The 50,811-nt window shown below is 73.1% G+C and carries 54 protein-coding genes and 1 pseudogene; 34 read left to right on the top strand and 21 right to left on the bottom strand.

Annotated features, from left to right (window positions below):
• Positions 1-2 precede the first annotated feature (2 nt).
• A complete protein-coding gene (locus HWD93_RS10900) occupies positions 3-806 on the bottom strand; it encodes a tryptophan-rich sensory protein (protein ID WP_261646826.1) in 804 nt (267 codons plus the stop codon).
• Positions 807-995: 189 nt separating this feature from the next.
• On the opposite strand from HWD93_RS10900, the gene HWD93_RS10895 reads away from it, so the two are divergent.
• The 9 genes from HWD93_RS10895 (at position 996) to HWD93_RS10855 (ending at position 10,636) form a co-directional block, all read left to right on the top strand.
• Entirely contained in the window at positions 996-1,979 is a 984-nt protein-coding gene (locus HWD93_RS10895; protein WP_070418265.1) for a magnesium and cobalt transport protein CorA, read from the top strand.
• Positions 1,980-2,085: 106 nt separating this feature from the next.
• Positions 2,086-4,323, top strand: a complete 2,238-nt coding sequence (locus HWD93_RS10890) for an alpha-galactosidase (RefSeq protein ID WP_261646825.1) — start codon at positions 2,086-2,088, stop codon at positions 4,321-4,323.
• Between the two features lie 98 nt (positions 4,324-4,421).
• Positions 4,422-5,714, top strand: a complete 1,293-nt coding sequence (locus HWD93_RS10885) for a chloride channel protein (protein WP_071302696.1) — start codon at positions 4,422-4,424, stop codon at positions 5,712-5,714.
• A 97-nt stretch (positions 5,715-5,811) separates the two neighbouring features.
• On the top strand, positions 5,812-6,024 hold the full coding sequence (locus HWD93_RS10880; protein ID WP_070418268.1) for an antitoxin: 213 nt from the start codon (positions 5,812-5,814) through the stop codon (positions 6,022-6,024).
• A 121-nt stretch (positions 6,025-6,145) separates the two neighbouring features.
• Positions 6,146-7,438 carry a SufS family cysteine desulfurase gene (locus HWD93_RS10875; protein ID WP_261646830.1) on the top strand — a complete coding sequence of 431 codons (1,293 nt, stop codon included), beginning with the start codon at positions 6,146-6,148 and terminating at the stop codon, positions 7,436-7,438.
• Positions 7,435-7,884, top strand: coding sequence for a Fe-S cluster assembly sulfur transfer protein SufU (gene sufU, locus HWD93_RS10870; protein ID WP_071294585.1), 450 nt, complete (start codon positions 7,435-7,437; stop codon positions 7,882-7,884). Before HWD93_RS10875 ends, sufU begins: the two co-directional genes overlap by 4 nt.
• Positions 7,881-8,525, top strand: a complete 645-nt coding sequence (locus HWD93_RS10865) for a uridine kinase (protein ID WP_254790700.1) — start codon at positions 7,881-7,883, stop codon at positions 8,523-8,525. The genes sufU and HWD93_RS10865 overlap by 4 nt, the downstream gene beginning before the upstream one ends.
• 184 nt (positions 8,526-8,709) lie before the next feature.
• Entirely contained in the window at positions 8,710-10,113 is a 1,404-nt protein-coding gene (locus HWD93_RS10860; RefSeq protein WP_261646824.1) for an LLM class flavin-dependent oxidoreductase, read from the top strand.
• Between the two features lie 4 nt (positions 10,114-10,117).
• Positions 10,118-10,636, top strand: coding sequence for a GNAT family N-acetyltransferase (locus HWD93_RS10855; protein ID WP_261646823.1), 519 nt, complete (start codon positions 10,118-10,120; stop codon positions 10,634-10,636).
• A gap of 4 nt (positions 10,637-10,640) precedes the next feature.
• Here HWD93_RS10855 and HWD93_RS10850 read toward each other — a convergent pair whose 3' ends face one another.
• Complete coding sequence (locus tag HWD93_RS10850) at positions 10,641-11,216, bottom strand: VOC family protein (protein WP_092386210.1); 576 nt, start codon at positions 11,214-11,216, stop codon at positions 10,641-10,643.
• A 179-nt stretch (positions 11,217-11,395) separates the two neighbouring features.
• Here HWD93_RS10850 and HWD93_RS10845 point away from each other — a divergent pair, with 179 nt between their 5' ends.
• The 7 genes from HWD93_RS10845 (at position 11,396) to HWD93_RS10815 (ending at position 19,433) form a co-directional block, all read left to right on the top strand.
• A complete protein-coding gene (locus HWD93_RS10845) occupies positions 11,396-12,115 on the top strand; it encodes a VIT1/CCC1 transporter family protein (protein WP_261646822.1) in 720 nt (239 codons plus the stop codon).
• Between the two features lie 173 nt (positions 12,116-12,288).
• Positions 12,289-13,848 (top strand): NCS1 family nucleobase:cation symporter-1, encoded by a 1,560-nt coding sequence (locus HWD93_RS10840; RefSeq protein ID WP_070418275.1) that lies wholly within the window; start codon positions 12,289-12,291, stop codon positions 13,846-13,848.
• 49 nt (positions 13,849-13,897) lie between these two features.
• Positions 13,898-14,662, top strand: a complete 765-nt coding sequence (locus HWD93_RS10835) for an aspartate/glutamate racemase family protein (RefSeq protein WP_070418276.1) — start codon at positions 13,898-13,900, stop codon at positions 14,660-14,662.
• Positions 14,659-16,056: an allantoinase AllB gene (gene allB, locus HWD93_RS10830; RefSeq protein WP_261646821.1), complete on the top strand. Its 1,398-nt coding sequence runs from the start codon at positions 14,659-14,661 to the stop codon at positions 16,054-16,056. Before HWD93_RS10835 ends, allB begins: the two co-directional genes overlap by 4 nt.
• Before the next feature lie 43 nt (positions 16,057-16,099).
• Positions 16,100-17,347 carry an alanine--glyoxylate aminotransferase family protein gene (locus HWD93_RS10825; protein WP_261646820.1) on the top strand — a complete coding sequence of 416 codons (1,248 nt, stop codon included), beginning with the start codon at positions 16,100-16,102 and terminating at the stop codon, positions 17,345-17,347.
• Positions 17,344-18,603: an allantoate amidohydrolase gene (locus HWD93_RS10820; protein WP_261646819.1), complete on the top strand. Its 1,260-nt coding sequence runs from the start codon at positions 17,344-17,346 to the stop codon at positions 18,601-18,603. The genes HWD93_RS10825 and HWD93_RS10820 overlap by 4 nt, the downstream gene beginning before the upstream one ends.
• Positions 18,600-19,433, top strand: coding sequence for an SIS domain-containing protein (locus HWD93_RS10815; RefSeq protein ID WP_261646818.1), 834 nt, complete (start codon positions 18,600-18,602; stop codon positions 19,431-19,433). The genes HWD93_RS10820 and HWD93_RS10815 overlap by 4 nt, the downstream gene beginning before the upstream one ends.
• Here HWD93_RS10815 and HWD93_RS10810 read toward each other — a convergent pair.
• Entirely contained in the window at positions 19,400-19,927 is a 528-nt protein-coding gene (locus tag HWD93_RS10810; protein ID WP_261646817.1) for an SRPBCC family protein, read from the bottom strand. The genes HWD93_RS10815 and HWD93_RS10810 overlap by 34 nt on opposite strands.
• Positions 19,924-20,499 carry a GNAT family N-acetyltransferase gene (locus tag HWD93_RS10805; RefSeq protein ID WP_261646816.1) on the bottom strand — a complete coding sequence of 192 codons (576 nt, stop codon included), beginning with the start codon at positions 20,497-20,499 and terminating at the stop codon, positions 19,924-19,926. Before HWD93_RS10805 ends, HWD93_RS10810 begins: the two co-directional genes overlap by 4 nt.
• Before the next feature lie 44 nt (positions 20,500-20,543).
• On the opposite strand from HWD93_RS10805, the gene HWD93_RS10800 reads away from it, so the two are divergent.
• The 3 genes and pseudogenes from HWD93_RS10800 to HWD93_RS19180 all read left to right on the top strand — a co-directional run bounded on the left by HWD93_RS10800 (position 20,544) and on the right by HWD93_RS19180 (position 22,733).
• Positions 20,544-21,581, top strand: a complete 1,038-nt coding sequence (locus tag HWD93_RS10800) for a dipeptidase (RefSeq protein ID WP_261646815.1) — start codon at positions 20,544-20,546, stop codon at positions 21,579-21,581.
• Between the two features lie 122 nt (positions 21,582-21,703).
• Positions 21,704-22,099: pseudogene (locus HWD93_RS19185) on the top strand (DUF1016 N-terminal domain-containing protein); the annotation flags it as partial.
• A gap of 169 nt (positions 22,100-22,268) precedes the next feature.
• Entirely contained in the window at positions 22,269-22,733 is a 465-nt protein-coding gene (locus HWD93_RS19180; RefSeq protein ID WP_308202941.1) for a PDDEXK nuclease domain-containing protein, read from the top strand.
• Here HWD93_RS19180 and HWD93_RS10790 read toward each other — a convergent pair.
• Positions 22,724-23,395 (bottom strand): DUF899 domain-containing protein, encoded by a 672-nt coding sequence (locus tag HWD93_RS10790; RefSeq protein ID WP_261646814.1) that lies wholly within the window; start codon positions 23,393-23,395, stop codon positions 22,724-22,726. The two genes, HWD93_RS19180 and HWD93_RS10790, sit on opposite strands and share 10 nt — an antisense overlap.
• 195 nt (positions 23,396-23,590) lie before the next feature.
• Between HWD93_RS10790 and cysK the strand changes: the two genes are divergently transcribed.
• Positions 23,591-24,529 carry a cysteine synthase A gene (gene cysK / locus HWD93_RS10785; protein WP_071294571.1) on the top strand — a complete coding sequence of 313 codons (939 nt, stop codon included), beginning with the start codon at positions 23,591-23,593 and terminating at the stop codon, positions 24,527-24,529.
• Positions 24,526-25,110, top strand: coding sequence for a serine O-acetyltransferase EpsC (epsC, locus tag HWD93_RS10780; RefSeq protein WP_229086908.1), 585 nt, complete (start codon positions 24,526-24,528; stop codon positions 25,108-25,110). Before cysK ends, epsC begins: the two co-directional genes overlap by 4 nt.
• Positions 25,111-25,120: 10 nt before the next feature.
• Here epsC and HWD93_RS10775 read toward each other — a convergent pair whose 3' ends face one another.
• Positions 25,121-25,420: an excalibur calcium-binding domain-containing protein gene (locus HWD93_RS10775; protein ID WP_261646813.1), complete on the bottom strand. Its 300-nt coding sequence runs from the start codon at positions 25,418-25,420 to the stop codon at positions 25,121-25,123.
• A gap of 83 nt (positions 25,421-25,503) precedes the next feature.
• Between HWD93_RS10775 and HWD93_RS10770 the strand changes: the two genes are divergently transcribed.
• Positions 25,504-25,887 carry an MmcQ/YjbR family DNA-binding protein gene (locus HWD93_RS10770; protein WP_261646812.1) on the top strand — a complete coding sequence of 128 codons (384 nt, stop codon included), beginning with the start codon at positions 25,504-25,506 and terminating at the stop codon, positions 25,885-25,887.
• Between the two features lie 25 nt (positions 25,888-25,912).
• Here the strand turns inward: HWD93_RS10770 and HWD93_RS10765 are convergent, their stop codons facing one another.
• The gene (locus HWD93_RS10765; protein ID WP_083403161.1) at positions 25,913-26,578 is read right to left on the bottom strand and encodes an MOSC domain-containing protein; all 666 of its coding nucleotides are present in this window, start codon (positions 26,576-26,578) and stop codon (positions 25,913-25,915) included.
• An 84-nt stretch (positions 26,579-26,662) separates the two neighbouring features.
• Between HWD93_RS10765 and HWD93_RS10760 the strand changes: the two genes are divergently transcribed.
• From HWD93_RS10760 to HWD93_RS10745, 4 genes are read left to right on the top strand one after another with little or no spacing between them, the layout of a single operon-like run.
• Positions 26,663-26,851: a hypothetical protein gene (locus HWD93_RS10760; RefSeq protein WP_181015093.1), complete on the top strand. Its 189-nt coding sequence runs from the start codon at positions 26,663-26,665 to the stop codon at positions 26,849-26,851.
• A 56-nt stretch (positions 26,852-26,907) separates the two neighbouring features.
• Entirely contained in the window at positions 26,908-27,462 is a 555-nt protein-coding gene (locus HWD93_RS10755) for an RNA polymerase sigma factor (RefSeq protein WP_070418286.1), read from the top strand.
• Positions 27,459-28,091, top strand: coding sequence for a hypothetical protein (locus HWD93_RS10750; RefSeq protein WP_070419458.1), 633 nt, complete (start codon positions 27,459-27,461; stop codon positions 28,089-28,091). Before HWD93_RS10755 ends, HWD93_RS10750 begins: the two co-directional genes overlap by 4 nt.
• Complete coding sequence (locus HWD93_RS10745) at positions 28,088-28,396, top strand: hypothetical protein (RefSeq protein WP_070418287.1); 309 nt, start codon at positions 28,088-28,090, stop codon at positions 28,394-28,396. Before HWD93_RS10750 ends, HWD93_RS10745 begins: the two co-directional genes overlap by 4 nt.
• A gap of 100 nt (positions 28,397-28,496) precedes the next feature.
• Here the strand turns inward: HWD93_RS10745 and HWD93_RS10740 are convergent, their stop codons facing one another.
• The 7 genes from HWD93_RS10740 to HWD93_RS10705 all read right to left on the bottom strand — a co-directional run bounded on the left by HWD93_RS10740 (position 28,497) and on the right by HWD93_RS10705 (position 35,377).
• Positions 28,497-29,645 carry a low temperature requirement protein A gene (locus HWD93_RS10740; protein WP_261646811.1) on the bottom strand — a complete coding sequence of 383 codons (1,149 nt, stop codon included), beginning with the start codon at positions 29,643-29,645 and terminating at the stop codon, positions 28,497-28,499.
• Between the two features lie 74 nt (positions 29,646-29,719).
• On the bottom strand, positions 29,720-30,583 hold the full coding sequence (locus HWD93_RS10735) for a phospholipase (RefSeq protein ID WP_261646810.1): 864 nt from the start codon (positions 30,581-30,583) through the stop codon (positions 29,720-29,722).
• Between the two features lie 284 nt (positions 30,584-30,867).
• Complete coding sequence (locus tag HWD93_RS10730) at positions 30,868-31,329, bottom strand: MarR family winged helix-turn-helix transcriptional regulator (RefSeq protein WP_071294569.1); 462 nt, start codon at positions 31,327-31,329, stop codon at positions 30,868-30,870.
• A 175-nt stretch (positions 31,330-31,504) separates the two neighbouring features.
• On the bottom strand, positions 31,505-32,155 hold the full coding sequence (locus HWD93_RS10725) for a GntR family transcriptional regulator (RefSeq protein ID WP_071294568.1): 651 nt from the start codon (positions 32,153-32,155) through the stop codon (positions 31,505-31,507).
• Positions 32,156-32,263: 108 nt separating this feature from the next.
• Positions 32,264-33,571, bottom strand: a complete 1,308-nt coding sequence (locus tag HWD93_RS19175) for a DUF1810 family protein (RefSeq protein WP_308202940.1) — start codon at positions 33,569-33,571, stop codon at positions 32,264-32,266.
• Complete coding sequence (locus HWD93_RS10710) at positions 33,568-33,966, bottom strand: hypothetical protein (protein WP_071294565.1); 399 nt, start codon at positions 33,964-33,966, stop codon at positions 33,568-33,570. The genes HWD93_RS19175 and HWD93_RS10710 overlap by 4 nt, the downstream gene beginning before the upstream one ends.
• Positions 33,967-34,030: 64 nt before the next feature.
• On the bottom strand, positions 34,031-35,377 hold the full coding sequence (locus HWD93_RS10705) for a phosphopantothenate--cysteine ligase family flavoprotein (protein ID WP_261646828.1): 1,347 nt from the start codon (positions 35,375-35,377) through the stop codon (positions 34,031-34,033).
• 65 nt (positions 35,378-35,442) lie between these two features.
• Here HWD93_RS10705 and HWD93_RS10700 point away from each other — a divergent pair, with 65 nt between their 5' ends.
• Both HWD93_RS10700 and HWD93_RS10695 read left to right on the top strand, forming a co-directional pair.
• Positions 35,443-36,231: an NRDE family protein gene (locus tag HWD93_RS10700; RefSeq protein WP_261646809.1), complete on the top strand. Its 789-nt coding sequence runs from the start codon at positions 35,443-35,445 to the stop codon at positions 36,229-36,231.
• 101 nt (positions 36,232-36,332) lie between these two features.
• The gene (locus tag HWD93_RS10695; protein WP_261646808.1) at positions 36,333-37,046 is read left to right on the top strand and encodes an SGNH/GDSL hydrolase family protein; all 714 of its coding nucleotides are present in this window, start codon (positions 36,333-36,335) and stop codon (positions 37,044-37,046) included.
• 52 nt (positions 37,047-37,098) lie between these two features.
• On the opposite strand, the gene HWD93_RS10690 is transcribed toward HWD93_RS10695, so the two are convergent.
• Entirely contained in the window at positions 37,099-38,007 is a 909-nt protein-coding gene (locus HWD93_RS10690; protein WP_261646807.1) for an SDR family oxidoreductase, read from the bottom strand.
• A gap of 110 nt (positions 38,008-38,117) precedes the next feature.
• Here HWD93_RS10690 and HWD93_RS10685 point away from each other — a divergent pair, with 110 nt between their 5' ends.
• The 3 genes from HWD93_RS10685 to HWD93_RS10675 all read left to right on the top strand — a co-directional run bounded on the left by HWD93_RS10685 (position 38,118) and on the right by HWD93_RS10675 (position 40,788).
• A complete protein-coding gene (locus tag HWD93_RS10685; RefSeq protein WP_083295248.1) occupies positions 38,118-39,227 on the top strand; it encodes an LLM class flavin-dependent oxidoreductase in 1,110 nt (369 codons plus the stop codon).
• Positions 39,228-39,382: 155 nt separating this feature from the next.
• Entirely contained in the window at positions 39,383-40,006 is a 624-nt protein-coding gene (locus tag HWD93_RS10680; protein ID WP_261646806.1) for a hypothetical protein, read from the top strand.
• Between the two features lie 290 nt (positions 40,007-40,296).
• Entirely contained in the window at positions 40,297-40,788 is a 492-nt protein-coding gene (locus tag HWD93_RS10675; RefSeq protein WP_070418296.1) for a pyridoxamine 5'-phosphate oxidase family protein, read from the top strand.
• Between the two features lie 70 nt (positions 40,789-40,858).
• Here the strand turns inward: HWD93_RS10675 and HWD93_RS10670 are convergent, their stop codons facing one another.
• Positions 40,859-42,103, bottom strand: coding sequence for a hypothetical protein (locus HWD93_RS10670; RefSeq protein ID WP_083295250.1), 1,245 nt, complete (start codon positions 42,101-42,103; stop codon positions 40,859-40,861).
• A gap of 249 nt (positions 42,104-42,352) precedes the next feature.
• Here HWD93_RS10670 and HWD93_RS10665 point away from each other — a divergent pair, with 249 nt between their 5' ends.
• Positions 42,353-42,742, top strand: a complete 390-nt coding sequence (locus tag HWD93_RS10665; RefSeq protein WP_070418297.1) for a RidA family protein — start codon at positions 42,353-42,355, stop codon at positions 42,740-42,742.
• Positions 42,743-42,791: 49 nt separating this feature from the next.
• Here HWD93_RS10665 and HWD93_RS10660 read toward each other — a convergent pair whose 3' ends face one another.
• Genes HWD93_RS10660 through HWD93_RS10640 form a run of 5 tightly spaced genes read right to left on the bottom strand, consistent with a single transcriptional unit; the run spans position 42,792 to position 48,121 of the window.
• Positions 42,792-44,405 carry an amidohydrolase family protein gene (locus tag HWD93_RS10660; protein WP_261646805.1) on the bottom strand — a complete coding sequence of 538 codons (1,614 nt, stop codon included), beginning with the start codon at positions 44,403-44,405 and terminating at the stop codon, positions 42,792-42,794.
• Positions 44,402-45,064 carry a bifunctional 4-hydroxy-2-oxoglutarate aldolase/2-dehydro-3-deoxy-phosphogluconate aldolase gene (locus tag HWD93_RS10655; protein ID WP_261646804.1) on the bottom strand — a complete coding sequence of 221 codons (663 nt, stop codon included), beginning with the start codon at positions 45,062-45,064 and terminating at the stop codon, positions 44,402-44,404. The genes HWD93_RS10660 and HWD93_RS10655 overlap by 4 nt, the downstream gene beginning before the upstream one ends.
• Before the next feature lie 17 nt (positions 45,065-45,081).
• Complete coding sequence (locus HWD93_RS10650) at positions 45,082-46,059, bottom strand: sugar kinase (RefSeq protein ID WP_261646803.1); 978 nt, start codon at positions 46,057-46,059, stop codon at positions 45,082-45,084.
• Positions 46,056-46,898: an IclR family transcriptional regulator gene (locus HWD93_RS10645; RefSeq protein WP_261646827.1), complete on the bottom strand. Its 843-nt coding sequence runs from the start codon at positions 46,896-46,898 to the stop codon at positions 46,056-46,058. The genes HWD93_RS10650 and HWD93_RS10645 overlap by 4 nt, the downstream gene beginning before the upstream one ends.
• Positions 46,898-48,121, bottom strand: coding sequence for an alanine racemase (locus HWD93_RS10640; RefSeq protein ID WP_261646802.1), 1,224 nt, complete (start codon positions 48,119-48,121; stop codon positions 46,898-46,900). Before HWD93_RS10640 ends, HWD93_RS10645 begins: the two co-directional genes overlap by 1 nt.
• Positions 48,122-48,277: 156 nt before the next feature.
• On the opposite strand from HWD93_RS10640, the gene HWD93_RS10635 reads away from it, so the two are divergent.
• Together HWD93_RS10635 and HWD93_RS10630 are read left to right on the top strand one after the other, a co-directional pair.
• Positions 48,278-49,681 carry an MFS transporter gene (locus HWD93_RS10635; RefSeq protein WP_071294558.1) on the top strand — a complete coding sequence of 468 codons (1,404 nt, stop codon included), beginning with the start codon at positions 48,278-48,280 and terminating at the stop codon, positions 49,679-49,681.
• Positions 49,682-49,814: 133 nt separating this feature from the next.
• Positions 49,815-50,591: an endonuclease/exonuclease/phosphatase family protein gene (locus HWD93_RS10630; RefSeq protein WP_083403156.1), complete on the top strand. Its 777-nt coding sequence runs from the start codon at positions 49,815-49,817 to the stop codon at positions 50,589-50,591.
• Positions 50,592-50,811: the final 220 nt, after the last annotated feature.

The following is a 50,811-nucleotide window of genomic DNA, read 5'->3' as shown; positions in this document are numbered from 1 at the left end:
GCTCAGGCGGCCGCGACGCGCGCCGGCGCAGCCGCGCCGCGCCACCCCGTGCGAGCCCGCACCACGAGCGTCACGACGACCGCCGCAGCCGCGGCCACCACCGCCGCGACGGCGGTCGGCGTCGACACGAGCGGCCCGTCGAGCCGAGCGACCGCGACCCACGCCAACCCCCACGCGAGCGACGCCGTCGGCGCCAGGCGTCCCCGGCCCCACACCGCGAGGAGCACCCCGACGAGCCCGGCCACGAGCGCGATCACCACGCCCCAGACGTCCAGCGACAGCCCGAAGCCCCGGAAGCCCGCGGCCGTCAGCACCGCGGCCGTGTTCGCCGCCGTCGCGACGCACACCCACCCCAGGTAGAGCCCGAACGTGCCGTCGGTGACGATCGCCTCGACGATTCCGGACGGCTTCGACCGCCGCAGCAGCACGAACGTCCACACCAGCACGGCGAGCAGCGCGACGATGATCGGCTCGCTCAGCCACAGGAACCCGAACTGCACGCTCAGGATCCATGCGGCGTTGAGCAGGAGCGAGAGCACCGCCGGCACCGTCAGCCGCGCGTGCCGGTCGTCGTCGGCGGTGCGGAAGCACTGGCGGATCGCGTAGGCGAGCAGCCCGACGTAGATGACGCTCCAGATCGAGAACGCCGGCCCGTCCGGCGCGATCGCCGTCGACGAGGCCGAGAGTGCTCCGCCGGCAGCGTCCTGGATCGGCGTCCCGCCGGCAGCTCCCGAGCCGACGAACGCGCCGACCACCGCGACCACCGCGCTCACCGCGACTGCGATCCGCTTCCAGATCCTCTTCATGTCAGCCCCTTTCGTCAGCATGCTGATGACCTGCACCGTAGGCGCGTGGCCGGGCCCGGCGCGCAGCGCACGTCCAGCAGACGGGGGACGGGCCGGACTGGAGGCGCGGTGCGGGCCCGACCCGCGCCTCCTGGCCCGCACGTCGGTCGCGTCCGACCCCCGCACGCTCGCCCTGCGTACGGTGGTGACGTGTCTGTCGAACTGAACACCGTCTACGTCGACCGGATCGCCCCGATCCCGAGTCCCTCGCTCGACGACACCTTCCGCATGCTCGAGGACCAGGGAGCGAGCGCGTGCATCGTGCTCCACCAGCCCGACGCCGAGGAGCTCGGCGACGTCGCGGTCGCGCTCGGCCTGCACGAACTCGCGGTCGAGGACTCCGCCGAGGGGCACCAGCGCCCGAAGCTCGAGCGCTACGGCTCGACGCTCTTCGTCGTCCTGAAGCCCGCGCTGTACAACGACCAGCAGGAGGAGGTCGCGTTCGGCGAGGTGCACGCCTTTGTCGGCGAGGACTTCTTCCTCGTCGTCGTGAAGGCCGACCCCCGTGGCAAACAGACCGTCCCGCGGGCACTCCAGCGGATGAGCGGCAAGCCGGGACTCGTGACGGTGGGCCCGCAGGCGCAGCTCTGGGCGCTGATGGACTCGATCGTCGACGGGTACGTCCCGGTGATCGACGGCCTCGAGGAGGACATCAACCAGATCGAGGACCAGCTCTTCGCGGGCGAGGCCGGGGTCTCCCGTCGCATCTACGAGCTGTTCGGCGAGGTCGTGGACTTCCAGCGCGCCGCCCGACCGCTCATCCACATCATCGAGAACCTGCACCGCGGGGCGGAGAAGTACCACCTCCCGGTGGAGATGCAGCGCCGGTTCCGCGACGTGCTCGACCACGCGATCCGCACGGTGGAGCGACTGGACACGTTCCGGCAGCTACTGCAGAACGCGCTGACGGTCGACTCGACCCTCGCGGCGCAGAAGCAGAACGACGACACGAAGAAGATCTCGGGCTGGGCGGCGATCCTCTTCGCCCCGACACTCATCGCGGCGATCTACGGCATGAACTTCACGCACATGCCCGAGCTCTCCTGGACGTGGGGGTACCCGCTGGCGATCGTCGCGATGGTCGCGTTCGCGGCGGTCCTGTGGGTGGTGTTCAAGGTCAAGCGCTGGTTCTGACCCGGATCCGTGTGCATCCGCACACACCGTGCGCGCGTCGACTTGCTGGGAGCGCTCCCAGAGCGCAAGACTCGTCGAGCCGTCATCGTCGCCGACTGGAGCACTCATGCCGCACGACCTCGTCCACCTGACCGCCGGGGGCGTCTCCCTCGTCCTCGACTGCCGCGACCGTGCCCTGCCCGCCGTGGTGCACTGGGGCGCGGCGCTCGGTCCGCTCGACGACGCGGAGCTGGCGGCCCTGGCCGAGGCGGACGTGGCACCGGTCGCGCCGAACGAGGCGGACGTGCCGGTCCGGTTGGCGATCCTGCCCGAGCCGCACCGGGGGTGGACCGGGCGACCGGGGCTGTCCGGGCACCGGGACGGCCGCGACTGGTCCCCGGCGTTCACGGTCACCGAGCTCGAGGTGACCGGCGCCGCCGACACCGCCGGCACCGCCGACATCGCGGGTGCCCGCACCGACACCGCCGGCGCCGCCGACGCCGCGGCCCCCCGCACCGGCACCACCGGCACCGCCGGCACCGCGGGCACTCCCGCCCCCGCCACCGTCACCGCCCACGCCGTGGACGCCACCGCCGGCCTCGCCCTGCGCCTCACCGTCGAGATGCTCCCCTCCGGCCTCGTCCGCACCCGCGCCGCCGTCACCAACACGGCCGCCGGCACCTACACCGTCGACGACCTCACCCTGGCCCTCCCGGTCCCGTCGCACGCCCGCGAGGTCCTCGACTTCGCCGGCCGCTGGGGCAAGGAACGCACCCCGCAGCGCCGCGAGCTCGTCGTCGGCACCCACGAGCGCGAGGCCCGGAAGGGCCGGACGGGCGCCGACGCCGCCACGGTCCTGAGCGTCGGCGTCCCCGGGTTCGGGTTCGCCCACGGCGAGGTCTGGGGCGTGCACACGGCGTGGAGCGGCAACCACCGGCACCTCGCGGAACGCCTCGCCACCGGCCGCCAGGTCGTCGGGGGCGGCGAACTCCTGCTCCCCGGCGAGGTGCGCCTCGGCACCGGGGACAGCTACGAGGGGCCGTGGGTGTACGCCGCGTACGGGGACGGCCTCGACGACCAGGCCCGCCGCTTCCACCGGTGGCTCCGCAGCCGCCCACAGCACCCGAGGACGCCCCGCCCGGTGACGCTCAACGTCTGGGAGGCGGTCTACTTCGACCACGACCTCGCCCGGCTGACCGACCTCGCCGAGCGCGCCGCACGGCTCGGGGTCGAGCGCTACGTGCTCGACGACGGGTGGTTCCGGCACCGTCGTGACGACCACGCGGGCCTCGGCGACTGGTACGTGGACGAGGACGTCTGGCCGGACGGCCTCGGTCCGATCGTCGACCGGGTGCGGACGCTCGGCATGCAGTTCGGCCTGTGGTTCGAGCCGGAGATGGTCAACGAGGACAGCGACCTCGCCCGAGCCCACCCGGAGTGGATCCTGCAGGCGGACGGTCGCCTGCCGGTCCGGTCCCGGGACCAGCAGGTGCTGAACCTCGCGATCCCCGAGGCGTTCGCGTACCTGCTCGAGCGGATGACCGCGATCATCGGCGAGTACGGCGTCGACTACGTCAAGTGGGACCACAACCGCGACCTCGTCGAGGCGGGGCACCCCGGCGGCGGCGCCGCGGTCCACGAGCAGACCCTGGCGGCGTACCGGCTCATGGCGACGCTGAAGGAACGGTTCCCGGCGCTCGAGATCGAGTCGTGCTCGTCGGGTGGTGCCCGCGTCGACCTCGGCGTGATCGAGCACACCGACCGCGTCTGGGTCTCGGACGACATCGACCCGCTCGAGCGCCAGCGGATGCACCGGTGGACGCAGCAGCTCCTGCCCCCGGAACTGCTCGGCTCCCACGTCGCGAGCGGCCGGAACCACACGACCGGCCGGGTGCACGACCTGGCGTTCCGTGCCGGGACCGCGATCGTCGGGCACTTCGGCATCGAGTGGGACCTCGCGCAGGCGACGGGCGCCGAAGAGACCGCGCTCGCCGAGTGGATCGCGCTCCACAAGGAGTGGCGGGGGCTGCTGCACGGCGGCGACCTCGTGCGCGTCGACGAGGTCGACGAGACCCGGCTCGTGACCGGCACGGTCGCCGCTGACAAGCGGCAGGCGCTGTTCTTCTTCGTCAGCACCGGCCGGTCCGAGGTGTCTGGTACCGGCCGCGTCACCTTCCGCGACCTCGACCCGGACACCGCGTACCGGGTCGACCCGGTCGTGGTCGGCGACGGGCACGGCATCGTGCCGCCGTCGTGGTGGTCGGGAGACCGGGTGTTCCGCGGGCGCGCGCTCGAGACGGTCGGCCTGCAGCCGCCGCTCGTGCCGGCCGACTGCGTGGTGCCGTACCGGCTCACGGCCGTCTGACGGCAGGGGGTCCGGCCACCGCCCAGGAGGCGCGGCTCGGCCCGGCAGCGTCCGCCCGGTCGCGGGGGCGGTGCCGACGTGCCGCTAGGCTTCCGGTCATGCCGCACCCTGGACACGCGACACGTGCGACCCCGGTCTGGGCACTCAAGCTCGCGGTCGTCACCGGACTGGTGGGGGTGGCAGGCGGCATCGCCGGCATCTCGGTGTGGCTCGCGCTGCAGCTCATCCAGTTCGTCGCGTTCGGGTACCCGTTCGGCGGCCACCTCGAGGCCGCAGACGCACCGAGTGCCCTGAACCGCTTCCTCGCCCTCGTCGCCGCCGGCCTCCTGACCGGCGTCGCCTGGTGGGCGCTCCGACGCTGGGGCCGCCCGGTCGTCTCCGTGCCCGCGGCCGTCGGCGGGAAGCGGATGCCCGCCCTCGCGACGGTCGCGAACGCGGGCGTGCAGATCCTGGCCGTGGGCCTCGGCGCCTCGATCGGCAAAGAAGTGGCGCCGCGCGAGATCGGGGCGTGGCTGTCCCAGCTCGTGACGGCACGGGCCGGACTGACCGCCCGCGAGACGAAGATCCTCGTCGCCTGCGGTGCCGCCGCCGGCCTCGCCGCGGTCTACGACGTCCCGCTCGGGGGCGCCCTGTTCGCGGTCGAGGTGCTGCTCGGCGAGCTCACCTTCGCGACCGCGCTGCCGGCCTTCGCGACGAGCGCGGTCGCGGCGTTCGTGGCACGCCTCGTGATCCCGGACGAGGTGCTCTACCACGTGCCGGCGATGCACCTCTCGCCGTCGCTGCTCGTCTGGGCGGTCATCGTCGGGCCCGTCCTCGGGTTCGCGGGCGTCGGCTTCGTGAAGCTCACGAACCGGCTGCAGGGCCTCGCGCCGAAGGGGTGGCGGCTCATCGTCGTGCTGCCGGTCGTCTTCGCCATGGTGGGACTCATCGCCGTGCCCTTCCCCGAGATCCTCGGCAACGGGCGGGCGCTCGGTGTCCTCGCGATGAACGCCTCGCTCGAGGACGGCTCCGTCGCCGGGCTCTCGCCGATCCTGTTCCTGCTCGCGCTCGGGGTCATCCGCACGATCACGACCTCGGCCACGATCGGTGCGGGGGCCGTCGGCGGCACGCTCACCCCGTCGATCGCGATCGGCTCCGCGGTCGGCGGCGGACTCGGTGGCCTCTGGCTGCTGCTCTGGCCGACCGACGGGCCGAGCCTCACGGCGTTCGCGTTCATCGGCGCCGCGGCCTTCCTCGCGACGACGATGCGGGCGCCCTTCACGGCCCTCGTGCTCGTCGTCGAGTTCACCCAGCAGGGGACCGACATCCTCATCCCCTCGCTCCTGGCGGTGTCCGGGTCGGTCGCCGTCGGCTACGTGCTCGCCCGCCGACGCAGCGCGCAGATGGTGTGAACACTTCGTCACGATCCGGCACACCCGACGGGCCACGGGCCTACGATCGGCCGCACGACGGGGCACCGGGCTCCGTACCGGCGACGAGGAGCAACCGATGGCGGGGTTCGACGACATCACGAAGAAGGCCCAGGACTTCCTGCAGGACAACAAGGTCCAGGACGCCCTGAAGAGCGAGAAGGCCGAGGACATCAGCGACAAGGTGCTCGGCGGTGTCGCCGACGCGGTCAAGAAGGCCACGGGTGGCAAGTACGACGACAAGATCGACGGCGCCCGTGACGCAGCGGACAAGCAGATCGGCAACGAGTGACGCGGTTCCCGCGCACCGCACGGACGGCCCCGGACCACGTGTCCGGGGCCGTTCGCCGTCAGCGGTACCCGTCCGACTGGACTCCGGGCCGCGAGCAGACCACCATTGTGTGGTGACTGTCGTGGCGCCCAACCAACCGCTCACCGAGTCCGAGGTCGAGGCGATCAAACGGGACTTCCCGATCCTCCAGCAGGAGGTGAACGGGTTCCCCCTCGCCTACCTCGACTCCGGGGCCACCGCCGAACGACCCCGCCAGGTGCTCGACGCCGAACGATGCTTCCTCGAGCACGACAACGCCGCCGTGCACCGTGGCGCGCACACCCTCGCCGCGCTGAGCACCGACGCGTACGAGGACGCCCGTGCCACCGTCGCCGGGTTCGTCGGGGCGGCGTCACCGTCCGAGGTCGTGTGGACCGCGAACGCCACCGACGCCCTCAACCTCGTGGCGTACGGCATCGCGAACGCCAGCCGCGGCCGTGGGGGACCGGACGCCGAGCGCGTCCGCATCGGACCCGGCGACGAGGTCCTCGTCACCGAGGCCGAGCACCACGCCAACCTCGTCCCGTGGCAGGAGCTCGCCGCCCTGACCGGTGCGACGCTCCGCTGGGTCCCCGTCGCGGACGACGGCACCTGGACGGCCGAGGACGCCGTCGCCCTGGTCTCCGACCGCACGAAGGTCGTCGCATTCGCCCACGTCTCGAACGTCACCGGCATGGTCGCCCCGGTGTCGGCCGTCGTCGCGGCCGCCCACGCGCACGGTGCCGTCGTCGTCCTCGACGCCTGCCAGTCCGCACCGCACCGGCCGCTCGACGTGCAGGCGCTCGGCGTCGACTTCGCGGCGTTCTCCGGGCACAAGATGCTCGGGCCGAACGGCATCGGCGTGCTCTGGGGCCGGCACGAGCTGCTCGACGCCCTGCCCCCGTTCCGGACCGGCGGATCGATGATCACCACGGTGACGATGGAGCACACCGACTTCATGCCGGCACCCGAGCGGTTCGAGGCCGGCACCCAGCCCGTGTCGCAGGCCGTGGCGCTCGCCGAGGCGGTCCGCTACCTGCAGGGCATCGGCATGGAGCGGGTCCGCGCGCACGAGGAGCACCTGGCCGAGCGCATGCTCACCGGACTCGCCGCGATCCCGGGCATCCACGTCGTCGGTCCGCCCGCCGGGGTGCCGCGGTCCGGTCTCGTGTCGTTCGACGTCGACGGCGTGCACGCCCACGACGTCTCGCAGTACCTCGACGCGCAGGGCATCGCGGTGCGCTCCGGCCACCACTGCGCCCAACCGCTGCACCGACGGCTCGGCCTCGTCGCCACCAGCCGTGCGAGCACGTACGTCTACACGACCGAGCAGGACGTCGACCGGTTCCTCACGGCCGTCGGCGAGGTCCGCGGCTACTTCGGAGCGACCGCATGAGCGCCCTCGACTCCCTCTACCAGCAGGTCATCCTCGACCACGCGAAGGCCCGGCACGGCGACGGCGAGCTGCCCGACGCCGACGCCGAGCACTTCGAGCGCAACCCCACCTGCGGCGACGAGATCACCGTGCGCGTGCGCCTCGAGCCCGGCACGGACCGCATCGCCGGTCTCGCGTGGCAGGGCGACGGCTGCTCGATCTCGATGGCGTCGGCGTCGGTCCTCACGGACATGGCGGTCGGTCGCACGGTGCCCGAGCTGCTCACGCTCACCGAGGAGTTCCGCACGATGATGCGGTCCCGCGGTGCCGGCGAGCCCGACGAGGACGTGCTCGAGGACCTCGTCGCGTTCCACGGCGTCTCGAAGTTCGTCATGCGGGTCAAGTGCGGGATGCTCGCGTGGGTCGCGGCCGAGGCCGCCGCGCGCGAGGCCGCAGCGCCCCGGTGACGGGTCCTGGTACCGCGGCCCGCGAGCCCGCACCGGCGGACGCCGAGGCGATCACCGACCTCGTCGCGGAACGACGGCGCCGGTCCGTCCGACCGCTCGTCGTCGGGATCTCGGGCTACTGCGGCTCCGGCAAGTCGACTCTGGCGCGGCGCCTCGTCGAGGCGCTGCCCGGCGCCGTCCGGATCCGCGGGGACGACTTCCTCGAACCGACGCGGTCACACCGTCGCTCGACGGACTGGGACGGGGTCGATCGAAGGCGGCTCGTCGGGACGGTGCTCGAACCGCACCGCGCTGGTCGGGCCGGTTCGTTCCGCCGGTTCGACTGGGGGAAGCGGACGCTCGGCGCAGAGGAACCACTGCCCCGCACCGACCTCGTCGTGGTCGACCTGATCGGGCTCTTCCATCCCGATGCGCTGTCGCACCTCGACATCCGGATCTGGTGCGACGTCGACATCGAGACGGCGGCGGCGCGTGGCCAGGCACGAGACCGCGCACTGGGGCGCGACCACGCCCGACTGTGGCGAGACGTCTGGGTGCCGAACGAGCGGGACTTCGAGCGCCGGTTCGCGCCGATGGCGCAGGCCACCGCCCTCTGGGACGCATCGGGGCCCGGTGCGCGCGAGGCGACCACGCGCTCCTGACGCGACCGGTCTGCGGTCCCGGAGGCGCGGGGCGGCCCCGCCCCGTCCCTCCCGTCTCGGCCGTCGTGCCGCTGGCGCGTCACGCCGGTACCGGCGGGTGGGGCCCACCTCCCGGACCGCAGTCCCACGTCACGGTTCGTCACCTTCCGCCGTCCGCCCCGGGACGGCACGTACCGTCACGCCCGTGAGCACGAGCAGCGAGCACCGTCAGATCCGCTTCAACGCCTTCGACATGAACTGCGTGGCGCACCAGTCCTCCGGGCTCTGGCGGCACCCGCGGGACCGGTCCCGGCACTACAACGACCTGTCGTACTGGACCGACCTCGCGCAGCTGCTCGAGCGGGGCAACTTCGACGGGATCTTCATCGCCGACGTGCTCGGGACGTACGACGTCTACGGTGACTCGAACGAGGCCGCGCTCCGCACCGGGTCACAGGTCCCCGTGAACGACCCGATCCTGCTGGTGTCCGCGATGGCGTCGGTGACCGAGCACCTCGGCTTCGGGATCACGGCGGGGACCGCCTACGAGCACCCGTACCCGTTCGCCCGGCGCATCTCGACGCTCGACCACCTCACGAAGGGCCGCATCGGCTGGAACGTCGTGACCGGGTACCTGCCGAGTGCGGCGCGGAACATGGGGCAGACCGACCAGCTCTCGCACGACGACCGGTACGACATCGCCGACGAGTACCTCGAGGTCCTCTACAAGCTGTGGGAGGGCTCGTGGGAGGACGACGCCGTGGTCGAGGACCGCGAGACCGGCGTCTTCACCGACCCCGCGAAGGTCCACCCGATCGAGCACCACGGCACGCACTTCGACGTCCCGGGCATCCACCTGTCCGAGCCGTCGGTCCAGCGGTCGCCCGTGATCTACCAGGCCGGGGCCTCGCCGCGCGGCATCCGGTTCGCGGCCGAGAACGCCGAGGCGGTGTTCGTGGGCGCACCGACCGTCGAGCAGCTCGCGTCGACCGTCCGGAAGGTCCGTGACGCCCTGGAGGCTGCTGGTCGCGACCGGTACGCCGCCCGCGTCTACACGCTGCTCACCGTCATCACCGACGCCACCGACGAGCTCGCCCAGGCCAAGTACGAGGACTACCTGTCCTACGCCTCGGAGCTCGGCGCGCTCGTGCTCAACTCCGGCTGGATGGGCGTCGACCTGTCGCAGTGGGACCTCGACGAGCCGCTCGGCGACGTCGAGTCGAACGCGATCCAGTCCGCGGCGGCGAACATCGCGGCGGCCACCGGGTCCGACGGGTCGAAGTGGACGATCCGGGACCTCGCCCGGCACACGGCGATCGGCGGCCTCGGCCCGGTCGCGGTCGGCGGCGGGGCGACCATCGCCGACCGGCTCGTCGAGATCCAGGAGCAGACGGACGTCGACGGGTTCAACCTCGCCTACGCGGTGACCCCGGGGACGTGGGAGGACGTCATCGAGTTCGTGGTACCGGAGCTCCGTGCCCGCGGCGTCTACCCCGAGGGCTACGAGCCCGGGTCGCTGCGGCACAAGCTGCACGGTCGCGGTGACCGGCTGCCGGCGGAGCACCGCGGGTCGTCGTTCCGGGTGGGGCAGTCCGCAGCCGTACGCTGAACGGGTGATCGGGTCGTCGTTCGTCGTGCGAGCCGCCGTCGAGGACGAGGCCACCGCGTGCGTCGACCTGTGGACGCGCGCCGTCGCCACCCGTGACGGCGTGCCCGAGTCGGACGCGGTGCGGGAACGCGCCCGGTCGAAGTTCGCGGTGCCCCGCGTCGCGCTCGTCGTGGCGTCGACGGAGTCGGACCGTGGTGCGGCCGCGGCGATCGCCGGGTTCGCGCTCGTCACCGCTCCGGGGACGGGGCGTCCGGGGGACCCGGAGGACGCGGCCTACCTCTCGCTCCTCGCCGTCGACCCGCGGGCCCAGGGGCACGGACTCGGACGGTCCCTGCTGCTGGGAGCCGTCGCCGAGGCGGGAGCCGCGGGCCACCGCCGAGCCCTGCTGCACGCGCTGGACGACAACGCGCCGGCGCTCCGGCTGTACCGCGGCGCGGGGTTCCGTCCCGTGGGCGACCCCTTCGCGCACGCGCTGAGCGGGCGGCCGACCCGGGTCTGGATCGCCGACGGCGTCGACGACTGAGCCGTCAGGACGGTTGGGGCTCCGGCTCCGGCTGCGGTGCGGGGAGCGCGTCCGCCGCGCTCGGCCACGGCGCCCACTTCGCCCGTGGTGCGACGAGCAGGTACGGCTGCGGCGTCGGGTAGCTGACGAGTTCGAGCGTCGAGCCCCACGGGGTCCGGGTGTACACGAACCGGTTCCCCTCGCCGACCTCGAGGCCGCGGAGGTCCCGAGGATCCGAGTTGCGGGTGCCCCCGGCTGCCTCGATGCGGGCGAGCGTGCCGTCGAGGTCGTCCGTGTACATCGCGAGGTGCTGCCACCCGAGGTCCGCGGGGTGCACGGGACGGTGCTGGTCCGGTCCGTGGTACTCGAACAGCTCGAGCCCCGGTCCGTCCGGCAGTGCGAGCATACGCATCGCGCCCTGTGCCATCGTCGACGGGATCCCCAGGTAGCGGTGCGCCTCGGCCGTCGCGTTCGGCTCCTCGGTGCGGCAGCGCATGTCGTACAGCACGACGGCGTCGAACGCCGCCTCGAAGAACGCCGTGGCGGCATCGATGTCCGGCACCGTGACGCCCACGTGGTCGATCCTGATTCCCGCGCTCATGGGCCGATCCTGACATCCGGGCGCCCGCACGTTCCGCCCGAGTGCCGAGGGTGCGGTGCCGATGCGGCTTCCCGCACGCCGCAGACCGGTGAGGTGAGGCTGCCCTCACCGGAAAACCCCTGATCAGGGTAGCCTCACCATGCTGGCGCCGACCCGCGACGAGTGGCATCCTGACTTGCATGTCGACCGCTGCGGACCTCGTCCTGCCCTCCACGGACCACGACGCCACGAGCGCCGCCCGGCTCAACTGGCTGCGCGCCGGCCTGCTCGGGGCCAACGACGGCATCGTCTCGGTCGCGGCGGTGCTCGTCGGCGTCGCGGGAGCCGGCGCGGGGACCGGTCCGGTCATCGCGGCGGGCACCGCGGCGCTCGTCGGCGGTGCGGTCTCGATGGCCCTCGGCGAGTACGTGTCCGTCAGCGGTGCCCGTGACGCCCAGCGCACCGGCCAGGCCGCCCACCAGGCCGAGCTCGAGGCGGAGTCGGAGGACGCCGGCGCGATCGCCGCCCACTACCGGAGCCTCGGCGTCCACCCGGCCGTCGCGAGCGCCGTCGCCGACGAGCTCGTCCGACCCGAGGTGCGCCGTCGACGGGCAGCGGTCGCGCTCCGCGATGCCGAGGACGAGGTGGTCAGCCCGTGGCGTGCCGCGTGGGTGTCGGCGGCGACCTTCACGACCGGTGCCGCGCTGCCCTTCCTCGCGATGCTCCTCAGTCCCGAGCCCGCCCGCGTGGCGGTGACGGTCCTCGCGGTCCTCGTCGCGCTCGCCGCCACCGGGACGACCGGTGCCACGCTCGGTGGTGCGCCGCGCACGCGGGCGACGATCCGTGTCGTGACCGGGGGAGCGCTGGCCCTGGCCGCGACGTACGCGGCCGGGGCGGTCCTCGGGGCGCACGCGTTCTGAGCGGGCGGACGGCGATCGGTGTCGGTGTCCGTGTCCGTGTCGGAACGATCGTTCCAGGACGGGCGTCACGACACACGACCGTTACACGGGGGTAACGGGCCGGGCGCAGTGTCTCCGTAGCGTCGTGGCAGAGGCGGGCACCGCTCGCCCTTCCCACTCCTTCGGAGGACGCCATGGCAACAGAGATCCAGCCCCCGGTCGCCGCGCCCCACGCCCCCCGCACGACGGCAGCACCCGCCGGTGCCGGCGTCGTCCGCCCCGGGTACGACCCGGCGCTCACCAACGAGGACCTCGCTCCGCTCCGCAAGCAGACCTGGACGAGCTACAACATCTTCGCCTTCTGGATGTCGGACGTGCACTCGGTCGGCGGCTACGTCACCGCCGGATCACTCTTCGCCCTGGGCATCGCCAGCTGGCAGGTGCTCATCGCCCTGGTGGTCGGCATCCTCATCGTGCAGGTGTTCGCGAACCTCGTCGCCAAGCCGTCCCAGCGCACCGGGGTACCGTACCCGGTGATCAACCGCGCGGTGTTCGGCGTGCTCGGGGCGAACGTCCCCGCCATCATCCGCGGGCTCATCGCGATGGCCTGGTACGGCGTGCAGACCTTCCTCGCCGCCCAGTCGCTCAACATCGTCTTCCTCAAGTTCATCCCGGCCTCGGCGGGGCTCCTCGAGCACTCGTTCCTCGGGCTCTCCGCGCTCGGTTGGATCTCGTACGCCATCCTGTGGGTCGCACAGGGCGCCCTCTTCTGGATGGGCATGGACGCGATCCGGCGGTTCATCGACTGGGCCGGCCCGGCGGTGTACGTCATCATGATCGCCCTCGCGATCTACCTCGTCAGCCGTGCCGGCATCGGGAACATCTCGTTCACGCTGTCCGCCGGTGCGCCGCTGTCGTTCGGCGCGAGCATCCCGGTGATGCTGTCGGCGATCGCCCTCGTGGTGAGCTACTTCTCCGGCCCGATGCTGAACTTCGGCGACTTCTCCCGCTACGCGAAGTCGTTCGACGCGGTGAAGCGCGGCAACCTCTGGGGCCTGCCGATCAACTTCCTGTTCTTCTCGGTGCTCACCGTCCTCTGCGCCAGCGCCACGGTGCCGGTGTTCGGCAAGCTCATCACCGACCCGATCGAGACCGTGCAGGCGATCGGGGCACCGTTCGCGATCCTCCTCGGCGGGTTGACCTTCGTGACCGCGACCGTCGGCATCAACATCGTCGCGAACTTCATCAGCCCCGCGTTCGACTTCTCGAACGTGGCCCCGCGGAAGATCAGCTGGCGGGCGGGCGGCATGATCGCGGCCGTCGGGTCCGTCCTCCTCACCCCGTGGAACTGGTACGGCAACGACCAGGCGATCCTGTACACGCTGGGGGTCCTCGGCGCCCTGATCGGCCCGCTGTTCGGGATCCTCATCGCCGGCTACTACATCGTCGCGAAGCAGCGCATCGCGGTCGACGACATGTACACGAAGGACCCCGCGGCCCGGTACTGGTACGTCAAGGGCTTCAACCCGAACGCGATCTGGACGCTCGTCGTCACCGGTGCGGTGTCGGTCGCCAGTGCGGTCCTGCCGTCGGCGCTCGGCGTCGTCCCGTGGCTGTCGAACTACAGCTGGTTCATCGGGTGCGCCCTCGGCCTCGTCGTCTTCGTCGGGATGGAGCGCCTCCGTCCGAGCATGCCCGTGCTGGCCGCCGACGACCCGTCCGTCGACGACGGCGCCGCGGTCGGCCGGGCCTGACCGACCGAGCCGTCCCACCCGCACCACCCGCACCACCGGAAGGAACTCGATGCGCATCCGCGTCGTCAACCCCAACACCACCTCCTCGATGACCGCGGCGATCGGCAGCGCCGCCGCCGCGGTCGCCGGGCCCGGGACGATCGTCGAGGCCGTCAACCCCACCATGGGGCCGGCGTCGATCGAGAGCCACTACGAGGAGGCGCTGGCCGTCCCCGGGCTCCTCGAGCAGATCGCGCTCGGCGAGCAGGACGGTGTCGACGCGTTCGTGGTCGCGTGCTTCGGGGACCCCGGGCTCGACGCGGCACGCGAGGTCGCGTCCGGACCCGTCATCGGCATCGCGGAGGCGGCCTTCCACGCCGCCGCGATGCTCGGGCGCCGGTTCGGCGTGGTGACCACCCTGAGCCGGACCACCGGCCGGGCGCACGAGCTCGCCGAACGGTACGGGTTCGCGTCGCTCGTGACCGAGGTCCGGGCGTGCGAGGTCCCCGTGCTCCGCCTGGAGGACCCGGACTCGGACGCCCGGGCACTCGTCGTCGAGGAGTGCCGGGCCGTGCTCGCCGGCGGCGCCGACGCCGTGGTGCTCGGCTGCGCCGGCATGGCGGACTTCTGCGCCGAGGTGTCCCGGGCCGTCGGGGCGCCGGTCGTGGACGGTGTCGCGGCGGCCACCGTGCTCGCCGAGTCCCTCGTGCGCCTCGGGCTCACGACCGGGCGACGCGGCGAGTACGCGCCACCCCCGGCCAAGCCGATGGCGGGACTGCTCGCGGGGTTCGAACGCCGGCCGATGGCGGGCGCGACGGTCGGGGCGGGCGCATGACGCGCCTCCAGGGCCCCGCCGGCGACACGACGGCCGCACCCGCACCCGCTGGTCTGGTCCTGCGCGCCGGCCGCGCCTGGATCGACGGCGCCTTCCGGCCCGCAGCCGTCGTCGTCCGCGACGGGCGGGTCGACGCCGTCGTGGCCGTGGACGAACCCGTCGACGCCGTCGAGGACCGCACCGTGCCCGACGCGCACGTCCTGCTCCCGGGCCTGATCGACACGCACGTGCACGTGAACGAGCCCGGCCGCACCGAGTGGGAGGGCTTCGCCTCGGCGACCCGTGCAGCCGCACTCGGTGGCGTCACCACGATCATCGACATGCCGCTCAACTCGATCCCCGCGACGACGACGGTCGAGGCGCTCGAGGTCAAGCGCGCGAGCGCCGCGGGCCGCGTCGCCGTCGACGTCGGGTTCTGGGGCGGTGCCGTCCCGGCGAACCTCGGGTCGCTCCACGGCCTGCACGACGCCGGCGTGTTCGGCTTCAAGTGCTTCACCGCGCCGTCCGGGGTCGACGAGTTCCCGCACCTCGACGCACCGCAGCTGCGCGCGGCGATCGAGGAGGTCGCCCGCATCGACGCCCTGCTCATCGTGCACGCCGAGGACCCCGAGTTCCTGGTCGACCACGCGGCGCTCGGCGGACACTACGAGGACTTCCTCGCCACCCGCCCGGTCGACGCCGAGCGCTCCGCGATCGCCCGGGTCGTCGAGGGTGCCCGCGAGACGGGCGCGCGCGTGCACGTCCTGCACCTGTCGGACGCCGGCGCGCTGCCGATGATCCGCGCCGCGAAGGACGACGGCGTGCGGATCACGGTCGAGACCTGCCCGCACTACCTCGCCTTCGAGGCCGGCACGATCCCCGACGGGGCGACCGAGTTCAAGTGCTGCCCGCCGATCCGCGACGACGCCAACCGCGACGCGCTCTGGGCCGGGGTCCTGGACGGGACGATCGACATGATCGTGTCCGACCACTCGCCCTCCACCGCGGACCTCAAGACCGACGACTGGGGGACCGCCTGGGGCGGGATCGCCGGGCTGCAGGTCGGCTTCCGTGCCGTGTGGACGGAGGCCCTGCGCCGCGGTGTCGCGCTCGAGCAGCTGCTGCCGCACTTCACGACCGGCCCGGCGGCACTCGCCGGCTTCGCCGACCGCGGACGCATCGCGCCGGGCGCACTCGCGCACTTCGCGGTGTTCGACCCGTCCGCCTCGGCGGTCGTCGACGTGGCCGGGCTCGCGCACCGCAGCCCCGTCTCGGCGTTCGCCGGTCTGGAGGCACGGGGCAGCGTCACCGAGACCTGGTTGCACGGGCGGCTGGTCGCGACCGCGGACGGCGGCGTCACGTCCGTCAGTGGGGCGCTCGTCGACCGACCCGTGCTCGCGGGAACACCGCTGTAACGATCGTTCCGATACGATCTCCACCGGAACGAGAGGACCGAACATGCTCCCTGTGAACCCACCCGCCCGTCTGCTCATGGGACCGGGGCCGATCACCGCCGACCCGCGGGTGCTCCGTGCCCTGTCGACCCCGCTCGTCGGGCAGTACGACCCGTGGATGACCACCACGATGAACGAGACGCAGGAGCTGTACCGGCGGGTGTTCGGCACCACGAACGAGGCGACCGTCCTCGTCGACGGCACCTCCCGCGCCGGCATCGAGGCGGCGCTCGTCTCCCTGCTCGCCCCGGGGGACCGCGTGCTCGTGCCGGTGTTCGGGCGCTTCGGGCACCTGCTCGCCGAGATCGCCGGGCGTGCCGGGGCCGAGGTCCACACGATCGAGACCGAGTGGGGGCAGGTGTTCACCCCGTCGGCGATCGAGGACGCGATCGCGCGGGTGCGCCCGAAGGTCCTGGCGATCGTGCAGGGCGACACCTCGACCACGATGAACCAGCCGCTCGACGAGCTCGGAGCGATCTGCGAACGGTACGGCGTGCTGTTCTACACGGACGCGACCGCCACCGTCGGGGGCAACCCGCTCGAGGTCGACGCCTGGGGCATCGACGCCGTGAGCGCGGGGCTGCAGAAGTGCCTGGGCGGACCGTCCGGCAGCGCGCCGCTCACCGTCTCGCCGCGGGCCGTCGCCGTGCTCGACCAGCGTCGCAGCGTCGAGGCGGGCATCCGCGAACCCGGGGACGAGGTCGCCGACGAACCCATCCGGTCGAACTACCTCGACCTCGCGATGATCCTCGACTACTGGGGCCCCCGACGGCTCAACCACCACACCGAGGCCGCGTCGATGCTCTACGCCGCGAACGAGTGCGCCCGGATCCTGCTCGAGGAGGGCCGCGACGCCGTGGTCGCACGGCACGAGACCGCCGGTCGCGCGATGACCGCCGGGGTGCAGGCACTCGGGCTCGGTGTCTTCGGCGACCTCGGGCACAAGATGCACAACGTCGTGGCGGTCGAGATCCCGTCGGACGTCGTCGGCGACCAGGTCCGCGCCGCGATGCTCGACGACCACGGCATCGAGATCGGCACGTCGTTCGGGCCGCTGCACGGACGGGTCTGGCGGATCGGCACCATGGGCTACAACGCGCGCAAGGACACCGTCGTGACGACCCTCGCCGCGCTCGAGCACGCCCTGCGCCGGGCCGGGCACGCGGTGCCGTCCGGCGGTGGCGTGGACGCGGCGCTCGACGTCTACGCCGGTGCCGGTGCCGGTGCCGTCGCTGCCGGGGTGTCGGCGTGAGCGCGCCGTCCGTGGTCCGGGCCTCCGCGACCGCCACCGCCGACGCGACGCTGATCGCCGGGTGGTGCGACGAACTCGCGACCGTCACCGAGGAGCCCGGCCGGATCACCCGCGTCTACCTCTCGCCGGAGCACGCACGGGTCAACGCGATCGTCGCCGGCTGGATGCACGACGCCGGCCTCAGCACCTGGCAGGACGCGGCGGGCAACCTGCACGGCCGCGTCGACGGTGCGACCCCCGACGCCCCCGTGCTGCTGCTCGGATCGCACCTCGACACCGTGGTGGACGCCGGCCGGTACGACGGGATCGTCGGGGTCCTCATGGCCATCCGGACGGTGGCACGGGTGACCGCCGACGGCCCGCTCCCCGTCGCGCTCGAGGTCATCGCGTTCTCCGACGAGGAGGGCACCCGCTTCGGCAAGGCGCTGCTCGGGTCCTCCGCGGTCGCCGGTGTCTGGGACGAGTCCTGGTGGGACCTCGCCGACGGCGACGGGGTAACCCTCCGCGACGCCTTCACCCGCTTCGGGCTCGACCCGTCGCGCGTGCACGAGGCCGCGGTCGAACCGTCGGTGCTCGCCGGCTACCTCGAGGCGCACATCGAGCAGGGACCGTACCTCGAACAGGCCGGTCAGGCGCTCGGCGTCGTCACGAGCATCGCGAGCGCGCGGCGGTTCACCGTCGAGGCCGTCGGCGAGGCCCGGCACGCCGGCGGCACCCCCTACGACCGACGGCACGACGCCCTGCTCGCCGCCGCCGAGGCCGCCCTCGCCGTCGAACGGATCTGCCGGGCGTCGCAGCACGTCGGCACGGTCGGCACCATGACCGTCGAACCCGGTGCCGTGAACGTCGTCCCGGGGCTGGCACGGTTCTCGGTCGACCTGCGCGGGGAGTTCGACGAGGGACGCGACGCCGTGTGGGACGAGATCACGAAGGCGTTCGCGCTCATCGGGGAACGCCGTGGCGTAAGCGTCGAGCCGACCGAGGTCCACCGTGCGCCGGCGGTGTTCTGCGCACCGCGGCTGATGGACGCCGTCCGGGCGGGCATCGAGTCGACGGGGGAGCCCCGTCCGATCGAGCTGTTCTCCCGCGCGGGACACGACGCCATGTCGCTCGGGCTCGTGACCGACGTCGCGATGCTCTTCCTCCGCAACCCGGACGGCATCAGCCACCACCCCGACGAGTTCGTCTCCACCGAGGACATCGCCCTCGGGCTCGACGCGCTCGCGGTCGCGGTCGGACGGGTGGCCGCAGCGTGAGCACCGCGGGCCCCGACGTCCGGGCGCGCATCGACTCGGTGTGGGAGCAGCTGTCCCCGGCCGAGCGCCGCGTCGCCGCGATGGTGCGCCACGACCCCGAACTCCTGCTCGTCGGGACCTCGGCCGAGCTCGCCGCCGAGTCGGGCACCTCGAAGGCCACGGTCTCCCGGCTCGTCCGGTCGCTCGGCTTCCAGGACGCCGCCGAGGTCCGGCAGAACCTGATGTCGGCACGGGGCTCCGGCCTGCCGTGGGCCGCCGAGGACGCGGCGCACGTCGACCAGCGCGCCGTCGAGTCGCGCAACCTCGACGCCGCGTTCGCCTCGCTCGCGCGGGCCGACCGTCCCCGTCTCGCCCGTCGGATCGTCCGCGCCCGTCGGGTGCTCGTGGCGGGGGAGCGCGGGGCGTACCCGATCGCCCTCCAGCTGCGCGCCCAGCTCGCGCAGGTCCGACCGGACGTCCGCATCGGCCCGGCCCCGGGACAGCGCCTCGGCGAAGAGGTGGCCGACCTCGACCGACGCGACCTCGTCATGATCGTCACGGTGCGCCGGCACGCCGCCGGCATCGGCAAACTCGTGCGGCACTGCGTCGCCAGCGGCGCGGACGTCGTCGTCCTGGGCGACCCGACCGCGGCGGTCATCGCGGCCCCGGCGGCCACGGCGATCCTCTGCCCGGTGGACTCCCCGTCGGCGTTCGACTCGATGGCGGCGCTGTTCGCCGTCGTCGCCGCGGTCGCGAACGACGTGTACGAGGCATCCGGCCCGGGCGGCCGCGCGCGCGTGGACGCGGTGGCGCAGGCCTACGACGCGCTGGGGGAGCTCGCCGCGCCCTGACCCGTGCCGTCGCCGTGCTCGTCGTCGCCGGCACCGCCGCGCTCGTCGGCGAGTTCGGCCGCCAGCGAGGCGTTGCGCTCCCGGATCAGCCGCGGCAGGTACCGAGCCAGCGCGAGCCGCTCGGCGACGACCCCGAGCACCCCGAGCGGTGCGCGGAACTCGATCTCGTCGACCATCCGCGTGCCGCCGGCCGACGGCTCGAACCGGTGCTCGTGCCGGAACCGGGCGAACGGTCCACGCACCTGCTCGTCGACGAACCGGTGGGGCGCCTCCAGAGCCGTGATCCGACTCGTCATCCGCCACACGATCCCGAAGTGCCGCGCGCGCCACGTGACGGACTCACCGAGCCCGATCGTGCCGGCCGTGGTACCCGCGACCGCGCGCTCGTCCGTGGCGGCCATGGACCGCTCGTGCGCGCCGATGTCGAGCGACAGCGCGAACGCGCGCTCCGGCGGGACAGCGAGGTCGGTGACGACCCGGAACGCGACGGTCACGACGTCGGCCAGACCGGTCGGACGGATCGGTCGTCGTCGCGCAGGACGGCCGCCAGCAGCTGGTCGTGGCGGCGGCCGTGCTGGAGCACCGCGGACCGCTGACGCCCTTCGAACCGCATGCCGAGCCGCTGCGCGACGGCGATCGACGCACGGTTCTCCGCCATCGCCCGCCAATGCACGCGCGCGAGCCCGAGCCCGTCGGGAGCCGGCGCGAACGCCCACTGCAGCACGCGGTCCGCCGCCTCGGTCACGAAGCCGTGCCCGCGGGCGTCCGGGTGGGTCGCGTACCCGATCTCCGCGCCGCCGCCGGCGAACCCGAAGAGCCCGACGGTACCGAGCAGCCGTGGGTCGTCGGCACGGCGGAGGGCGAACTCGTAGCGGGTGTCCGACGCCCAGCCGTCCTGCACCACGGCCGTGAGCCAGTGGCGGGCCTCGGCGTGACCGTACGGTTCGGGCATCGGGATGAACGCCACCACGTCGGGGTCGGTCGCGTAGGCGACGACGTCGTCGGCATCGGTGTGCTCGGGGACCGAGAGGACCAGCCGCTCGGTCCGCAGCGTGACGGGGTCCATGGGGCGAGCCTAGCGACGGCGGTCGTCGCGGTAGCGTCGGTGGCATGACGTTCGACGCGCTCCCGTTCCCGGTCATCGACGGACACAACGACCTGCCCTGGGAGCGGCGCGAGACCCACTACTCCGGGGTCGAGGGCATCGACTCCGAGCAAGGGTCCCTGCACACCGACCTGCCGAAGCTCCGTGCCGGCGGGGTCGTCGGGCAGTTCTGGTCGGTGTTCGTCCCCATCGACGTCCCCGATCCCGTCCGCGCGACGCTGCAGCAGGTCGACCTCGCGCACCGGATCATCGAGCGGTACCCGGAGTCGCTCACCCTCGCCCGGACCGCGGCCGAGGTCGTCGCGGCCGTCGACGCCGGGCGCACCGCGTCGCTCCTCGGCGCCGAGGGCGGCCACTCGATCGGCGACGACCTGGCGGTGCTCCGCGACCTCGCCCGGCTCGGGGTCCGGTACATGACCCTCACGCACAACGACGACACACCCTGGGCCGACTCGGCCACCGGCTCCCACCCGCACGGCGGCCTGACCGACCGCGGGCGCGAGGTCGTGGCCGAGATGGAGCGGATCGGGATGCTCGTCGACCTGTCGCACACGTCGCCGGAGACCATGCGCGACACCCTCGACGTCGCCACGCAGCCGGTGGTGTTCAGCCACTCGTCGACGATCGCGGTGAACGACCACCCGCGGAACGTCCCGGACGACGTGCTCGCCCGCCTGCGCGACAACGGCGGTGTGGTGATGATCACCTTCGTGCCGAAGTTCGTGTCCCGGGCGTGGGCCGAGTGGGAGGACGCCGGTTCGGTGGGGGAGCCCCCGCTCGTCACGGTGTCGGACGTGGCGGACCACGTCGAGCACGCGCGCGAGGTCGCCGGCGCGGCGCACATCGGGCTCGGCGGCGACTACGACGGGACGCCCGTGCTGCCGCCGGACCTGCGGGACGTGTCGCGGTACCCGGTGCTGGCGGCGGAACTGCAGCGTCGTGGCTGGGGCCCGGAGGACCTGCGCGCCCTGGCCGGGGGCAACGTGCTGCGGGTGCTCGCGGCGACGGACGAGCGGTTCGCGCGGACGGCGCACGTGCGCTGACGACGTCCGCGGGCGCCGCGGCGGCCGGCTCGGTCCGGAGGGGATGCGACCGCGTTCACCTGGCGGCTGCCGTGCATCCCAGATCGTGGACGCGGCACCGACTCGCCGTGCACGATCGGCGGATGATCGACCAGCCCGTGCCCGGGGAGTACGCCGACACGCTCCGCTCCATCCGAGACCGCGTCACCAGCACTCGATCTCGCGCGCAGCTCGCGGCGAACGCGCACCTCGTCCACCTGTACTGGTCGATCGGCTCGATCCTGCTCGAGCGATCGCGGAACGGCGCGTGGGGAACGGGTGTCCTGACCCGCCTCGCGGCTGACCTCCGTGCGGAGTTCCCGTCCATGAAGGGGTTCTCTGCGACGAACCTCAAGTACATGCGACAGTTCGCCGCAACGTGGCCCGACGAAGACGCAATCGGTCAACAGGCTGTTGACCGATTGCCCTGGGGGCACATCACCGTCCTGCTCAGCGTCCCCGACAGCGGACTCCGAGCGTGGTACGTCCGTCAGGCGGTGGCCGGAGGCTGGTCGCGCAACGTCCTTCGACACAATCTCCGCAGTCGTGCCGCGGAGCGGCATGCCGCCGCCGCGACGAACTTCAGTCGGCTGCTCGACGACGACGGTGCGGACCTGGCGCAGCAGATCACCAGGGATCCGTACATCCTGGACTTCCTCGCCGTCGACGGTGACCGGGACGAACGCTCGATCGAGCAGGCGATGGTCGACCGGATCGCGGACACCCTACGAGAACTCGGGGTTCGCCTTCGTCGGCCGGCAGGTGCACTTCGACGTCGACGGCAACGACTTCTTCGTCGACCTGCTCTTCTTCCACGTCGAGCAACTCCGGTACGTGGTCGTCGAACTGAAGACGGGGGAGTTCCGGCCGGACAACGTCGGTCAGTTGTCGTTCTACGTTCCCCTCGTGGATGCGGACCTCCGACGCCCACACCACGCCGACACGGTCGGGTTGCTCCTGGTCACGGGCAAGAACGATGCGGTCGTCCGGTACGCGCTCGGGACGTCGAACGCTCCGGTCGGCGTCGCGTCCTACGAGCTCCTGCCCCCGGAGCTGCAGCGGGTGCTGCCGTCCGAAGCCCAGCTGCAACGCGCTCTGCTCGGACCGAAGGGGCCGCGGTCCGGTCAGCCGTAGGTGGGGTACTGCGGCCAGCCCTCGGGACTGTCCTCCCAGTCCTGCTGCCGCCCGTACACCGTGCGGTCCATGATGTGCGGCACCGGCAGGATCGCCTCCGTCCCGCGCGCACCGGTCGCGTAGGTCAGGTACGGCACACCGTCGCGCAGCAGGTAGTACGAGTACCCGGGCACCGGGCCGTCCCAGTCGTCGCTGTGCACGGTCCAGCCCCAGTCGTCGTGGTAGCTCGTCGCGCCGGACGACACCCACGTGTGCGGCCACCCGTGCTGCTGCCGCCAGGCCTCGAGCCGCTCGATCGGCCCCTCGGAGACCATCGCGAACGCGATCCCCTCGTCATCGAGCCGGCCCATGTCGGCGGGCAGGTTGTCGACGGCCCACGTGCAGCTCGGGCAGCCGGCGTCCCAGTCCCGTCCGTACATGACGTTCTGCACGAGGAGCAGGTACTTCCCGGCGAACAGCTCCGTCAGTCGCACGGGACCGTCGGGACCCGTGAACTCGTAGTCGTCGACACGGACCATCGGGAGCCGTCGGCGCGCGGCCGAGACGCGGTCGCCGAGGCGGGTGAGTTCCTTCTCGTCGCGCACCTGCGCGGCGAGCGCCGTGTCGAACGCTGCGCGGTCGACGACGGGTGGCGTGGCTTCGGGTTGCTGCTCCTTGGACATGGCGACCTCCTCGTCGTTGCGGCGCACGGTACGCGCGTCCCGGTCGCGGCGTGACGGACGGGAGGCGCGGCGAGCGCCCGGTGCGGAGCACGCGTCACACAGGCAGCACCATCCGGGGTCCGATCGCTAGGATCGCAGCGCACGCCGTGCCTCCAGGGCGGAGGCACGCGACCTGACCCGAAGAGGACGGTACCGATGAGCGGCACGATCCACGACAACATCTCGCAGGCGTTCGGGAATACGCCGCTGGTCCGGCTGAACCGCCTCCCGAAGGAGGGCGGCGCCGAGGTCCTGGCGAAGCTCGAGTTCTACAACCCGGGTGCGAGCGTGAAGGACCGGCTCGGCGTCGCGATCATCGACGCAGCCGAGGAGTCCGGCGAGCTGCAGGCCGGCGGGACGATCGTCGAGGGGTCCTCCGGCAACACGGGCATCGCGCTCGCACTGGTCGGCGCGGCTCGCGGGTACCGGGTCGTCATCACGATGCCCGAGACGATGAGCGTCGAGCGTCGCGCCCTCATCCGCGCGTACGGTGCCGAGATCGTCCTCACCCCGGGGCCGGAGGGCATGAAGGGCGCGGTGTCGAAGGCGGAGCAGATCGTCGCCGAGACGCCCGGCGCGATCCTGGCCCACCAGTTCGAGACGCCGGCGAACGCGGCCATCCACCGGAAGACGACGGCGGAGGAGATCCTCCGCGACACCGAGGAGCACGTCGACGTGTTCGTCGCGGGCGTCGGCACGGGCGGCACGATCACCGGTGTCGGCCAGGTCCTCAAGGAGCGCGTGCCCGGTGTGCAGATCGTCGCGGTGGAGCCGAAGGACTCGCCGCTGCTGACCGAGGGCAAGGCGGGTCCGCACAAGATCCAGGGCATCGGCGCGAACTTCATCCCCGAGGTCCTCGACCAGTCGGTCATCGACGAGGTGTTCGACGTCGAGCTGGACGACGCGCTCCGGGTCGCCCGCGACCTCGGCACGCAGGAGGGCATCCTCGCGGGCATCTCGTCCGGCGCGATCATCCACGCCGCGATCGAGATCGCCGCACGCCCGGAGAACGCGGGCAAGCGGGTCGTCGCGATCGTGTGCGACACCGGTGAGCGCTACCTGTCGACGGTCCTCTTCGAGGGACTCACTGCGTGAGTCGTCCCGCCCGTCGAGGCGTGCTGCGGACCGTCCGGGAGGACCTGGCCGCAGCACGCCGCGGTGACCCCGCGTCCCGTGGCGACCTCGAGAACGCGATCGTCTACTCGGGACTGCACGCCGTCTGGACCCACCGACTGACGCACCGGCTCTGGATCGCCGAGGGCCTGCCGGGGTCGCGGTTCGCGGCCCGGGTCCTCGCGCAGGTCGCCCGGTCGGTCACCGGCATCGAGATCCACCCCGGTGCCCGCATCGGCCGCCGGTTCTTCATCGACCACGGCATGGGGGTCGTCATCGGGGAGACCGCGGTGGTCGGCGACGACGTCGTGCTCTTCCACGGGGTGACCCTCGGTGGCCGCGGGGGCGACCACGGGCCCGGAGCTCGTCGGCACCCGGCGGTGGGGGACCGCGTCGTGCTCGGTGCCGGATCGTCGCTCATCGGCGCGATCACGGTCGGCGCGGACTCCGTCGTCGGCGCGAACACGGTGGTGACGAAGGACGTCCCACCGGGGTCGGTCGTGACGGGTGTCGCCGGGACGGCCCGCCCGCGCTCCGGACACGAGGGCGTCCCGCCCCTCTGACGGACCGGGGTCAGCTCTTCTCGCAGGCGATCCCGTCGCCGTCCGCGTCCATCTTCTTGTTCGCCGCGTACAGCGCGTCGTCCTTCTTCACCGTGCCCTTGAGCGCTCGGTACGTGACCTTGCCCTTCGAGGTGACGCGGTTCTTCGTGACGGACTTCTTCGCGATCCCGCCCGAGTACACCTTCTGCACGGCGGTGCAGTTCTTGTAGACGGTGGGGGCGGCCTGCGCGCTCGAGGCGCCGCCGACGACGGCGGTCGCAGCGAGCACGGCGGTGGCGGCGGCGATGCTGAGGGTTCGGGTGATGTGCACGGCCTGAGGATAGTTCGGAACCGGGGTCTGCACGCACCCCAGAACGAGGTGCACCGTCGGCGGTCCGGTGCATGCTGGAGCACATGGACGGCGAGACGCTGCACGAGGTCGCGATCCGCACCGCGATGGCCCTGCCCGCGGTGGCGGAGACCCAGCCCTTCGGTGAAGGCGCGTTCGTCTACAAGGTCGTCGGCAAGATGTTCGTGATGACGTCCGAGCTCCGCGGCGTGCCGATCGTGAACCTCAAGTGCGCGCCGCCCCACGGTGCCGCCCTGGTGCGCGACCACGCCGAGATCACCCCGGGCTGGCACATGAACAAGCAGCACTGGATCACGCTGTCACCCGGGGACGGCATGGACGAGACCCTGGTCGAGGACCTCGTCGGCAACGCGTACGACCTCGTCGTCGCGAAGCTGCCGCAGGCGAAGCGCCCGATCGACCCCGTGCGCCGGACGCAGCAGGACTGACCACGGCACGGAGGACCGCCCGCACTCAGGCGGTCGCGCGCGCCAGGACCTTCGACACGTCCCGGACGACCTTCGGCGCGAGCCCACCCGTCCCCGGGCCACCGGGACCCGTCCCGCGCCCCGACGACAGCACGGCCTGCGCCTGCTCGGGCGTCAGGCCCGTGAAGAGCTGGCCGATCGTCACGCCGTGGTCCGGTCGGTGGGTGACGACGACCGGGTCGCCGGCGGACACGGGCCCGGACCGCACCACGCGGAGGTAGGCGCCGGGGCGGCCCTCCTCCGTGAACCGCTTGACCCACTTGTCCACCCGCATCCGGCGGGCGAAGGTGCCGCAGGGGATCCGCGGGATCGTGACCTCGAGCTCGAGGGTCTCGCCGATCCGCCAGCGTTCCCCCGTCACGGCGCCGGTGACGTCGACGCCCGTCGTGCGCAGGTTCTCGCCGAACAGCCCCGGCGGGACGTCCCGGTCGAGCAGGTCCGCGAAGTACGCCGCGTCCTCGTCCGCGTAGGCGTACACCGCCTGGTCCTCGCCGCCGTGGTGCTTCCGGTCCGCCTGCACGTCGGCGTACAGCCCGAGCGGACGGACCCGGACGGGGCCGTCGACGGGGCGCTTGTCGATCGCGGTGACCCCGATGGTGCCGGAGTCGGGCAGCAGGCGGTCGACGCGGCAGACGGCGGTGACGAGGGACATGCCCCCAGCCTGCCGCAGAACCCGCGCACGCAGAACTCGTTCGCGCAGGAGTGTGACGATCCGGCTGTTGGTTCCGTCCCATCGGTGAGCACCCCGATGGAGGACCCCGTCATGACCGACACCGCACCCGCAGCACACCTCGCGACCACCGCGCTCGTCCGCGTCGGGCACGAGCACGTCCTGGCGCAGGCACGCGTCCGGTCGCTGTCCGCGCGGCCCGTCGGCCCGATGAAGGTCCGCCGCACGCACGGACACCAGGCGCACACGGCCTGACGGCTCGACGGCACCGCACTCAGGAACCCCCGACCCCACACCAGTAGAAGGAAAGCGTGCACCACCAGCCCCTCACCGACCTCGACGACGCCGTCCTCGCTGGTCGATCGTCCGACGGCGACGTCCGGGCGTTCGAGGTCCTCATCCGGCGCCACACCCCCCTGCTCCGTGCCTACGCGCGCCGGACCCTCGGCTCGACCGACGAACTCGACGACGTCGTGCAGGAGACGTTCATTACCGCCTGGAACCAGCTCGACACGCTCCAGGACGGCGCCCGGGTCAAGGCGTGGCTCATGCGCATCCTCAGCCGGAAGTGCATCGACCGCATCCGGGCCCGGCGGTTCCACGACGACGTCACCGAGCTCGAAGTCGAGGCACCGGCGGACGACGCACCCGAACGCGTCGCCGAGGCCCGCTCCCGCGAGGAAGCGGTCGAGACGGCGCTCGCCGAACTGCCCGAGGCGCAGCGCCGCACGTGGGTGATGAAGGAAGTGCTCGAGTACTCGTACGAGGCCATCGCGGAGGAACTGGACCTCCCGACCTCGACCGTCCGGGGACTGCTGTCCCGGGCGCGCAAGAACATGATCCGTCTCATGGAGGGATGGCGATGACCGAACCCGATCCCGTCCGGCTCGACTCCCTCGAACCCGACGACCTCGACGGCCACACGATCGACGAGCTGGCCGACTACCTCGACGCCGGCATGCAGCCGGCCGACCCGAGCATCGACCACTCCGCCGCGTGCCAGAACGCCCTCGCCGCCATCGTGCGGCTCCGGCAGTCCTCGCTCGGCTCGCTCGAGGCCGCCGCCGAACAGGAAGCACCCGCCGACGAGTCGTGGATCAGCGGCGTGCTCGCGAACATCTCGCTCGAGGCACGCGCCGGCCGTGACGTCCCCCTCCGCCCGGCGGCGCCCACCGAACGCCCGGTCATGACCGAGGGCGCCATCCGCTCGCTCGTCCGGACCGCCGGCGACGCGGTGCCCGACGCCCTCATCGCGCGCTGCACGCTCGAAGGGGACGTCACCGAGCTCGGTGCGCCGGTGCGCATCGTCGTCGAGATCGCCGTCCGCGCCGGGTCGACGATCCAGCGCGTGGCGTCGGACATCCGCGAGACCGTCGCCGAGGTCCTCGCGACCGAGACCGACCTGCTCGTCGAGTCCGTGGACGTTGTGGTGCGCGACCTGCTGCCACCGTCCGACGACGAGCCGGGCCCCGACGCCGAGGAGGAACGAGCATGAGCAGCCACGACGAGACCTTCGCCGCGATCGAGGCAGCGGTCGTCGCGGTCCCCGGGGTCGCCGAGCTCTACCGGGCACGCCCGACGCTCGGCAGCGCGGTCGGTGCCGCCAAGAACCTCGCGACCCGCACCACGGTCGCGCGCGTGGTGCTCGACGACGACGTCCTCCGCATCGTGATCGGGACCGACGGTTCCGTCCCGGCACCCGAGACGGCACGCGCGGCACACCTCGCGGCGCTCGCCGCCGCGACCGAGCACGGCCTGCCGCTCAGCCGGGTCGACGTGCGGATCGCGCGCGTCGGCTGACGCACCCGCCTGCGGTTCGGGAGGGACGTCGCGGGCCCGCGCCGCGCCTCCCGTCCGTCAGCCGGTCACCGTCACCGGCTCGCTCACGTCCGCCTGCGGGTCACGGTCGCCGGTCGGCGACCTCCAGCACGACGACCACGGCGGCGACGAGCAGTGCCGTCGCCACGAGGGACACCGACGGCACGGCGATGCTCGCGAGCACCGCGAGCGCGAGTGCCACGACGACGACGTTCCAGCCGAGGCTGAGGGACGGGCGGAGCGCCAGCGCCCAGATCGACAGCACGAACAGCGCGGCCGGCACGGCGATCGTGGCGGCGACGGTCGCGTGCGACAGGTCGGCCTCGCCCGCGTCGGCGCTCACCGCGACCTCGATCCCCGCCGGGAGTGCCCCGGCGGCGGCGAAGACGAGGTAGTGACCGTAGCCGAACAGGAGCGCGGTCGGCAGGGACCGGATGTGGTCGTGCTGCTCGCGGGAGACGTAGATCCACCACAGCCCGGCGACGATCACGAGCCCGCACGCCGCCAGCACGAGGAGCGACCCGAGGTGGTCGGCGTGCGCGATGCCGTCGATGACTGCGTTCGCCGAGGCCACGAGCCCCTCGCCGAGGACGATCAGCGTGAAGAGGGAGTACCGCTCCGCGATGTGCCGGGTGTGCCACGGGGTGGTCTGCGTGCCGGCCTCCGCGAACGGCGGGACGAGGACCTCGAGCAGGATGAGCACCGGGATCACACCCCACGAGACGCCGTCCGGCAGCAGGAGCGCGAGCACCCAGAGCACCTGCACGACGACGATGCCGCCGGCGTACCGGAGTGCGGTCCGCCGGTACTCCGACGACGACGCGGCGACCCGGAGCCACTGCCCGACGAGGGCGAGCCGCATGATGACGTAGCCGAGCACGACGACCGTGGTCGACCCCTCGACCATCGCGGCGTGCACCCCGGCGGCGAGCACGAGGACCCCCGCCATCTGCACGAAGGTCATCACGCGGTAGAGCCAGTCGTCGGTGTCGAACGAGGTGGCGAACCAGGTGAAGTTGATCCACGCCCACCAGATCGCGAAGAAGACGAAGGCGTACGCGAGGACGGCCGACGAGACGTGCCCCTCGACCTCGATCTCGTGCAGGTTCGTCGCGGCGAACCCGACGGCGACCACGAAGACGAGGTCGAAGAGGAGCTCGAGGGGGCTGGCGGCGCGGTGCCCCTCGGTGGGGTCGCGGGGTGCCATGCGGCGGAGTCCGATGGTGGTCACCTGCGTATGCCTACACGACGAACGACCCCGGGTGCAGGACCCGGGGTCGTTCGTCGTGCGTGCCTGGCGTCGGCTCAGTAGAAGTTCGACGCCTGCGAGTGCGACCACGCGCCGCACGGGGTGCCGTACGCGTCGCTGATGTACTGCAGGCCCCAGGTGATCTGGGTGGTCGCGTTCGTCCGCCAGTCGGACGCGATCGTGGCCATCTTCGACCCGGGGAGCGCCTGCGGAATGCCGGTCGCGCCGCCGTTCGCGTTGACGGCCTGGTAGTTCCAGCCGGACTCCTTGGTCCACAGGTTGTCGAGGCACTGGAACTGGTCGGAACCCCAGCCGTACTTCGACGAGGCGAGTGAGCTCGCGGTCGCCTTGGCGCCCTCGACCGTGTTCGCGGCGGCCTGCTTGCGCGCGGCCTCGGCGGCTGCTGCCCGTTCGGCCGCGGCGCGCTTCGCTGCGGCGGCAGCGGCGGCCTTCGCGTCGGCGTCCTGCTTGTCCTGCGCGGCGCTGGCGTCCGCGACCGCCGTCGTGGCGTCGACCGTCGAGGAGATCCGCGAGGTCAGTGCCGCGCCGGAGAGCTTCCGGTAGTCGTCGAGCGCGTCGATGCGGCGCTCGAGGACGCCGGTGTCGGTCTTCTCGTTCGCGGAGTCGGCGATCGTCTCGGCCGTGGCGATGGTCGCCGCGGCCTGGGCCCGGTCGAGCGCGGTCCCGGCGAGTGCCGGTGCCGCGGTCGCGCTCGCGGTCGGCATGCCGAGGGCCTCGCCGATCGCGGGTTGCGTGCCGACGGTGGCGATGCCTCCGGCGACCGCGAGGACGGCGGCCCCGCCCACGATGAGCGTGGTGGGGCGGCGGAGCGCGCGGCGGAGGCGCCGGTTGGGGGAGTTCAGGGCCTCACGTCGGGTCGAGGCGGTGATGGTGGGGAGGTCGGTGTTGCGTCCTGTCATCGATTCCGGTGGTCGGCCGGCTCGTGGTGCGTGACTCGTGACGCTGCACGCGGGGTGGGGGAGCGCGCAGGGGTGCGGATGAACGAGACGTCCGTCGTCAGGAGTTCGCGAGCCGGGGGAGGACCGGACGGTGGTGTGGGGCCCGTCCGTCCGCCGACGGGCGACCGTGGGGTGGCCGCCGCTGGGCGAAGCCGCCACGATGACCGGTGTTGCTGGGTGCACCGTCCAGTTTGTCTGGCAGAACCGTCCGTCCACCCGTTGGTAACGGTTCGGTAACGGGCTGGTCAGGCCCGGGAGGTGTGAGCTTCCTGGGTGCGGTCGCCCTGCGCGACGCGTTCGAGGGCGTCGAGCGCGGCGGCGATGGCGTCGACGTCGGTGTCGGGCAGTTCGGCGATGAGCTCGGCGACGATGCCGGTGCGGGTGGAACGGGCTCGCTCGACCGCTGCGATGCCCTCGGGGGTGGCCGTCACCATGAACGCCCGACCGTCCCGGGGGTCCGCCTCGCGCTCGATGAACCCGCGCTGCTCGAGCTCGGTCAGGATGCGGGTCATCGTCGGCTTCGTGACGACCTCGATCCGCGACAGGTCGCCCGGGCGCAAGGGTCCCTCGCGCTGGATCGTCGCCAGCGCCGAGACGATGCCGTACCCGAGCGAGGCCGAGTCCGTGCGGGCCCGCCGATTGATCCGGCCGACCGCCGCGGCGAGGCGCGCGGCGATCTCGGTACGGTCCGGCTGGCGGTGGCTCATACGGTGCTCCGGGTCGCTCGACGGGGTGGTCGGGGCGATGCTACCGGCTCGTCGGACGGTGTGACTGGGAGCGTCGCGCGGGTCGCCGTGGTGTCGCCGCGTGCTGTGGCGGACGGAGCACGCCCGCCTCGCGAGGGCGAGACGGGCGTGTTCCTGTACGGGCGCTCAGGCGGGGTCAGCGTTTCTCGCCGGGGAGCAGGTGGATCGCCTCGGTCGCGAGCTCCGCCTCGATGTTGTCCCCGGACGCGGTGGCCTCACGCAGACGGCGGAAGTCGGCCGTCATCTGGTCCCAGTCGACGAGTTCGTCGAGGTTCGGGAGCCGCAGTCGGAACGCGAGGCCGTCCATGGTGTCCCGGCAGACGCGCTGGAGGTTCTCGTTGCCGCACTCCTCGACGTAGCGGGCGAACACGGCGAGGGCGTCACGATTCACCGCGGCGACGTCGTGCGACTCGTAGTCCGCGATCGTGGCGTCGAGCTGGGCGAGGATCTTCTTCTTCGCGCTCGCACCGAGGCGCGGGACCGCCAGCCGCACGACCCCGCCGAACAGGACGCCCAGGGTCTGCAGCGCCTCGACCACCTCGGTCGGGTCCGGCGTGGTGACGCGGGTGTAGCGGTTCGGCGCCATCTCGATCAGGCCGGCGCGTGCGAGCTGGCTCAGTGCTTCGCGGATCGGGGTACGGGAGACGCCGAGCCAGGCGATGAGCTCGTCGTCGTTGAGCCGCTCGCCGGGCTCGAGCGTGCCGTCCATGATCGCGGCGTGGATCTTGAGCCGGACGGTGTCGCGGAGCAGCTGGTGCTCGGTCGGTGCACTGCTGGGGACCGGCATGCGGGTTCCTCCGGGATCGTGGCGTCGGCGGGCGTCCCACCGGGCGGTGCGGACGCACGGTTCACCGTACCTGATATGTGAACGGTGTCCCTGTCGGCTCGGAGCGTGTCAGTCGTGGGGGTGGAGCAGCCGGAGGGTCACCGGTTCCTCGGTGCCGTCGTACCAGCGGTCGAGGACGGCCCGGAACGGCTCCGGGTCGGCGGCGGCCGTGGCGAACAGGGTCATGGACGACCGGAGCTTCAGCGCGTCGATGCCCCCGAGCAGGTCGTCGGCGGTCCGGGCCGGGGCGGACTCCGCCGCACGGGTCGCCTCGAGCAGCCGCGGGCCGAGGACGGGGTGGTCGAGGTACGCCCGGGTCTCGTCGAGGCCGTCGAGTGCGTACCGCTGCGCGGTGGGCGAGCGGCCGAGCCCGGCGAGCTGGGGGAACACGAACCACATCCAGTGCGACGACTTCCGGCCGCGCCGCAGCTCGGCGAGCGCGGTGTCGTGCACACCCTGCTGCGCGCGGACGAACCGGTCGAGGTCGAACCGGTCCGTGCCGCGCTGGTCGGTGTCGTGCGGATCGTCGCTCACCGGACCACGTCCCCCCCAGGCATAGCGGACGGTCGTGCCGTCCACGACGAGCAGCGAGTCGGGTTCGCGGTCGAGGAGCCCGGGCATCCCGACGGCGTCGGGCAGGTCGCCGCCGAGCCGCTCGAGCCGTGCCGACCGGATCGTCAGCGGCGGGTGCTGGCGCTGCCAGAACAGCGTCTGCGCGAGGTGCCGGGCGTGGATGCCCTGTCGGGTGGTGAGGTCCGTCGCCAGCCGGTCGTCGACGACGTCACCGGCCACGACCCGGACGGTGGCATCGTGGCGGGGTCGCACCGCGCCTCCTGGCCCACCCGTGCTGCCCGGCCAGACCGGACCGCCGGGCCACGCCGCGCCGGACCCTGGTCCGCCCCGGCGTCCGCGGAGCCAGCGGACCGGGTGGAGGGAGCGTGCCGGGTGCCGCACCGACCGGTAGGACAGCGTGTCCCCACGACGTCGCGCCCGCGCGTGCGCGAACGTGTACGGCACCCCGAGCAGGGCGTGCGCCGCCACGATCGCGGGCACGTTCGCGGTGTCGACCGTGCGGTAGGCGACCCCGCGGCGACCGCGGTCGTCGACGGTGAGCACCTCGATCGTCACCTCGGTCATCGAGCCGAGGCGGCCGGACGGCGGGAACGGCGGCACCCGGGTCTCGCGGAAGACGTACGCCGTGAGGCCGGCCCACGCGCTCCCGTCGACGACGTCGGGGCGGGTCCCGCGCGGCACCAGGCGCGCGAGCGACTCGGGGTCGTGGCGCCAGTGCGCGAAGACGACGTCCTCCCACGCGTGCACCGTCACCGGTCGGTGCAGCAGGGGGACCGCGGCTCGGTCCCGCGCGGGCTCGGTCACCGTCGTGGCGCGTGCCGGCCGACGCGCACGGCCCAGGCGACGAGGGGTGCCTGCAGCGGCAGGCGGAGCACCGACACGAGCCGCATCGCCCGCGTCGACCGCGGGCTGTCGAGCAGGTCGTTCGCCATCTTCACGTTCGCGGGGAAGACGGCGAGGAACAGCGCGGCGGCGGCCCAGCCCGCGGCACGGCGGGTGGCCGGGATCGCCAGACCGGTCGCGATGCCGAGCTCGGCGGCGCCGGACGCCAGGGTGGTCAGGCGCGGCGGGAGGGCGTCCGGGACGATCCGGTCGTAGCCCCTCGGCCGCAGGAAGTGGGTGACGCCGGCCCCGCCCAGCACGACGGCGAGGAGGGTGGCGGTCCGGGTGGCGCGTCGTGCGCGCTCGCGTCGTCGCATGCGTCCATCGTGCCCGCGGCGCGCTCGGGACGCACGGAGAGTCCTCAGGTCGGCTCAGGTCAGCTCAGGTCAGTGCGGTCGCGACGAGGTCCAGGACGACCGTCGCGACGTCGGCCTTGCTGCCGGAGGCCTCGCGGACCACCTCGCCGCCGGGGACGAGCACCTCGACGGCGTTCTCCTCGCGTTCGAACCCCGCGGACCAGCCGACGTGGTTCACGACGAGCATGTCCGCCGGCTTGCGGGCGATCTTGGCGCGGCCGAGCTCGATGCGCGCGGCACGGTCGGGTTCGGTCTCCGCCGCGAAGCCGACGATGATCTGGCCGGTCCGGCGGGACGCGACGAGGTCGGCGAGGACGTCGGGGTTCCGCACCAGCTCCAGCGTCATGGTGTCGCCCTGCGCCTCCTTCTTGAGCTTGTCGGCACGCACCTCGGCGGGCCGGTAGTCGGCCACGGCCGCGGTCATCACGACGACGTCGGCATCGGCTGCTGCGGCGTGGACGGCGTCGGCGAGCTCCAGGGCGGACCCCACCGGCACGACGGTCGCGTCGAGTCCGGCGGTCAGCGACGCGTCCACGTTCGCGCTCACGAGCGTCACGGCCGCGCCGCGTCGGGCCGCGTCGGCGGCGATCGCGACGCCCTGACGACCGCTCGAACGGTTGCCCACGAACCGGACCGGGTCGAAGGGCTCGCGCGTGCCGCCGGCGCTCACGACGACGCGGACGCCGGCGAGGTCGCCGAGCTCACCGCGGGCGCCGGTGGTCCCCGCCTTCTCGGCGGCGGCTGCGGTCGGCGGGAAGGCGGTGTCGGTCGGGAGGCGCGGGTCGTCCCCGTCGCCGCGACCCGCGTCCGTCGGGTGGTCCGCGCCGGTCCGGCCGGCCGGCGCCGGGTCGTCCAGCACCGCGAGGGCGCCGGCGACGATGTCCTCGGGCTCCGCCATCCGGCCGATCCCCGCGTCGTCGCCCGTCAGGGCCCCGACCACGGGGCCGACGAACCGGACGCCGCGCTCCCGCAGGCTCTGGACGTTCGCCCGGGTCGCCGGATGCTCCCACATCTGCGGGTGCATCGCGGGAGCCACGACGACGGGCGCCTCGGTCGCGAGCAGCGTCGTGCCGAGCAGGTCCCCGGCGAGCCCCGCGGTCATCCGGGCGAGCGCGTCCGCGGTGGCGGGGGCGACGACCACGAGGTCCGCCCGGCGCCCGAGCGAGACGTGGCGCACCTCGGCGACGTCCTCGAACACGCTCGTGGTGACCGGGTTGCGGCTGAGCGCCTCGAGGGTCGGCAGCCCGACGAAGCGGAGCGCGCCCTCGGTCGGGACGACGTGCACGTCGTGTCCCCGCTTGACGAGGTCGCGGACCACGCCGACGGCCTTGTACGCGGCGATGCCCCCGGTGATCCCGACGACGACGGTCAGACGGCGCTCTGCTGCTGCGTTCACACCGGTCACGCTACCCGGCACGTCGTGCGAGGATCGATCCCATGTGCACCGTCGTCGTCCGCGTCGACCCCGGGTCCGAGTGGCCCGTCACGATGCTCGCCATGCGCGACGAGTCGCCGGAGCGGCCGTGGGACCCGCCGGCAGCCTGGTGGCCCGAGCGCGACCCGTCGATCCGCGGCGTCCGCGACCGTTCGGCGGGCGGGGCGTGGCTCGCGGCGTCCGACGGCGCCGGGCTCGCGGTCGTGCTCAACCGGGGCGAACCGGTGCCGAGCGACGACGGCACGTGGACCACCCGCGGGGTCGTCCCGCTCGACGCGGTCACCGGGGCGCTCCCCGGCCACGACGGCACCCTGCCCACGACGCGCGCGTTCAACCTCGTGCGGGCGACGGCCGACGGCGCCGGGGTCACGACCTGGGACGGCACCGAGGTCCGGACGACCGCGCTCGGCCGCGGCGTGCACATGGTCACGCACGGCGAACCGGACGACCCCGCGGCGCCGCGCATCGGGCGGTGGCTCGATGCCTTCCGTGCCGTGGACGCTCCGGTCGGGCCGCCGGTGCTCGGCCCCTTCGACGAGCTGCGGGCGGCCGACGCCGGTGCCGACGCCGGCGACGGGTGGGGCGGCTGGTTCGGACTGCTCGCCGAGTCGGCGTCGCTGCCGGCGGACGACCCGGACGCGATCCTCCGGGACGCGCACGAGCCGGACGGGCACTTCGCGACGCTGTCGATCGTCGCCGCGGCGGTCGCCCCCGGACGTACCGTCCTGCAGCACGCGCGGCTGACCGAACCGGGCCGGTTGGACGGCTCGGTCGAGTTGCACCGCGCCTGAGCGCGGTCCTCGCCGAGCCGAACCGCGCTGCACCGCGCCTGAGCGCACCCGCAGCGCGCACCCGCGGCCGGGCATGGCCGGAGCGCGTACCTTCACCGTTCGTGACCACCGCAACCCGGAGCGTGCTCGCCGTCCTCACGGCGGTCGTCGTGGCCGTCTCCCTCGGGGCGTGCGCCTCGAGCCCGCCGGCCGCTGCCGACGCGACGTCCCACCCGACGACGGCGACGACCCGCCCCTGGGACGACGCCGCGGGTGTCGGCGTGGTGGTCGTCGGCGACTCGATCAGCGGCGGGCACGGCCTCACCACCGCCGAGGCGTGGCCGGCCATCGTCGCGGACGCCCAGGGCTGGTCGCTCACGAACCTGTCGTGCGACGGCGCAGGCGTGGCTGCCCTCGGTGACGACGACGACTGCGCGAGCGACTACGCGACCATCGTCGGGCGTGCGGTCGACCTCCGTCCCGAGGTCGTCCTCGTGCAGGCGAGCTCGAACGACCTCGGACTCGACACCGCCGAGGTCCGGAGCGCCACCGACCAGGTCGTCGACGAGGTGCACCGTCGGCTGCCGCACGCGCGGCTCATCGGCCTCAGTGCCATCTGGAACCAGGACGCCCCGCCCGCGCAGCTCGCGTCCATCTCGGGGGCGCTCCGGCACGCCCTCGCCCGCGAGGGCGGCACCTACGTCGACATCGGCGAGCCGCTGCGGGGGCACCCGACGTGGATGCAGTCCGACGACGTGCACCCGACCGTGCGCGGACAGCGGGCCATCGCGGCGGCGGTGACGGCCGCGTTCGAACGGGACCACGTGCGGTTCTGACGGCGGACGGGCGGGGACGAGCCGCGCCTCCTGGACCGACCGACCCGCCGACTCAGACGGGCGGGGTGGTCCCGGTGAGGTCCTCGGCGACCGCCCAGAGGGAACGCGCCAGATCGGCCTTCCGTGCCGAACCGGGGATCGACACGGTCGTGGTCGGCCCGACGAGCCCGAACGGCCCCGACGGTCCGTAGTACGCCCCGCCGACCGCGTTCGGCCCGACCGCGGCGTACAGCAGCGGCTCGGAGCCCTGCTCGACGTCCTGCGTGAAGGGCAGCGCGCGGTTCGAGGACCGGACCGGCTTCGACCGACCGAGCGACCGCCCCGCCGACTGCAGGTTCGTCCGGGTGTAGCCGGGGTGCGCGGCGGTGCTCACGAGCGGCCAGTCGAGCTCGACCGACAGCCGGTGCAGGTGCAGCGCCAGCAGCAGGTCGGCGAGCTTCGACTGCGCGTACGCCCGCCAGCCGTTGTAGCCGCGCTCCCACTGCAGGTCGTCGAAGCTGATCCGGCCGGGGATCGCCGCGAGGCTCGACATCGTGGCGACCCGGGCGTCTGGTGAGCGCAGCAGTGTCGGGAGCAGCAGGTTCGTCAGGGCGAACGGGCCGAGGAAGTTCGTGCCGAACTGCAGCTCGAAGCCGTCGACCGTCTCGAACCGCTTCGGCGGCGCCATCACCCCGGCGTTGTTGACGAGGACGTCGAGCGTCCGGTCGTCCGCGGCGATGCCCGCGGCGAACCGGCGCACGCTCGCGAGGTCGGCGAGGTCGAGCTCCCGCACCTCGACGTCGGCACCGGGGTGCGCGGCACGGATGTCGGCTGCGGCCTGGTCGCCCTTCGCGGTCGTGCGGACGGCGAGGACGACGGACGCGCCGGCTGCTGCCAGGCGGGTGGCGGTCTCCTTGCCGGTTCCGCTGTTCGCGCCGGTGACGACGATGCGGCGGCCGGTCTGGTCGGGGATCTGCGGCATGGGCGTGACCGTACTCCGCCGGGGGTGCGGATCCGGTGCGAGGGTGCTAGATTGATGCGAACGCATGAACATGCAGATGCATGGACGTACGGTCGGGAGGACAGGACACCATGAGCAACGCATTCGGCACCGACCGCCCCTCGGACGTGCCACCGCCCGCACCCGAACGGATCGGCCCCGTGCAGCTCGGCCTCGACACGTTCGGCGACGTCACCGAGCTGCCCGACGGCAGCGTCAAGTCGGACGCCCAGAGCATCCGCGACGTCGTCGACCAGGCGGTCCTCGCCGACCAGGTCGGCCTCGACTTCATCGGCGTCGGCGAGCACCACCGCGCCGACTTCATCGTGAGCGCTCCCGAGGTCGTCCTCGCCGCGATCGCCGCCCGGACCTCCTCGATCCGGATCGGGTCCGCCGTCACCGTGCTCTCGTCCGACGACCCGGTGCGGGTGTACGAGCGCTTCGCCACCGTCGACGCGATCTCCGACGGTCGTGCCGAGGTCATCCTCGGCCGCGGGTCCTTCACCGAGTCCTTCCCGCTCTTCGGGTACGAGCTCTCCGACTACGAGGTCCTCTTCGAGGAGAAGCTCCAGCTCTGGGCAGCCCTCCGCGGTGGCGACGCGGTCACCTGGTCCGGCACGAAGCGCGCCTCGCTCGTCGACCAGGACGTCTACCCGAAGCTCGAGCACGGCCCCATCCCGACGTGGATCGGCGTCGGCGGGTCCCCGCAGTCCGTCATCCGTGCGGCGTCGTACGGTCTGCCGCTGTTCCTCGCGATCATCGGCGGACAGCCCGCGCAGTTCGCGCCGTTCTCGCGCCTCTACCGCCAGGCGCTCACGCAGCTCGACCTGCCGCAGCAGCCGATCGCGATGCACTCGCCCGGGTTCGTCGCCGCCACCGACGAAGAGGCGGCCGAGCGCTACTGGCCGTACCACAAGGCCGTCACCGACCAGCTCGGTCGGGAGCGCGGCTGGCCGCCCCTGGACGTCGCCGGCTACCGTGCCGGGCTGTCCGCGGGCGGGTCGCTCTACGTCGGGTCGCCGGAGACGGTCGCCCGGAAGATCGCGCGGAACATGCGGATCCTCGGCGTCTCGCGGTTCGACATGCGGTACGCGACGGGGCGTCTGCCGCACGAGGACATGATGCGGTCGATCGAGCTCTACGGCACGCAGGTCGCGCCGCGGGTGCGCGAGCTGCTCGCGGCGCCGGTGCCGGTCGCGTAGGCGCTGGTTCCGGTCGCGTAGGCGCTGGGCCGACCGCGGCGGTGCGGCCAGGTCGACCGGGTCCGTTCGGGCCCGTTCGGGTCCGTCCGGCGGGTCTGGAGGCGCGGCTCGCCCCGTCCGCGCCGCTCACGGGGTCGCCGGGTACGGTCCAGGGCATGTCGTCACGCCCCGCTGCAGTCGAACGTCGGTTCCGTGGTCGGATCATGGGCGTCGGCACGACCTCGGGCATCCGCATCGTGGTCGGCATGTGGGAGCGCTCGCCGTTCGGTGCCTTCACGGACGTCTTCCTCGAGCTGCCGGACGGCTCCTCGGTGCTCCTCGCGCCCGACGAGATCGTGGCCGCGTACGTCTCCGGGACCTACCGGTTCGACACGGTCTCGGTCGTCGACGTCTCGGCTCGCCGGACCGCCAGGGGACTCGAGCTGTCGGCGGGCGCCCTCGAGGCCTCCATCGACGTCGGCACGATCTCCCCGCTCGGGAGGGTGCTCCGCATCGTCCCCAAGCAGATCGCCCGGGACCCCCGGTGGCTCGCCGCGATCGACCCGGTCGCACGGCTCGTCGCACCCGGGTCGGGAACCGCGGGGTCGGCGGGCAACGGGCGTCGCGAGTACTACGGCGTGACCGGGGCGCACGACGTCACGGGCGTGCGGGGAACCTGGGCGGGGGAGTCGCTCGGGTCGTTGGCGCCGCTCGACCCGCCCGTGGCGTTCGGGTTCGCCTCGATGCCGCGGATCCCGCAGGTCGTCGACGTCGAGACGACCATCCGCGAGCCGGTCTGAGGCGCGGGCGGGCGTCCGGGTCCCACCGCGTTTCCGACGTTCCGCCAGTCGATCCACTCGCGTGGTGTCGCTCGTTGCGCACGCATCCGATGCTCGTGCATGCTCCGACATCCCACCCGTCGATCGACGTGCGGAACGTCGAATCCCGCCCGCGCCCGCGCCCGCACGGCCCCGCAGCCCCGTCCGCCGGACGCGCTCAGCGTCGAGGGGCAGACTGGCCGGAACGGACAGCGCCCCGAGGGCCGGCCGCACGTCGAGCACAACGGGGCGCACGACGCGAGAGGAGCACCATGACCGACACAGAGGCAGACCAGCGCGCAGCCATCTCGGACATCGTCCACGGAGCCCACACGGCACTCCTGACGACGGTGAGCGAGGACGGCCAGCTCCACGCACGGCCCCTCGCCGTGCAGGACAAGGCGTTCCACGGCACACTCCGCTTCCTCGTGCAGGACGGGAGCGAGAAGGTCGAGGACATCGCCCGGAACCCGCACGTCAACGTCGCGATCGAGTCGCAGGGCGGGTACCTGTCGATCGCCGGGACCGCGACGGTCAGCCAGGACGACTCCGTCATCGACGAGCTGTGGTCCCCGTTCGCCGAGGCCTGGTTCCCGGACGGCCGAGAGGACCCCTCGATCCGACTCCTCACCGTCGAGGGCGACTCGGTCGAGTACTGGACGCAGGACACCGGCCCGGTCGGCAGCCTCGTGCAGACCCTCAAGGCCGCCATCGGCAAGCAGAGTCAGCCGGACACCGGCGACCACGGCACGATCGAGCTCTAGCGCCGAAGACGCACGCCCGGCACCACGCCCGGACCCTGCACAGCGCGGGGGCCGGGCGTCGTCCGTCCGGTCACGGCGGGCCGAGCAGCCAGAGCACGGCGACGAGCACCGGCTGCCCGAGCACCGCGCAGACCACCAGGGTCCACCGCATCCACGGCTTCGCCACGAGCTCCGGCGACCCGAACAGCGGCGCGAGCGGCATCAGGAGCCGGGGCGTCGAGGCCATCGGCAGCGACACCGCGAAGACGTAGAGCGCGTACGAGGCCGAGAAGACCACGGTCGTGAACCCGAGGCGCCGGGTCGACCGACGCAGCAGCCAGACCGGGTACGACACGAGCAGGAACACCACGATGAGGATCCCGCCCACGCCCAACCACCGGCCGGCGATGAGGAACCACGGTGTGAGCGGCATGAAGTCCACCCGCCCGATGAAGTTCACCCACCAGGACATCTCGGTCTCGAGGTAGGCGTTCGGCGACCCGGTCACGTGCGCGGCGATGAGCGGCCACGCGAACCCGGCGACCACCATCACGACGCCGGCGGCCACGACCCGCACGCGCTCCGCCACGGGGAACGCGTCGAGCGAGCGGACCCCCTCGGTCCGACGTGCTCGGATCCACCGCACCAGCGCGATGACCCCGAGGACCAGCGGGATCGCCAGGGCTCCGGGCCGGGTGAACGCGGCGACGACCCCGAGCACCGTGAGGAGCCCGTACCGCCGACGGTCGAGCGCGAGGAGCGCCCCGAACACGAGGGCGAGGAACATGCTCTCGGCGTACCCGACCTGCAGCAGGAACGACAGCGGACCGCACGTGAAGAAGAAGACCGCCCACATGGCGGCCGCCGACCCCGCACGGTCGCGGACGAGCCGGTGCAGCAGGTAGGTGGCGAGCAGTCCGGCGAGGAGTGCGATCGCCGGTGCGCCGACGTCGAACGGCACACCGGTCGACGCGGTCAGCATCCGGATCGTGAAGGGGAACGCCGGGAGGAACGCCCACGCGTTCTGCGCGACGTGGCCCGCGGCGTCGAGCGGCAGGGTCGTCGGGTACCCGTGCACCGAGATCTGCTCGTAGTACTGCCCGTCCCACGCCGTCAGGAAGTTGAGGAAGCCGTGGTCGTTGCCCCAGATCGCGTTCTCCGGCAGGGCGCGCCCGATGAGCGGGAACGCGAGCGCCAACCAGAACGTCGACACGATGCGCCCGCCGGTCCACACCAGGAGCACGGCGGCCCACGCCGGCAGGGCGGTCGCGAGGTCGAGGACACGGCGGCGTCCGCTCGCGATCGACTCCGTCAGGGTCCCGTCCAGGCGGCTCACCGCGGCGCTCCGCGGTGTTCGGGCATGGCAGAGGGCACGGTACGAGCGTAGACGGCGATTGCCTGGGTGTTCCTCACGGCTCGGCTCGGGAGGCGCGACTCGCGTTCTGCAGACCGGAACGAGCCCGACGGACGGCCGCGTCCGGCGCGGGGCGCTCACCTAGCCTGGGAGCGTCGTCCTCCGGCCGCGACGGCGCGGTCGGTGCCGTGGGCGACGTCCGACCGACCCCGATCGACACCGAGGAGCACCGTGCCGAACAAGACCGCCATCGTGACCGACAACGCGCCGAAGCCCGCCGGCCCGTACAGCCAGGGGATCGTCGCGAACGGCTTCCTCTACACCGCCGGCTTCGGCCCGCAGGACCCGGCCACGGGCGAGATCGCCGACGACGTCGCCGGTCAGACCGCCCAGGTGCTCGCCAACGTCGCCGCCGTCCTGGCCGAGCACGGCGCCACGCTCGACGACGTCGTGAAGTCGACCGTCCACCTCGAGCACTCCGACCGCGACTTCCCCGCCTTCAACGAGGAGTACGCCAAGCACTTCTCGCAGCCGTACCCGGTCCGCACCACGGTGCAGTCGCACCTGGCGAACATCCTCGTCGAGATCGACGTCGTGGCGGTGCTCCCGACGGCGGAGTGACCCGGCCGGCCCCGGCGTGATCGCTCGGGCGTGCTCGCTGAGCGAAGCCTCATCGACCCTCGGTGCGCGCACCGCCCGGACGCCTCCACGTCGTCCGGCGGATGCCGGCACCGGGGGTCGCGTGCGTCAGGACGCCGTCGGTGAGCACCGGAACTCCCGCGACGAGGACGTCGTCGACGCCCTCGGCCAACAGCATCGGCTCGGCGTACGTCGATCGGGCACGGACGCGCTCGGGGCCGACGACGACGAGGTCGGCGATCCACCCGGGCGCGACGGCGCCGCGGTGCCCGAGTCCGAAGCGCTCGGCGGGCAGGGTCGACAGGTGCTGCTGGACCTCCCACCACGTGAGCAGCCCGGGCCGTGCGTAGTCCCCGAGGTACCGTGCGAAGGTGCCGTACGCACGGGGGTGCGGGTGCGTCCCGACGAAGATGCCGTCGGACCCGCCGGTGTGCCCGCCGGACCGGAACAGCTCCGCCAGCTGCTCGGGCGTCCGCGGGTGCGGCACCCGCATCACGACCGTGACCTGCAGGTCCGAGTCGACCAGGACGTCGAGCGCGAGGTCGACCGCGTCCGTCCCGGTGGCCGTGGCGGCCTCGGCGAGGGTGCGGCCCTGCAGCGCGTGGAACTCGGGCGCGGGGACGTGCGACAGCGTGATCTGCTCGGCCCAGCCCGGTCCGAGGTCGGCGCGCCCGAGGACCCGTTCGAGCACCGCGGCGCGGACGGCAGCGCGCCCGCCGTCCGCTGCGAGCGCCCGGGCGAGGTCGTCGGTGCCCGGCCGGGCCAGGCCCGCGGGCAGGAGCAGCATCGACAGGATCGTGCAGCCGCGCGAGTACGGGTAGGCGTCGAACGACAGCGGGGCGCCCTGGGCCTCGGCGTGGGCGAGCGCCGCCAGCGCGAGGTCGACGGGAGCGTGGAGGTGCGAGACGTGGGCGCGGCCCCCGCCGGCACGCACGATCCGGACGACCTCCTCGATGCCGGCGCCGGCGTTCGTCTCGTAGCCGCCGCGCATGTGGGTCACGTAGGTGCCGCCGGCGGCCGCGGACTCGGCGGCGAGGGCGGCGATCTCCGCGGTGCCGGCGTGCAGTCCGGGGACGTAGTCGAGGCCGGTCGCGAGCCCCACGGCGCCGTCCGTCATGCCCTGCCGCACGAGGGCGCGCATGGCGTCGAGCTGGCCGGGGCCGGCCGGGGCCGGGTCGTCGCCCGTGACCTCGTGCCGGACGGTGCCGGCCGGCACGAGGGTGGCGACGTTCAGCGCGGTCGTGCCGTCGTACGTCGCGAGCAGCCCCGCGATGTCGCCGCCGCGGTACCTCGGGTGGGGACCGTCGATCGCCGCGAAGTACCGTGCGGCGTAGGAGCCGTCGCCCGGTGCCGGCCCGACGCCGTCCTGTCCGGTGACGATCGTCGTGACGCCCTGCCGGAGGAGGGCGAGCTGCACGCGCTCGTCGAACACGAGGGACCCGGCGTGGGAGTGCGCATCGACGAACCCGGGCATGACGAGCCGGCCGGTGCAGTCGACCACCGTGGCGTCGGCCCCGGCCCGGAGGCGCTCGCCCGGCCCGCCTCGCTCGGCGACCAGGCCGTCGCGGACGAGGACGTCCGACCGGTGGGCCGTGCCGTCGGTGTCGACGACCGAGCCGCCGGTGAGCAGGACCTCGGACGTCACCGTGCGAGCCCCGCGACGAGTCGCTCGGCGCGGGTGCGGAGGCCGTCCAGGTCGCCGGTCGTCAGGGCGTCACCGACGAGCGGCGAACCCAGGCCGACGGCGACGGCGCCGGCCGCCAGGTACTCGGACGCGTCCTCGACGCCGATGCCGCCCGTGGGGATGACGTCGACGAAGTCGAGCGGGGCGAGGACCTGCTTGAGGAATGCGGGGCCGCCGAGCTGTGCGGCCGGGAACACCTTGACCGCGCGCGCCCCGAGCTGCCAGGCGCGGACGATCTCGGTCGGGGTGGCGGCGCCCGGGTACCAGCCCAGACCACGCTCGTGCGCCCGTTCCCCGATGTCCGCGTCGAGGTGCGGGCTCACCGCGAACACGGCACCCGCGGCGGCGGCCTCGTCGAGCTGTCGTGGTTCGAAGACCGTGCCGACGCCGATCGACGCGCCCGTGCCGTAGCGCTCGACGGCCCAGGCGATGCCCTCCCGCCAGCGGGGCGTGTTGGTCGTGATCTCGATCGCCCGGACCCCGGCGTCGACCAGTGTCGCGACGACGTCCTCGACGTGCTCGCCCGTCCCGCCGCGCAGGATCGCGATCGCCGGGCCGGCGGCGTGCCGGTGCCGGACGCGGGGAGCGTCGGACGGGTCGGTGCTGGTGGTGTTCGTCATGGTCTTCGTTCCTCGCCTCAGCGGTCGACGCGGTCGTGGACGGCGTGGTCGACGTCCGTGGGGGTGGTCGGGTCGTGCAGCGCGGCCGGGTCCGGACGGCGCCAGTCGCTCTCCACCGTGCAGGCGAGCGCACCGGCGTCGGCGGCACGGTTGAGCGCCTCGGCCGTCGTGGCTCCGCCGAGGGTCGCCGCGAGCCAGCCCGCGACGAAGGCGTCACCGGCACCGACGGGGTCGACGACGCGCACCGGGGTCGCCGGGCGCCGCAGGAACGCCCCGTCCACCGACGCCACCGCGCCCCGGGAGCCGAGCTTGACGACGGCACGACCCCGGCCGAGGGCGGCGAGCTCGTGCGCGAGCGTCTCGTCGTCGCCCTCGTCGTCGCCGAGTCCGAGCACGAGTCGGGCCTCGTCGTCGCCGGCGAAGACGATCGACGACCGTGCGGCGACGGCCCGGTAGCGGGCGCGGGCGGTCTCGGCGTCGATGAGCTTGGGCCGGTGGTTCACGTCGAAGGACACCGGGACCCCGGCGGCGTCCGCGCGGTCGAGCGCGGCCTCGACGGTGGCCCTGGCGTCCTCGGAGAGGGCGAGGGTGATGCCCGTGACGTGCAGGAGCGCTGCGCGTTCGACGGCGCTCGCCGGCAGGTCGCTCGCCCGCAGCGCCGACCCCGCCGAGCCCCGGCGGTGGTAGGTCACCCGCGTGCGTCCGTCGGCCAGGCGCTCCTTCATCATGATGCCCGTCGAGCGGTCCGGGTCCGGCACCGCGACGACGTCGACGCCCGCGCTCCGGACGTCGCGCGTCACGCGGTCCCCGGCGGGGTCGGTGCCGACGCGGCCGATCCACGTCGTCGGGACACCGGCGCGCACGAGGCCGATCGCGACGTTGCTCTCGGCTCCGCCGGTGTCGACCCGCATGTGCTCGAGGTCGGGGACCGCACCCGTGTCCCCGCCGGTGAGGAGGAGCATCGTCTCCCCGAAGGTCAGGACGCGGCCGGTCACCGGGTGCCCTTCGCCAGGGCGAGCTGGGCGGAGGAGGAGCCGAGCGCGACCGAGATCTCGAGCGCGGTCCGGACGACGCCGTCGCCGAGTTCGCGGACGGCCGCGGCGGGGAACCGGGAGGCGAGCCCCGAGATGCTCATCGCGCCGACGACCTGGTTCGCGTGGTCGAGCACAGGCGCGGCGACGCAGCGGATGTCGGGCTCGTTCTCGCGGTCGTCGATGCCGTAGCCGCGGCCGTGCGTCCGGTCGATCTCGGCGCGCCAGCGGTCGTCGTCCACGATGGAGTGCTCGGTCATCGCCGTGGCCGGTTCCGCGAGCACCCGGTCGAGCAGCTCCGGCTCGCCGAACGCCACCATCGCCTTGCCCGAGGCCGTGTTCCGCATCGGCAGGCGGTTGCCGATCCGCGACCCCATCCGGACGGTGCCCCGCGTCTCGACCTTGTCGACGTAGACGATGTCGGTGCCGTCCGGGACGACGAGGTGGCAGGTGAGCCCCGTGCGTTCCGCGGTCCGCCGGAGGAAGGGGGCTGCGGCGGCGCGGAGGTCGATGCCCTCGAGGTAGCTCTGCCCGAGCAGCAGCGCCCCGAGCCCGAGGGTGAAGCCGGCGTCCGGGGTACGGCGCAGCAGGTCGTTCTCGAGCATCGGGGCGGTCAGCCGGAGCACGGTCGACTTCGAGGTGCCGAGCTCCGCGGCGAGCGCCGTCAGCGACACCGACGGCTCGCCGTTCCGGGTGCGGTCGGCGATGCGGTCGAGCAGCCGCAGCCCGCGTCGGAGCGACAGGGCGGCGTTCCGTGCCGGAGCGTCCTCGGTGGAGGGGGTGACAGGGGTCGTGGCGCGCATCAGAACCACGTCGCGATCGTGTCGAGGACGGTCTCGTCGTCGTCGATGACGGTCACCTGGCGCCACTTGTCGAAGACGGTGCACGGGTGCGAGATGCCGAACACGACGACGTCGCCGGGCGCGAGCCCGGGTGCCCCGTCCGCCAGCGCGAGGTAGCAGTGCTGGTCGTCGAGGCGGGTGACGGTGACCGCCCCGGGGTCGGGTGCCACGGGGACGACGCCAGCCGCGCCTCCTGGGCCGACGTGCCGGACGGAACGGACGGAACGGACCACCGGCAGCCCCTCGTCGAACGAGATGTCCCGCTTGCCGACCGCGACGAGCGCGAGCCCGGGCTCGGGGCACGACGTGACGCGTCCCCAGACCTCGATCGCGGCCAGGAGCGAGCCCTCGTCGGGGTGGCGACCGAAGGGGGTGCGCTCGGCGTAGAAGCCGTCGTCGTGGGTGAGGGACGCGCCGGACCGGAGCAGCACGTCGAGGTCGTCGGGGCGGGTGGCGACCGCGTCGACCACGCCGTCGAACCAGGCGCTGCCGCCCATGCTGAGCAGGGCGCGCGGGGCCTCGACCAGCGGGCGGACGGCCGCCGCGACGGCGAGCACCCCCTCGACGTAGGCGCGGGCGGCGCGGACGTCGGGCAGGCCGCCCTCGTACCCGGCGACGCCTCGGAGCGAGAGCCCCCGGTCGTGGGCGAGCTGTGCGAGGTCCCGTGCCTGCTGTGCGGTGCGGACGCCGGTGCGACCGCCGGGGAAGCCGACCTCGACGACCACGTGCAGGTCGCCGTCGACCGCGTCCTGCGCCGCGCGGCCGGCCTCGACCCCGGCGGGGGAGTCGACCCAGCAGAGGACGTCGGCGTCCGGGTCGGCGGCGCGGCGGGAGGCGAGCCAGGCGAGACCGGTGGGGTCGAGGACCTCGTTCGCGACGACGATCCGGTGGATGCCGTGCTCCCACGCGACCATCGCCTGCTGGACCGAGGCGACCGTGACGCCCCAGGCGCCGGCGGTGATCTGTCGTGCGGCCAGTTCCGGGGCCATGTGCGTCTTCATGTGCGGCGCGAAGAGCAGCCCGTGCCGCTCGACGTACGCCTGCATCACGGCGGTGTTGTTCGCCAGTGCCGACTCGCGGAGGGTCATCACCGGCAGGTAGGCGTGCTCGAGGACGTGCCGGCGCGCCGGTGCAGCCGGGTCGGGCGCGCCCTTCGTGGTGACCGTGCCGGGTGTGGTCGTCATCGATCCTCCTGTGCGTCTGCGGTGCCTCCACGCTCCCGGTGGCCGGGTGTCGGGGGCAACGCGCTCGTCCTCCTCATTCTGCGTTGCAGAACACCATCCCGTCAGCGCCGTCCCCGGCCGTCACGGAAACCGATCGGGCATAGCATTTGTCCTGCCATGACGACGACGATGACGACACGACGACGGGGGAGCACCGCGGTGGCCGTGCTCGTCGCAGGGACCTTCTTCATGGAGCTCCTCGACGGCACCATCCTGGCCACGGCCGCTCCCGCGATGGGCCGGGACCTCGGCGTCGACTCGGCGGCCATCGGCGTGGCGATCACGGCGTACCTGGTCACCCTCGCCGTGTTCATCCCCGTGAGCGGATGGTTGACCGACCGGATCGGTTCGCGGACGGTGTTCGCCGGCGCGATCGTCCTGTTCACCGTGGCGTCGGGTCTGTGCGCCCTCTCCACCGGGCTCGTCGACCTGACGATCTGGCGCATCGTGCAGGGGCTCGGCGGCGCGCTGATGGTCCCCGTCGGGCGGCTCGTCGTCCTGCGGAGCGCCGGCCGCGAGCAGCTCGTCACGGCCATCGCGATCCTGACCTGGCCGGCCCTCGCCGCGCCGATCATCGCGCCGTTCGTGGGCGGCGTGCTCGTCGACACCCTGACGTGGCACTGGATCTTCCTCATCAACATCCCGCTCGGGGTCATCGCGTTCGTCGCCGCGCTCGTCCTCGTGCCACAGGAGCGGGCGTCCGAGCGGGTGCCGTTCGACTGGTTCGGGTCGCTGCTCGCCTGCTTCGGCCTCGGGTCGCTCGTGGTCATGGCGTCCCTGCTCGCCCTCGACCGCGTGCCCGTGCTGGCGGTCGTGCTCTCCGGCGTCGTCGGGGCGGTCGGCTGCTGGCTGGCGATCTGGCACTTCCGCCGGGCACCGCACCCGATCATGGGGCTCGACTCGTTCCGGCTCGAGACCTTCCGGGTGTCGCACGCCGGCGGCAGCCTGTTCCGCCTGGCCGTCTCCGCCGTGCCGTTCGTCCTGCCGCTGCTGTTCCAGGACGCGTGGGGGTGGAGCGCCGTGCTCGCCGGATCCGCCGTGCTGTGGGTCTTCGTCGGCAACCTCGGCATCAAGCCCATGACGACGCCGTTCCTCCGCTGGTTCGGGTACCGGCCGGTGATCATCGTGTCGAGCGCGGTCGCGGCGCTGAGCGTCGTCGCGATGGTGTTCATGACCGAGGACACCCCGTTCTGGCTCCTCGCCGTGCTCCTCGTCGTCAGCGGTGCGGCGCGGTCGGTGGGCTTCACGGCCTACAACACGATCGCGTTCGCCGACGTCGAGCAGGCGGACATGACCCCGGCGAACACGCTCTCGTCGACCCTGCAGCAGACCGCCGCCGGGTTCGGTGTCGCGGTCGGCGCCGTGGTCATCCGGGCCGCGTCGGGCCTCGGCGGATCCGGTCCGTACGACGCCGCGTTCTGGGTCATCGCCGCCCTGCTCGTGGTGGCCTGCGTCGAGGGCGTCCTGATGAGCCGTACAGCCGGCGAGACCGTCCGCCCCGCCCGTCGCGTCCGGGCCTGAGCGCGCATCGTCCGTTTTCCCCGCGGTCACACGCACGAAACCGGAGCCGCGCTACAGTCTCAGCAACAGTCCGCGAACGCCGAGTACGGTTGCCGCGGCAGGGCGAAGGAAACGCCCGGAACAGGAAGGCAGCATGGCCGCGCCAGAGCAGCAGGGGACGATCACAGCCGAGACGGCCGTGGAACCGACCGGGTTGCGCGTCGTCAGCTACAACCTCCGTGAGCACACCGCGAACGGCGAGCTCGCCTCCCTGGCCGAGGCATCCCAGGCCGACGTCATCTGCGTGCAGGAGTGCGACAGCAACGACCTCGCCCCCTCGATCGCCGGCCTCTCCCTCGCCGCGTCGACCAAGGCGAACCGGCTCGGCCTCGCGATCTACAAGCGCGACGACCGGTTCGAGGTCGAGGACTTCAGCATCCACTCCCTGCAGAAGTCGCTGCACGACCGGGTCCTCGCACCCGCGCACGAGCGCCTGATCGCCATGCACCTGCGCGACAAGGAGGTCGACGCCGAGGTCATCGTCGCGTCCTTCCACGCCTCACCCCTCACGGCCACGAACTCGCTGCGCCGCAAGCAGATCGAGGCCGCGCACCAGTTCGTCCGCGAGCTCTCGAACGACGCCCCGGCGATCATGGTCGGCGACTTCAACTACCCCTGGTTCCAGACGAACCTGCGCCGGAAGATCGAGCAGCACGGGTTCGCGCTGTCGCTCTCCGACCAGCCGACGTACCTGCGCTACCGCAAGTTCACGGGGCACTTCGACTTCGCCACGAGCGTGGGGCTGCACATCGCCGGCGTGGAGACCCTGCCCGCGGGCATCTCCGACCACCGTCCGATCCTGGTGCGTGCGCACTACGAGCACCCGGGTGCGACGGGCACCGTCGCCACCGTGGAGTCCCCGGCCGCCTGACGCGCCCGCCGAGGTCGCGCGACACGCCGCACGTGGGTCGCCGAGGTCGCACGAACTGCCGCGCGCTCGATGCAGGGACGGCAGGACGTGCGACCTCGGCCCGCGCGGTGACGGACGCATGCACAGGAGGCGCGGTGCCGGGCCTGGGGAGCGGGGGCGCGGCCCCAGGGCGGCGCGGGCGCGGGGGGTGCCGCCAGGGCGAGGGGGAGGGCGCGGGGGG

This window comes from Curtobacterium sp. C2H10 (genome assembly GCF_025407985.1).
GTDB lineage: Bacteria > Actinomycetota > Actinomycetes > Actinomycetales > Microbacteriaceae > Curtobacterium.
The sequence above is the reverse complement of the archived record's forward strand: the minus strand, read 5'-3'. Positions and strand labels throughout refer to the sequence as shown.

What these genes read in the sequence shown, in the direction of transcription:
- HWD93_RS10900 (WP_261646826.1), bottom strand. Translation starts at nt 806, where the DNA reads ATGAAGAGGATCTGGAAGCGGATCGCAGTCGCGGTGAGCGCGGTGGTC.
- HWD93_RS10890 (WP_261646825.1), top strand. Translation starts at nt 2,086, where the DNA reads ATGCCGCACGACCTCGTCCACCTGACCGCCGGGGGCGTCTCCCTCGTC.
- HWD93_RS10885 (WP_071302696.1), top strand. Translation starts at nt 4,422, where the DNA reads ATGCCGCACCCTGGACACGCGACACGTGCGACCCCGGTCTGGGCACTC.
- HWD93_RS10880 (WP_070418268.1), top strand. Translation starts at nt 5,812, where the DNA reads ATGGCGGGGTTCGACGACATCACGAAGAAGGCCCAGGACTTCCTGCAG.
- sufU (WP_071294585.1), top strand. Translation starts at nt 7,435, where the DNA reads ATGAGCGCCCTCGACTCCCTCTACCAGCAGGTCATCCTCGACCACGCG.
- HWD93_RS10850 (WP_092386210.1), bottom strand. Translation starts at nt 11,216, where the DNA reads ATGAGCGCGGGAATCAGGATCGACCACGTGGGCGTCACGGTGCCGGAC.
- HWD93_RS10845 (WP_261646822.1), top strand. Translation starts at nt 11,396, where the DNA reads ATGTCGACCGCTGCGGACCTCGTCCTGCCCTCCACGGACCACGACGCC.
- HWD93_RS10840 (WP_070418275.1), top strand. Translation starts at nt 12,289, where the DNA reads ATGGCAACAGAGATCCAGCCCCCGGTCGCCGCGCCCCACGCCCCCCGC.
- HWD93_RS10835 (WP_070418276.1), top strand. Translation starts at nt 13,898, where the DNA reads ATGCGCATCCGCGTCGTCAACCCCAACACCACCTCCTCGATGACCGCG.
- allB (WP_261646821.1), top strand. Translation starts at nt 14,659, where the DNA reads ATGACGCGCCTCCAGGGCCCCGCCGGCGACACGACGGCCGCACCCGCA.
- HWD93_RS10825 (WP_261646820.1), top strand. Translation starts at nt 16,100, where the DNA reads ATGCTCCCTGTGAACCCACCCGCCCGTCTGCTCATGGGACCGGGGCCG.
- HWD93_RS10805 (WP_261646816.1), bottom strand. Translation starts at nt 20,499, where the DNA reads ATGGACCCCGTCACGCTGCGGACCGAGCGGCTGGTCCTCTCGGTCCCC.
- HWD93_RS10800 (WP_261646815.1), top strand. Translation starts at nt 20,544, where the DNA reads ATGACGTTCGACGCGCTCCCGTTCCCGGTCATCGACGGACACAACGAC.
- HWD93_RS10790 (WP_261646814.1), bottom strand. Translation starts at nt 23,395, where the DNA reads ATGTCCAAGGAGCAGCAACCCGAAGCCACGCCACCCGTCGTCGACCGC.
- cysK (WP_071294571.1), top strand. Translation starts at nt 23,591, where the DNA reads ATGAGCGGCACGATCCACGACAACATCTCGCAGGCGTTCGGGAATACG.
- HWD93_RS10770 (WP_261646812.1), top strand. Translation starts at nt 25,504, where the DNA reads ATGGACGGCGAGACGCTGCACGAGGTCGCGATCCGCACCGCGATGGCC.
- HWD93_RS10765 (WP_083403161.1), bottom strand. Translation starts at nt 26,578, where the DNA reads ATGTCCCTCGTCACCGCCGTCTGCCGCGTCGACCGCCTGCTGCCCGAC.
- HWD93_RS10750 (WP_070419458.1), top strand. Translation starts at nt 27,459, where the DNA reads ATGACCGAACCCGATCCCGTCCGGCTCGACTCCCTCGAACCCGACGAC.
- HWD93_RS10745 (WP_070418287.1), top strand. Translation starts at nt 28,088, where the DNA reads ATGAGCAGCCACGACGAGACCTTCGCCGCGATCGAGGCAGCGGTCGTC.
- HWD93_RS10735 (WP_261646810.1), bottom strand. Translation starts at nt 30,583, where the DNA reads ATGACAGGACGCAACACCGACCTCCCCACCATCACCGCCTCGACCCGA.
- HWD93_RS10730 (WP_071294569.1), bottom strand. Translation starts at nt 31,329, where the DNA reads ATGAGCCACCGCCAGCCGGACCGTACCGAGATCGCCGCGCGCCTCGCC.
- HWD93_RS10725 (WP_071294568.1), bottom strand. Translation starts at nt 32,155, where the DNA reads ATGCCGGTCCCCAGCAGTGCACCGACCGAGCACCAGCTGCTCCGCGAC.
- HWD93_RS10710 (WP_071294565.1), bottom strand. Translation starts at nt 33,966, where the DNA reads ATGCGACGACGCGAGCGCGCACGACGCGCCACCCGGACCGCCACCCTC.
- HWD93_RS10700 (WP_261646809.1), top strand. Translation starts at nt 35,443, where the DNA reads ATGTGCACCGTCGTCGTCCGCGTCGACCCCGGGTCCGAGTGGCCCGTC.
- HWD93_RS10690 (WP_261646807.1), bottom strand. Translation starts at nt 38,007, where the DNA reads ATGCCGCAGATCCCCGACCAGACCGGCCGCCGCATCGTCGTCACCGGC.
- HWD93_RS10685 (WP_083295248.1), top strand. Translation starts at nt 38,118, where the DNA reads ATGAGCAACGCATTCGGCACCGACCGCCCCTCGGACGTGCCACCGCCC.
- HWD93_RS10680 (WP_261646806.1), top strand. Translation starts at nt 39,383, where the DNA reads ATGTCGTCACGCCCCGCTGCAGTCGAACGTCGGTTCCGTGGTCGGATC.
- HWD93_RS10675 (WP_070418296.1), top strand. Translation starts at nt 40,297, where the DNA reads ATGACCGACACAGAGGCAGACCAGCGCGCAGCCATCTCGGACATCGTC.
- HWD93_RS10655 (WP_261646804.1), bottom strand. Translation starts at nt 45,064, where the DNA reads ATGACGAACACCACCAGCACCGACCCGTCCGACGCTCCCCGCGTCCGG.
- HWD93_RS10645 (WP_261646827.1), bottom strand. Translation starts at nt 46,898, where the DNA reads ATGCGCGCCACGACCCCTGTCACCCCCTCCACCGAGGACGCTCCGGCA.
- HWD93_RS10640 (WP_261646802.1), bottom strand. Translation starts at nt 48,121, where the DNA reads ATGACGACCACACCCGGCACGGTCACCACGAAGGGCGCGCCCGACCCG.
- HWD93_RS10635 (WP_071294558.1), top strand. Translation starts at nt 48,278, where the DNA reads ATGACGACGACGATGACGACACGACGACGGGGGAGCACCGCGGTGGCC.
- HWD93_RS10630 (WP_083403156.1), top strand. Translation starts at nt 49,815, where the DNA reads ATGGCCGCGCCAGAGCAGCAGGGGACGATCACAGCCGAGACGGCCGTG.